General features: G+C 68.2%; 52 protein-coding genes and 1 riboswitch (1 of these 53 only partly in view). Of the genes, 34 read left to right on the forward strand and 18 right to left on the reverse strand.

From position 1 onward, the window contains the following. Positions 1 to 2508: DUF5801 repeats-in-toxin domain-containing protein (locus F464_RS31940; protein WP_018992541.1), on the forward strand; the 2508-nt coding region annotated here is incomplete at its 5' end. A gap of 62 nt (positions 2509 to 2570) precedes the next feature. On the opposite strand, the gene F464_RS0124715 is transcribed toward F464_RS31940, so the two are convergent. The 5 genes from F464_RS0124715 to argS form a co-directional block, all read right to left on the reverse strand. Further along, a complete protein-coding gene (locus F464_RS0124715) occupies positions 2571 to 7388 on the reverse strand; it encodes an NAD-glutamate dehydrogenase (protein ID WP_018992542.1) in 4818 nt (1605 codons plus the stop codon). 119 nt (positions 7389 to 7507) lie between these two features. After that, complete coding sequence (locus F464_RS0124720; RefSeq protein WP_018992543.1) at positions 7508 to 8320, reverse strand: SDR family oxidoreductase; 813 nt, start codon at positions 8318 to 8320, stop codon at positions 7508 to 7510. A 106-nt stretch (positions 8321 to 8426) separates the two neighbouring features. Then, entirely contained in the window at positions 8427 to 9068 is a 642-nt protein-coding gene (locus tag F464_RS0124725; RefSeq protein ID WP_018992544.1) for a thiol:disulfide interchange protein DsbA/DsbL, read from the reverse strand. Positions 9069 to 9201: 133 nt separating this feature from the next. Further along, positions 9202 to 9783 carry an SPOR domain-containing protein gene (locus F464_RS0124730; protein ID WP_026296298.1) on the reverse strand — a complete coding sequence of 194 codons (582 nt, stop codon included), beginning with the start codon at positions 9781 to 9783 and terminating at the stop codon, positions 9202 to 9204. 15 nt (positions 9784 to 9798) lie between these two features. Continuing rightward, positions 9799 to 11562: an arginine--tRNA ligase gene (gene argS, locus F464_RS0124735; protein ID WP_018992546.1), complete on the reverse strand. Its 1764-nt coding sequence runs from the start codon at positions 11560 to 11562 to the stop codon at positions 9799 to 9801. A 147-nt stretch (positions 11563 to 11709) separates the two neighbouring features. Between argS and ubiB the strand changes: the two genes are divergently transcribed. From ubiB to F464_RS0124795, 12 genes are all read left to right on the forward strand, one after another. Continuing rightward, positions 11710 to 13239, forward strand: coding sequence for a ubiquinone biosynthesis regulatory protein kinase UbiB (ubiB, locus tag F464_RS0124740; RefSeq protein ID WP_018992547.1), 1530 nt, complete (start codon positions 11710 to 11712; stop codon positions 13237 to 13239). Positions 13240 to 13381: 142 nt separating this feature from the next. After that, complete coding sequence (gene rocD / locus F464_RS31945; protein WP_018992548.1) at positions 13382 to 15538, forward strand: ornithine--oxo-acid transaminase; 2157 nt, start codon at positions 13382 to 13384, stop codon at positions 15536 to 15538. Positions 15539 to 15791: 253 nt separating this feature from the next. Further along, a complete protein-coding gene (locus F464_RS0124750) occupies positions 15792 to 17261 on the forward strand; it encodes a sodium:solute symporter family protein (RefSeq protein ID WP_018992549.1) in 1470 nt (489 codons plus the stop codon). A 195-nt stretch (positions 17262 to 17456) separates the two neighbouring features. Continuing rightward, a complete protein-coding gene (locus F464_RS0124755) occupies positions 17457 to 18071 on the forward strand; it encodes a twin-arginine translocation signal domain-containing protein (protein WP_018992550.1) in 615 nt (204 codons plus the stop codon). 37 nt (positions 18072 to 18108) lie between these two features. After that, positions 18109 to 19677, forward strand: a complete 1569-nt coding sequence (locus F464_RS0124760; protein ID WP_018992551.1) for a GMC family oxidoreductase — start codon at positions 18109 to 18111, stop codon at positions 19675 to 19677. Between the two features lie 19 nt (positions 19678 to 19696). After that, complete coding sequence (locus F464_RS0124765; protein ID WP_018992552.1) at positions 19697 to 20047, forward strand: ribbon-helix-helix domain-containing protein; 351 nt, start codon at positions 19697 to 19699, stop codon at positions 20045 to 20047. 57 nt (positions 20048 to 20104) lie between these two features. Further along, positions 20105 to 20500, forward strand: a complete 396-nt coding sequence (locus F464_RS0124770) for a VOC family protein (RefSeq protein ID WP_018992553.1) — start codon at positions 20105 to 20107, stop codon at positions 20498 to 20500. 461 nt (positions 20501 to 20961) lie between these two features. Further along, complete coding sequence (gene hcrC / locus F464_RS0124775) at positions 20962 to 21447, forward strand: 4-hydroxybenzoyl-CoA reductase subunit gamma (RefSeq protein ID WP_018992554.1); 486 nt, start codon at positions 20962 to 20964, stop codon at positions 21445 to 21447. After that, the gene (gene hcrA / locus F464_RS0124780; RefSeq protein WP_018992555.1) at positions 21444 to 23837 is read left to right on the forward strand and encodes a 4-hydroxybenzoyl-CoA reductase subunit alpha; all 2394 of its coding nucleotides are present in this window, start codon (positions 21444 to 21446) and stop codon (positions 23835 to 23837) included. Before hcrC ends, hcrA begins: the two co-directional genes overlap by 4 nt. Beyond that, entirely contained in the window at positions 23834 to 24826 is a 993-nt protein-coding gene (gene hcrB / locus F464_RS0124785; RefSeq protein WP_232429030.1) for a 4-hydroxybenzoyl-CoA reductase subunit beta, read from the forward strand. Before hcrA ends, hcrB begins: the two co-directional genes overlap by 4 nt. 1 nt (position 24827) lies before the next feature. Continuing rightward, complete coding sequence (locus F464_RS0124790) at positions 24828 to 25820, forward strand: XdhC family protein (protein ID WP_026296299.1); 993 nt, start codon at positions 24828 to 24830, stop codon at positions 25818 to 25820. Between the two features lie 169 nt (positions 25821 to 25989). Further along, positions 25990 to 26334, forward strand: a complete 345-nt coding sequence (locus F464_RS0124795; RefSeq protein WP_018992558.1) for a hypothetical protein — start codon at positions 25990 to 25992, stop codon at positions 26332 to 26334. A gap of 4 nt (positions 26335 to 26338) precedes the next feature. Here the strand turns inward: F464_RS0124795 and F464_RS0124800 are convergent, their stop codons facing one another. Beyond that, positions 26339 to 27442, reverse strand: coding sequence for a substrate-binding domain-containing protein (locus tag F464_RS0124800; protein ID WP_018992559.1), 1104 nt, complete (start codon positions 27440 to 27442; stop codon positions 26339 to 26341). Between the two features lie 291 nt (positions 27443 to 27733). On the opposite strand from F464_RS0124800, the gene F464_RS0124805 reads away from it, so the two are divergent. The 10 genes from F464_RS0124805 to F464_RS0124850 all read left to right on the forward strand — a co-directional run bounded on the left by F464_RS0124805 (position 27734) and on the right by F464_RS0124850 (position 35823). After that, positions 27734 to 28555: a substrate-binding domain-containing protein gene (locus F464_RS0124805; protein WP_018992560.1), complete on the forward strand. Its 822-nt coding sequence runs from the start codon at positions 27734 to 27736 to the stop codon at positions 28553 to 28555. A gap of 140 nt (positions 28556 to 28695) precedes the next feature. Then, positions 28696 to 29709 (forward strand): ubiquinone anaerobic biosynthesis protein UbiU, encoded by a 1014-nt coding sequence (gene ubiU, locus F464_RS0124810; protein WP_018992561.1) that lies wholly within the window; start codon positions 28696 to 28698, stop codon positions 29707 to 29709. Between the two features lie 8 nt (positions 29710 to 29717). Then, positions 29718 to 30614: a U32 family peptidase gene (locus F464_RS0124815; protein ID WP_018992562.1), complete on the forward strand. Its 897-nt coding sequence runs from the start codon at positions 29718 to 29720 to the stop codon at positions 30612 to 30614. Between the two features lie 25 nt (positions 30615 to 30639). Then, complete coding sequence (ubiT, locus tag F464_RS0124820) at positions 30640 to 31143, forward strand: ubiquinone anaerobic biosynthesis accessory factor UbiT (protein ID WP_018992563.1); 504 nt, start codon at positions 30640 to 30642, stop codon at positions 31141 to 31143. A gap of 126 nt (positions 31144 to 31269) precedes the next feature. After that, positions 31270 to 32349: a VanZ family protein gene (locus F464_RS0124825; protein WP_018992564.1), complete on the forward strand. Its 1080-nt coding sequence runs from the start codon at positions 31270 to 31272 to the stop codon at positions 32347 to 32349. Positions 32350 to 32422: 73 nt separating this feature from the next. Beyond that, positions 32423 to 32743 (forward strand): (2Fe-2S) ferredoxin domain-containing protein, encoded by a 321-nt coding sequence (locus F464_RS0124830; RefSeq protein ID WP_018992565.1) that lies wholly within the window; start codon positions 32423 to 32425, stop codon positions 32741 to 32743. Beyond that, positions 32740 to 33387: an alpha/beta hydrolase gene (locus tag F464_RS0124835; protein ID WP_018992566.1), complete on the forward strand. Its 648-nt coding sequence runs from the start codon at positions 32740 to 32742 to the stop codon at positions 33385 to 33387. The genes F464_RS0124830 and F464_RS0124835 overlap by 4 nt, the downstream gene beginning before the upstream one ends. Positions 33388 to 33415: 28 nt before the next feature. Then, positions 33416 to 34027, forward strand: a complete 612-nt coding sequence (locus tag F464_RS0124840; protein ID WP_018992567.1) for a glutathione S-transferase — start codon at positions 33416 to 33418, stop codon at positions 34025 to 34027. A gap of 13 nt (positions 34028 to 34040) precedes the next feature. Continuing rightward, positions 34041 to 35012 carry an ATP-binding cassette domain-containing protein gene (locus F464_RS0124845; protein WP_018992568.1) on the forward strand — a complete coding sequence of 324 codons (972 nt, stop codon included), beginning with the start codon at positions 34041 to 34043 and terminating at the stop codon, positions 35010 to 35012. A 13-nt stretch (positions 35013 to 35025) separates the two neighbouring features. Beyond that, positions 35026 to 35823, forward strand: a complete 798-nt coding sequence (locus tag F464_RS0124850; RefSeq protein WP_018992569.1) for an ABC transporter permease — start codon at positions 35026 to 35028, stop codon at positions 35821 to 35823. A gap of 13 nt (positions 35824 to 35836) precedes the next feature. Here the strand turns inward: F464_RS0124850 and F464_RS0124855 are convergent, their stop codons facing one another. Further along, positions 35837 to 36172 (reverse strand): DnaJ family domain-containing protein, encoded by a 336-nt coding sequence (locus F464_RS0124855; RefSeq protein WP_018992570.1) that lies wholly within the window; start codon positions 36170 to 36172, stop codon positions 35837 to 35839. Positions 36173 to 36388: 216 nt separating this feature from the next. On the opposite strand from F464_RS0124855, the gene acuR reads away from it, so the two are divergent. The 3 genes from acuR to F464_RS0124870 are packed head-to-tail and all read left to right on the forward strand — an operon-like array spanning position 36389 to position 38981. Beyond that, the gene (acuR, locus tag F464_RS0124860) at positions 36389 to 37024 is read left to right on the forward strand and encodes an acrylate utilization transcriptional regulator AcuR (RefSeq protein WP_018992571.1); all 636 of its coding nucleotides are present in this window, start codon (positions 36389 to 36391) and stop codon (positions 37022 to 37024) included. A gap of 57 nt (positions 37025 to 37081) precedes the next feature. Further along, entirely contained in the window at positions 37082 to 38065 is a 984-nt protein-coding gene (gene acuI / locus F464_RS0124865) for an acrylyl-CoA reductase (NADPH) (RefSeq protein WP_018992572.1), read from the forward strand. Positions 38066 to 38072: 7 nt separating this feature from the next. Further along, positions 38073 to 38981, forward strand: a complete 909-nt coding sequence (locus tag F464_RS0124870; protein ID WP_018992573.1) for an alpha/beta hydrolase family protein — start codon at positions 38073 to 38075, stop codon at positions 38979 to 38981. Between the two features lie 28 nt (positions 38982 to 39009). Here the strand turns inward: F464_RS0124870 and ccoG are convergent, their stop codons facing one another. Further along, positions 39010 to 40401 carry a cytochrome c oxidase accessory protein CcoG gene (gene ccoG, locus F464_RS0124875; RefSeq protein WP_018992574.1) on the reverse strand — a complete coding sequence of 464 codons (1392 nt, stop codon included), beginning with the start codon at positions 40399 to 40401 and terminating at the stop codon, positions 39010 to 39012. A 344-nt stretch (positions 40402 to 40745) separates the two neighbouring features. Here ccoG and F464_RS0124880 point away from each other — a divergent pair, with 344 nt between their 5' ends. Both F464_RS0124880 and F464_RS0124885 read left to right on the forward strand, forming a co-directional pair. Next, the gene (locus F464_RS0124880) at positions 40746 to 41351 is read left to right on the forward strand and encodes a cytochrome c oxidase subunit 3 family protein (protein ID WP_026296302.1); all 606 of its coding nucleotides are present in this window, start codon (positions 40746 to 40748) and stop codon (positions 41349 to 41351) included. Between the two features lie 3 nt (positions 41352 to 41354). Then, a complete protein-coding gene (locus tag F464_RS0124885; protein ID WP_018992576.1) occupies positions 41355 to 41663 on the forward strand; it encodes a hypothetical protein in 309 nt (102 codons plus the stop codon). On the opposite strand, the gene F464_RS0124890 is transcribed toward F464_RS0124885, so the two are convergent. Next, positions 41658 to 43070 (reverse strand): aminotransferase-like domain-containing protein, encoded by a 1413-nt coding sequence (locus F464_RS0124890; RefSeq protein WP_018992577.1) that lies wholly within the window; start codon positions 43068 to 43070, stop codon positions 41658 to 41660. The two genes, F464_RS0124885 and F464_RS0124890, sit on opposite strands and share 6 nt — an antisense overlap. A gap of 176 nt (positions 43071 to 43246) precedes the next feature. Here F464_RS0124890 and F464_RS0124895 point away from each other — a divergent pair, with 176 nt between their 5' ends. The 3 genes from F464_RS0124895 (at position 43247) to F464_RS0124905 (ending at position 45025) form a co-directional block, all read left to right on the forward strand. Further along, on the forward strand, positions 43247 to 43993 hold the full coding sequence (locus F464_RS0124895) for a TerC family protein (protein WP_018992578.1): 747 nt from the start codon (positions 43247 to 43249) through the stop codon (positions 43991 to 43993). Positions 43994 to 44015: 22 nt separating this feature from the next. Further along, positions 44016 to 44453 (forward strand): universal stress protein, encoded by a 438-nt coding sequence (locus tag F464_RS0124900; RefSeq protein ID WP_018992579.1) that lies wholly within the window; start codon positions 44016 to 44018, stop codon positions 44451 to 44453. A gap of 104 nt (positions 44454 to 44557) precedes the next feature. Beyond that, on the forward strand, positions 44558 to 45025 hold the full coding sequence (locus tag F464_RS0124905) for a ferritin-like domain-containing protein (protein ID WP_018992580.1): 468 nt from the start codon (positions 44558 to 44560) through the stop codon (positions 45023 to 45025). Here F464_RS0124905 and F464_RS0124910 read toward each other — a convergent pair. The 7 genes from F464_RS0124910 to F464_RS0124940 all read right to left on the reverse strand — a co-directional run bounded on the left by F464_RS0124910 (position 45022) and on the right by F464_RS0124940 (position 51614). Next, entirely contained in the window at positions 45022 to 45342 is a 321-nt protein-coding gene (locus F464_RS0124910; RefSeq protein WP_018992581.1) for a cytochrome C oxidase subunit IV family protein, read from the reverse strand. The genes F464_RS0124905 and F464_RS0124910 overlap by 4 nt on opposite strands. Before the next feature lie 9 nt (positions 45343 to 45351). Further along, entirely contained in the window at positions 45352 to 46050 is a 699-nt protein-coding gene (locus F464_RS0124915; protein ID WP_018992582.1) for a heme-copper oxidase subunit III family protein, read from the reverse strand. A gap of 19 nt (positions 46051 to 46069) precedes the next feature. Next, a complete protein-coding gene (locus F464_RS0124920; RefSeq protein WP_018992583.1) occupies positions 46070 to 46723 on the reverse strand; it encodes a cytochrome c oxidase subunit 3 in 654 nt (217 codons plus the stop codon). Beyond that, a complete protein-coding gene (gene ctaD / locus F464_RS0124925; protein WP_018992584.1) occupies positions 46720 to 48465 on the reverse strand; it encodes a cytochrome c oxidase subunit I in 1746 nt (581 codons plus the stop codon). Before ctaD ends, F464_RS0124920 begins: the two co-directional genes overlap by 4 nt. A 10-nt stretch (positions 48466 to 48475) precedes the next feature. Next, positions 48476 to 49264, reverse strand: coding sequence for a cytochrome c oxidase subunit II (locus F464_RS0124930; RefSeq protein ID WP_018992585.1), 789 nt, complete (start codon positions 49262 to 49264; stop codon positions 48476 to 48478). 46 nt (positions 49265 to 49310) lie between these two features. Continuing rightward, complete coding sequence (locus F464_RS0124935) at positions 49311 to 49829, reverse strand: hypothetical protein (RefSeq protein WP_018992586.1); 519 nt, start codon at positions 49827 to 49829, stop codon at positions 49311 to 49313. Positions 49830 to 49946: 117 nt separating this feature from the next. Further along, the gene (locus F464_RS0124940) at positions 49947 to 51614 is read right to left on the reverse strand and encodes a nitroreductase family protein (RefSeq protein WP_018992587.1); all 1668 of its coding nucleotides are present in this window, start codon (positions 51612 to 51614) and stop codon (positions 49947 to 49949) included. Positions 51615 to 51669: 55 nt separating this feature from the next. Between F464_RS0124940 and F464_RS0124945 the strand changes: the two genes are divergently transcribed. The 3 genes from F464_RS0124945 to F464_RS29520 all read left to right on the forward strand — a co-directional run bounded on the left by F464_RS0124945 (position 51670) and on the right by F464_RS29520 (position 55656). Next, the gene (locus tag F464_RS0124945; protein ID WP_018992588.1) at positions 51670 to 52170 is read left to right on the forward strand and encodes a DM13 domain-containing protein; all 501 of its coding nucleotides are present in this window, start codon (positions 51670 to 51672) and stop codon (positions 52168 to 52170) included. 153 nt (positions 52171 to 52323) lie between these two features. After that, the gene (locus tag F464_RS0124950) at positions 52324 to 53100 is read left to right on the forward strand and encodes a ferredoxin--NADP reductase (RefSeq protein ID WP_018992589.1); all 777 of its coding nucleotides are present in this window, start codon (positions 52324 to 52326) and stop codon (positions 53098 to 53100) included. A 372-nt stretch (positions 53101 to 53472) separates the two neighbouring features. Next, positions 53473 to 53559, forward strand: a riboswitch (cyclic di-GMP riboswitch). 114 nt (positions 53560 to 53673) lie between these two features. Beyond that, on the forward strand, positions 53674 to 55656 hold the full coding sequence (locus F464_RS29520) for a M12 family metallo-peptidase (RefSeq protein ID WP_018992590.1): 1983 nt from the start codon (positions 53674 to 53676) through the stop codon (positions 55654 to 55656). A gap of 108 nt (positions 55657 to 55764) precedes the next feature. Here F464_RS29520 and F464_RS29525 read toward each other — a convergent pair whose 3' ends face one another. Next, positions 55765 to 56625: a DsbA family protein gene (locus F464_RS29525; RefSeq protein ID WP_157354155.1), complete on the reverse strand. Its 861-nt coding sequence runs from the start codon at positions 56623 to 56625 to the stop codon at positions 55765 to 55767. Between the two features lie 122 nt (positions 56626 to 56747). Next, positions 56748 to 57423: the 3' portion of a hypothetical protein gene (locus F464_RS0124965; protein ID WP_157354157.1), read on the reverse strand. The gene runs 791 nt beyond the window's last position; 676 of the gene's 1467 nt are visible here — the last part of the coding sequence; its start codon lies off the right edge, out of view; its stop codon occupies positions 56748 to 56750.

The raw sequence follows: 57423 nt of genomic DNA on the forward strand, positions 1-57423 counted from the left end.
GTCCTCGGCCGCTACGACAGCGACGGCAATGGTTCCCTCGACGCCACCGCATTCACCGTCACGATCAGCGACACCGGCGTACTCAGCGTCACCCAGAACGTCGCCCTGCACCATCCCGACGACACCAACCCCGATGACCCGGTCACCCTCGCCGGCAAGCTCTCGCTCTCCGTCACCACCACCGACGGCGACGGCGATCAGGCCTCCGACACCCTCGCCATCGGCAACCTCGTTACCTTCGAGGACGACGGACCGACCGCCGCGATCGCCGTCAAGAGCACCGCCAGCCTCGTCGTCGACGAAACCGCCGGGGTGAACACCCCCGATACCGCGGCCCCCGCCGGCACCCTTGGCCAGGCCACCATCACGGCCGGCAACCTCTTCACCAACACGTCCACCTTCGGCTCTGATGGGGCGGCCACCTCCGGCGCCACCACCTACTCGCTGGTGTTCAATCCGGCCAACACCGCCACCGGCCTCACCGACACGCTGTCCGGCCAGGCCATCGTCCTCGTCGATAACGGAGGCGTGATCGAAGGTCGCACCACCGGCGGCGCGCTCGTCTTCACCGTCAGCGTCAATGCTTCCGGCGATGTCACTCTTACCCAGTATCGCGCGGTCGTCCATAACGATCCGAACGATGCCGACGAGAGCGGCATTTCCGCGGCCTTCCTCACCGGCAGCAGCCTCGCCGTGCAGGTGACCGTCACCGATGGTGACGGCGACCACAGCTCCGCCAGCGCCTCGCTCAACGGCGTCATCGCCTTCGAGGACGACGGACCGAAAGCCTTCATTCCCGAAGCCACAGCCATCATGAACGAGGGTGGATCGAGTTTCACCGGAGCGCTCGATCTCGATACGAACATCACCAACAACTACGGCACCGATGGCGGCTCGATCCGTTTCGCCCCGAGCCTCGCAGGCGCCACCACGCTGACGTCGGGCGGGCTGCCGATCACCTATCAGATCTCGGGTGACGGGCTCACGCTGACTGCCTCGACTGACGCCGGTACCGTATTCACCGTCACACTCAACCCGGCAACGGGCGAGTACCAGGTTTCCATGGTCGGTCCGGTCGATGGCGGCGCGAGCACTATTGACTTCAACGGTGGCGGCTACAACTTCGTCGGCGGCAACGGAAACTGGGCTGGCTTCCTCAGCCCTGGAGACAACGATAGCTCCGACTTGCTGATCACCCCGATGATCAAGAGCGCCGGCGGCGAGTACGTCAGCGGCGGCACCGTGAACACCAACGCGAATGAAGGAGGGGTTGGCAGCGGGAATAGTGTCGGTGCGGGCGAGGCGATCCGGATCGATTTCGTGACCGATCTCAGCGGTGCGCCCAAGAACGGTCAGTCCTATGTTACGGGCGATTCGACGCACTCCTTCGACAGTCATTACACAACAAACGGCGCGTCGGCGCTCTTCACCGCGATCACGGGCGGCACCGCGAAGTCCGACGTCCTTATTCGCGCATTCGACGATGACGACTCCGGCAACAAGAACATCGTCGGCAACGGGACGCAAGACTCGATCACCGCGGTGGCGATCAAGTTCGGCGGCGTGACGAAGATCGTCTCCGTTCAAACTGCCGGCACCAATCCGTACGCCGTTACGGTCGGGGGCATAACATTCACCGTCCTCTTCACCGACAACCTCGCTACTGCTGCCCTCGATTATGACGTCAAGGTTTCAGGCGTCGTGTCGAACACGCAGATCGCGGTATACACCGCCGATGGCTTTGACAGCGTCGAGTACCAGTATGCCGGCGGGCAGGACTTCAAGATCGGTGACTTCGGCGCGAGCGATCTCACGCAAGGCGACCCGGTGAACCTCGACTTCCCGCTCCAGGTTATTGACGGTGACGGTGACAGCGTGAGCGCATCGTTGTCGCTGACACTTCTCCCCGACGATCTGACGACACAGGACTTTTCTGCCGCAGGCTCCGGTGTAACGGCAACCGCAACTACCGACTCTCCGCACATCATCGGCTCCGGGTTCGCCGACACCCTGAACGGCAACGGCGGGGACAACGTGCTGTACGGTGGCGCCGGCAACGATACCCTCGACGGCAAGGCAGGCAACGACACCTTGAATGGCGGCGCAGGTAACGACACGCTGATCGGCGGTTCGGGCAGCGACACGATGTGGGGCGGCCTCGGAGCCGACACCTTCAAGTGGGCGCTGACGGACGCGAGCAGTTCTTCAGTCCCGACCGACACGATCAAGGACTTCAACACCGAGGCCTTTGCGAGCGGTGGCGACCGCCTCGATCTGAAGGACCTGCTCGAGGGCTCGTCCGCGCCTACCGATCCGCTGAGCGACTACCTGCACTTCAGCTACAACGCCGGCACGAACTCGACGACGATCGAGGTGCACTCGGGCGGCACGGGAGCGCCGGTCGATCAGCTCATCGTGATCGAAAACGTCGATCTGGTCACAGGCTTCGCGAACGACGCGGCGATCATCACCGACCTCATGACCAAGGGCAAGCTCATCACCGACTGATGCCCTGACGGTTCGCCCGGCGGCTCACGGCCGCCGGGCTTTTTTTCGTCCGTGCGCTGCGCTCACGCCATCCCGCGCAGCTCCCGCAGCAGCACCGACAGCATCGGCATCTCGATCGCCTGCGCCGTCTTCACGTCGGCGAGCAGGTGGCGGTAGCGGTCGATCTGCGGCATGCGGCGCGCTTCCCACGCGGCGATGAGGTCGTCGGGCTGGCCGAGGTCGGGCGAGGTTTTGAGGATGTCCGCCGCCAGACTGCGAGCGAGGTTCGACAGGTCGACGCGCAGCGCACCGCGCGCGAGGTTCTGCCAGCGTGTGTCGGCGGGCAGCGCGGCGATCTGGGCGCCGAGCCAGTACAGGTCGAGGTGTCCGCCGAGGGTGAAGTACACGGCGGCCACCGTTCCCTCGGGCCGGCCGGTGTCGGCGACGATCTCGACGAGATCGAGCGCCGAATACAGCTCGTCGAGCAGGGCGATGCGCAGCGCGAGATCCCCGGGCACGCCGCGCTCGACGTAGCGCGCGGTCACGGCGTCGAGCTGTGCGCGGTAGTCGTCCGACACCAGGCGGTACAGGTGCTCGGTCAAGGCTTCGACGCCGGGCGTGAAGCGCGCGAGCGTGGCCTGCAGGTCGGCGAGCCATTCGCGGTGACGCAGGAACCATGTCGTGCCGCGCTGCACGAGGCGGCCGCAGTCGATGATCATCGCGGTCTGCACCGCGTCTTCAACGCGGTTGTCGAGTTCCTCGATCGCGTGCCAGATCGGCACCAGACCGAAGATTTCGCGCGTAGCCATGTAGGCGCGCACGATCTCCGCCGGCGTCGCACCGACTTCGCCCTGCAGCCGCCCGACGAAGGTGGGGCCGACGCGGTTGATCATGCTGTTGATGACGTGCGTCGAGATGATCTCGCGGCGCAGCGGATGCTTCGCGATGTGCGCGGCGAAGCGTTCGCGCAGCGGCGCCGGGAAGTAGCGCGACAGTGCGCTGCCGAGGTAGGGGTCTTCGGGCACGTCGGACGCGAGCACCTCGTCGTAGAGCTCGATCTTGCTGTAAGCGAGCAGCACCGCCAGCTCCGGCGCGACGAGGCCGGTGCGCGCGGCGGCGCGTTCGGCGATCTCGTCGTCGAGCGGCAGGAACTCGAGCTTGCGGTTGAGCCGCCCGGCGAAGCTCAGGCGGCGGATGAACTCGGCCTGCTCGTCGAGCAGCGCGACGCCGCGCGCGCGCGTCACCGACAGCACCTGCGTCTGCGCGTAGTTGTCGCGCAGCACGAGCGCGGCGACCTCGTCGGTCATCTCGACGAGCAGGGCGTCGCGCTGCTTGCCGGTGAGCTCGCCTTCGGCAATCACGCTGTTGAGCAGGATCTTGATGTTCACCTCGTGGTCGGAGCAATCCACGCCGCCCGAGTTGTCGATCGCGTCGGTGTACAGCTTGCCGCCCTTCAGCGCGTACTCGATGCGCCCGAGCTGCGTCATGCCGAGGTTGCCGCCTTCACCGATCACGCGGCAGCGCAGCTCGGCGCCGTTCACGCGTACCGCATCGTTGGCGCGGTCGCCGACCGAGGCATCGGTCTCGCTCGTCGCCTTCACGTAGGTGCCGATGCCGCCGTTGTAGAGCAGATCGACCGGCGCGCACAGGATCGCGTGAATCAGTTCGGACGGCGGCAGCGACTCGGCCTCGATGCCGAGCACCGCCTGCATCTGCGGCGACAGCGGAATCGACTTGGCGCTGCGCGGCCACACCCCGCCACCCGCAGAAATCTTCGTGCGGTCGTAATCGTTCCAGGAGGAGCGCGGCAGCGCGAAGAGCCGCTCACGCTCGTCGAAGGACGATTCCGGATCGGGATCCGGGTCGATGAAGATGTGGCGATGGTCGAAGGCCGCGATGAGGCGGGTCTTGCGCGAGCGCAGCATGCCGTTGCCGAACACGTCGCCCGACATGTCGCCGATACCGACTGCCGTGAAGGGCTGCTCCTGCGCGTCGATGCCGAGTTCGCGGAAGTGGCGCTTCACCGATTCCCACGCGCCGCGCGCGGTGATCGCCATCTTCTTGTGGTCGTAGCCGGCCGAGCCGCCGGACGCGAAGGCGTCGCCCAGCCAGAAGCCGTATTCGGCCGCGACGCCGTTCGCGTAATCGGAGAAGCTCGCGGTGCCCTTGTCCGCGGCTACAACCAGGTAGGGGTCGTCGCCGTCGTGGCGCACCACGTCGGGCGGTGGCATGACGCGGCCCTGCACGAGGTTGTCGGTGAGATCGAGCAGGCCGTGCAGGTACAGGCGGTAGCACGCGATGCCTTCGGCGAGCACGGCTTCGCGGTCGCCCGCGGGAGGCGGATTCCTGACGACGAAGCCGCCCTTGGAGCCGACCGGCACGATCACCGCGTTCTTGACGATCTGCGCCTTCACCAGGCCCAGCACCTCGGTGCGGTAGTCCTCCATGCGGTCCGACCAGCGCAGGCCGCCGCGCGCGACCTTGCCGCCGCGCAGGTGCACGCCCTCGAAACGCGGCGCGTAGACGAAGATCTCGAACATCGGCAGCGGCTGCGGCAGGTTCGGGATGCGCTTCGGATCGAGCTTGAAGGACAGGTAGGGCTTGAAGCCGCCGTCGGCGTCGCGCTGGTAGTAGTTCGTGCGCAGCGTCGCCCTCACCATCGCGAGGAACTGGCGCAGGATGCGGTCCTCGTCGAGGTTCGCGACGTCGTTGAGGGCGTCATCGATGCCGGCAAGCACCGTCGCCTCGTGTCGCACGCGCTCGGCTGCGCGTGCGGGGTCGAGGCGCAGCGAGAAGAGCTCGACGAGCTGGCGCGCGAGCTGCGGATGGGCCGCGAGCGTCTGCTGCATGTAGGTCTGACTGAAGGTGAAGGCCGCCTGCTTCATGTGTTTCGCGTAGGCGCGCAGCACCGTGATCTCGCGCCAGGTCAGGCCGGCGAGGAGCGTCAGGCGGTTGAAGTCGTCGCTCTCGATCTCGCCGCGCCACGCGCGCAGGAACGCGTCGTGGAAGAGCGGGCGCAGGGTGTCGATGTCGAGTTCCTCGGCCCCCACGTAGGCCAGCCCGAAGTCGTGGACCCACACGCAGCGGCCGTCCTGGCGCGCGATCTCGGACGGGTGCTCGTCAATCACCTTGACGCCCATGCGTTCGAGCATCGGCAGGCTCTGCGACAGCGGCACCGGCGCGCCGACGCGGTAGATCTTGAAGTTGAGCCGCCCCGCGGGCGCCTCGAGCGGGATGTAGAGGCTCATCGCCAGCCCCTCGCCGGCGATCGACTCCATCTGCTCGATGTCGAACACCGCCACGCGCGGCGAGTATTCCTCGCGATAGCCGGCAGGGAAGGCGCTGCCGTAGCGGCGCAGCAGGATCATTCCGCGCTCCTCGCCGCAATGCTCGAGCAGCACGCGCTGCAGCTCGTCCTCCCAGCGCCGTGTCGCCCGAACGATGCGCTGCTCCAGCTCATGCACCTCGAAGGGCGGGATAGACGAGCCGCGCGTGCGCACGATGATCAGCACGCGCGCGAGCGCCGACTCGAAGAACTGCACGTCGAAGTCCGAGCTCGCGCCGTTGAAGGCTTCCATCAGCACGGCCTGCATGCGCAGGCGCTGATCGGTGTTGTAGTGCTCGCGCGGCACGTAGATCAGGCAGGAGACGAAGCGCGCGAACGGGTCGCAGCGCACGAAGAGCCGCGTGCGCTGGCGCTCGCCCAGGTGCAGGATGCCGATCGCCTGGTGGTAGAGCTCCTCGGCCTCGATCTGGAAGAGTTCGTCGCGCGGATAGCGTTCGAGGATGGTCAGCAACGCCTTGGCCGCATGGCTCCTGGGCATCAGGCCGGCGCGCGCGATCACCGCATCGACCTTGCGGCGCAGGAAGGGGATCAGCTTGGGACTGGCGCTGTAGGCGGTGGAGGCGAGCAGACCGATCACGCGGTGCTCGCCGCACACATGTCCGTTCGCGTCGAAGCGCTTGATGCTGAAGCGGTCGATGTAGCCGACGCGATGCACGGTCGAGCGCGTGTTCGACTTGGTGACGGTGAGCAGGATCGGCAGGTTGGGCAATGTGGATTTCAGCTCGGCCGGCAAGGCACCGAACGAGCGCGACTGCTTGTCGCCGTCTTTCTCGCGCAGCAGTCCGAGCCCCGAGCCCGCGACGATGGACAGTTCCGGCGTGCCGCCGTCGGCCGCGGCCAGCTCGTAGTCGCGGCAGCCCAGCAGCACGAGGTTGTCATCCATCAGCCACCTGAGGAAGGCGACGCTCTCGTCGATTTCCTCCGCCGCGACGGGCGGCGGATTGTGCTCGATCTCGCTCATGACGTCGGCGACGCGCTGCTGCATCGCCGGCCAGTCGGCAACCGCCACACGCACGTCGGCGAGCACACGCTCCAGCCCCGCACGCAGCGCATCGAGGTCGGCCGCATCGGTGCGCCGGTCCACTTCGACGTGGATGACTGATTCGTAGCCGCCCGCCCCTGCCTCGTCGGCAACGCGCTGGTAGATGCCCTCGGCGTCGCGCACGACGCGCATCACCGGGTGGATGATCAGGTGCAGCGTGAGCCCCTGACGATTGACCTCCATCGCGATCGAGTCGACGAGGAAGGGCATGTCGTCATTGACGATCTCGATCACGGTATGGGTCGATTCCCAGCCGTGCTCCTCGAGCTTCGGGTTATACACCCGCAGGCGCGTCCCGCCGCGGTGCTTGCGCGCGAAGTGCCAGTGGCTGAGCACCGCGCCGTACAGGTCGTCGACGGTGTAGTCGGCGATATCCTCGGGCGCGACCTGACCGAACCAGCGCCGGGCGAAGGCACCTACGGACGCTGCCTGATCGGCGGGCAGCTTGAGTTCGATCTGCTCCAGGATCGCTTCGAAACTTGCGGCACCGCTTTCTATGTGGCGTGTCTGCATCGCTGTCTCCCGCGTGACGGGGGCTGCGCCGCGACAAGCCGACCAGTCAGGCAACCGCCCACCTTATCGGATCAACCATACCCGCATCGCGTGCCACGGGGAAGGGGCAGGCAGCGACGCTACAGCGGCAGCCCTCGCGGCTTGCGTCCGGCGCGGGCGAACAGGGCGTCGAACACCGGATTCGGCAGCGCCCGCAGCACGCGCGCGACGACACCCATCTGCCAGGGCACGACGGCGTAGCCGCGGCCCGCTTCGATGACCTTCGCCATACGCCGTGCGGCCTCGTCGGCTTGCAGCATGAAGGGCATCGGATACGTGTTCACGGCCGTCATCGGCGTCGCGATGTAACCGGGCGCGAGCGTGACGACGCGCACGCCGCTGCCGCGCAGTTCGACGCGCAGGCTCTCGAGGTAGGCGATCGCGGCGGCCTTGGATGCGCTGTACGCGCCCGCTCCGGGCAGGCCGCGGATACCGGCGACCGAGGCGATGCCGACGAGCCGCCCGGAGCCGCGCCGGCGCATCGCTTCGACGAAGGGCTGGAAGCTCGCGACCATACCGTTCACATTGGTGCGCATGACGCGCTCGAAGGCCGGCAGGTCTTCGGAGCATTCGGTGAGTGTGCCGACCGACACGCCCGCATTCGCGATGACGATGTCGGGCACGCCGAAACGCGCCAGGTAGGCTTCGGCCGCCCGCGCGAGGGCGTCCGCGTCGCCAACGTCGGCCGGCAAGGGGAGATGTTCGCCCGGCAGCTCGGCCGCGAACGCCGCCAGTGCCTCGCCGCGTCGCGCGACCAGTCCGATGTTGGCGCCGCGACCGGCGTAATGGCGCGCGAAGGCCTGGCCGAGGCCGCTCGAGGCGCCGGTCAGGAAAACACGAAGTCCGGCCGGAGCCGGACTTGCATGGGAAGCAGGGCGGGGATCGTGCTTCACGAAAACAGGAATCGCAGGAATGGCGCGCTAAAGTGTCGGGGTGGGAGCTTAAGCGAAAACCGCCCGTCGAACCTGTGGGAGCGGCGGCGCCCCGCTGCGCGGCCGATCAGCTCTTGCCCTTCTCCGAGCGCGCGCGCGCGACCAGTTCGTTGACGGTCTTGAGCATGCCCTCGTGGCTGCCGGCGGTCGAGGCCGAGACGATGAAGCGGCCATCGACGGCCATCATCGGCACGCCGCTGACGCGATAGGCCGCAGCGATCTGGTTCGAGCGCTGCACGCGCGACTGCACACCGAAGGACTTCCACGTGTCGCTGAAGCGCTTGGAGTCGGTGACGCTGCCGGCCCATTCGAGCAGCACGTCTTCCTTCTGCAGCTGGCGCCTCTGCTCGTGGATCGCGGCGAACACGGCCGGGCCCAGCTTCGCCGACTCACCCATCGCTTCGAGCGTGTAATAGATGCGCGCGAGGTTGGTCCACTCGGGACGGTTGAAGGTGATGGGCACCTTCACGAAATTCACGTCGGCCGGCAGCGTCTTCGTCCAGTTGTTGAGCAGCGGCTCGAAGTCGTTGCAGTGCGGGCAACCGTAGGAGAAGAACTCGATCACCTCGATCTTGCCGGCAACCTCGGTCGGCACCTTGGTGGCCAGGGTCTGGAAAGGCTGGCCGGCCTTCTGGGCCTGTACTGCGCCACCCAGGACGGAAAGTGCGGTCAGGGCGGACAGTTGCTTGAGTGCGGCACGACGATTCATTCAATACTCCCGAGTTGATGACAGGGCTTCAGACGGCACACCCTGCGAGTTGTTCCCGAAATCTTTGCAGCATATCGACCCGGCACCGTTCGGGCTGAGCCTGGCGACCCCCTGGCAATGCCCGTCGACAGGCTCAGGGATTGCCCTTCACCACCGTGCCGGTGAAGCCGGCCTCGGACAGGCGCGCGCGTACCGGATTCATGTCTTCCGGCTTCGCGAAGGGGCCGATGCGCACGCGGTGCATCGTGCGGCCGTCGGGCAGCTGCGCGCGCTGCGCGCTCGCCTCGATGCCGCTCAGCGCGAGCTTGGCCTTCAGGTTGTCGGCCTCGGCCGGGTTTTCGAACGCACCGATCTGCAGGTAGAGCTTCTCGGGCGCGGCCGACGCCGCGGCGGCGGGTGCGGCGGGCTTGCTCTCGGTCGGCGCGCCCTCGCCCTGCGGCAGGATCTTGTAGAACTCGAAATCCGGCTTCACCACCGGACGGTCGCCCGGCTTGCCCGGCAGCGAGGCCGGCGGCTGATCGGCCACCGGCGGCCGTGCCACGGCGGGGGCCGGCGCGGCGGGCGTCTGGAAGGGCGAATTGCGGGTGAAATACCAGGCGGCGCCGGCGGCGAACAATGCACCGAGCACCAGTCCGATGAAGATGCCGACGATCACACCGCCGCGGCTCTTCGACGGCCGGCTGGCTTTCCTGCTGGGCTTGCGGTCACGACTCACTAAACTCTCCGGCGATTACATCGACTGCGGCGCCGACACGCCCAGCAGCGCGAGGCCGTTGGCGAGCACCTGGCGCACGGCGGCGGCGAGCGCCAGGCGCGCGAGCTTCAATGCCTCGTCGTCGACCAGCATGCGCTCGGCGTTGTACCAGCTGTGGAACTCGCCGGCGAGATCCTTGAGGTAGAAGGCGATCTGGTGCGGCGCGTAGTCGGCCGCGGCGCTCTGGATCAGCTCGGCGAAGGCACCCAGGCGCGCGCACAGCGCCAGTTCGCGCTCGTTCTCGAGGCGCGCGAGATCGGCCGCGGCCAGCTCGCCGGCTTCGCCGCCCCACTGCTGCAGCACCGAGCACACGCGCGCGTGGGCGTACTGCACGTAATAGACCGGATTCTCGTTGCTCTGGCTCTTGGCGAGGTCGAGGTCGAAGTCGAGGTGCTGGTCGCTTTTCCTCAGCACATAGAAGAAGCGGCACGCATCGTTGCCGACTTCGCGGCGCAGCTCGCGCAGCGTCACGAACTCGCCCGAACGCGTCGACATCGCGGCCTTCTGACCGTTGCGGTACAGCACCGCGAACTGCACCAGCGACACTTCGAGCTTCTCCGGCGGCAGGCCGAGCGCGGCGATCGCACCCTTCACGCGCGGGATGTAGCCGTGGTGGTCGGCGCCCCAGATGTCGATGACGCGATCGAAGCCGCGCTCGTACTTGTTCAGGTGGTAGGCGATGTCGGACGCGAAGTATGTATACAGGCCGTTGTCGCGCTGCACGACGCGGTCCTTCTCGTCGCCGAAGGCGGTCGAGCGGAACCACTTGGCGCCGTCCTGCACGTAGATGTGGCCGCGCTTTTCCAGGTCGGTCACGACGCGCTCGACCAGGCCGGTGTCGAACAGGCTCTTCTCCGAGAACCACTTGTCGAAATGCACGCCGAACTCGTGCAGGTCGTCGCGGCCGTCGCCGAGCTGCTCGTTGAGCGCGAAGCCATGCACGAAGGGGTAGTCTTCGCCGAGCAGGCTCTTGGCGTTGGCGATCAGCACGTCGAGGTGCTCCTCGCGCTGGTTCTTCGCCTCGTCGTCCTTGCGCTCGGCCGCGGGCAGGCCCGGCGCGCCGTCGAGGATCTGCGCGACGGTGACCTTGGCGAAACGATCCTGGTGGCCCTCGCGCATTTCGCGCGCCATCTCGATGACGTAGTCGCCCTGGTAGGCGTTGGGCGGGAAGTCGATCTCGATGCCGTGGAAGGCGAGGTAGCGCAGCCAGGTGGACAGCGCGAGGATGTCCATCTGCCGGCCGGCGTCGTTGATGTAGTACTCGCGCGTGACGTCGTAGCCGGCGAAGTCGAGCACCGCGGAGAGCGACGCCCCGTAGGCCGCACCGCGGCCGTGCCCGACGTGCAGCGGGCCGGTCGGGTTGGCCGAGACGAACTCGACCTGCACCTTGGTGCCGCTCCGCGCGCCGCGGCCGAATTCCTCGCCGCGTGCGAGCACCTCGGCGACGACCGAGGTCTTCGCACCGGAATTCAGCGTGAAGTTGATGAAGCCGGCGCCGGCCACCTCGGTCTTCGCAACCAGCGGCGATGCCGGCAGCTCGGCCAGCAGCATGTTCGCCAGATCGCGCGGGCTGCGGCGCAGCGGCTTGGCGAGCTGCAGCGCGAGGTTGGTGGCGAAGTCGCCGTGACCGGCCTGCTTGGGGCGTTCCAGCTGGATCGGGGTTTCGGTCAGATCGGGGGCGACGCTCTTCAGCGCGGCACGCAGCAGGTCGGCAAGTTGGACTTTCGGATCGGCGCTCATGGCACTCGGAGTTGCGTAAAAGGGCTGAATTATAGCGGATAGCCGGGGTCCGGCCCGTACGCGTCGCTCATGTCATGCCGAAGACCGGCTTTCGCGGCGCGGCCTTTCGGGCTAAAGTCCGCCCTTTCCCCCGCCCGGCAATCCAAAGTGCGTCTCTTCCGCCTCGCCAAGATCATCACCGTCGGCCTGCGCTTCGGCCTCGACCAGATGGTGCTCGAAGCCGACTCGAGCGGGCGCCTGGGCAAGCTGTGGCACGTGGTGTTTTTCTGGCGCCACCCCAAGGCGCCGCGCGGCGAGCGCCTGCGGCGGGCGCTGGAATCGCTGGGCCCGATCTTCGTCAAGTTCGGCCAGATGCTGTCGACGCGCCGCGACCTGCTGCCGCCCGACCTCGCCGACGAACTCGCGCTGCTGCAGGACCGCGTCCCGCCCTTCCCGAGCGAGCAGGCGCTGAAGGTGCTGGAGGACCTCTACGGCAAGCCGGTCGACGAGGTCTTCGTAGACTTCGAACGCACGCCGGTCGCCTCGGCATCGGTCGCGCAGGTGCATTTCGCGCGCCTGCCCGACGGCACCGAGGTCGCGGTGAAGATCCTGCGCCCGGGCATCGAGCCGGTGATCGTGCACGACCTCGCGCTGCTCGACACCGCGGCGGCGCTGCTCGAGAAGCTATGGCCCGAGGCGCGGCGCCTGAAACCGCGCGAAGTGGTCGCCGAGTTCAGCAAGTACCTGCACGACGAGCTCGACCTGATGCGCGAGGCGTCGAACTGCTCGCAGCTGCGGCGCAACTTCACCAGCTCCAAACTGCTGCAGGTGCCCGAGGTGTATTGGGACTGGTGCGGCAAGTCGGTGATGGTGATGGAGCGCATGCGCGGCGTGCCGATCTCGCAGCTCGACGCGCTGCGCGCGCAGGGCACGGACCTGAGGGCGCTGTCGCGCGCAGGCGTGGAGATCTTCTTCACGCAGGTGTTCCGCGACGGCTTCTTTCATGCCGACATGCACCCCGGCAACATCTTCGTGCATGCCGACGGACGCTACATCGCGCTCGACTTCGGCATCGTCGGCACGCTCACCGAGGTCGACAAGAGCTACCTCGCGCAGAACTTCCTCGGCTTCTTCAAGCGCGACTACAACCGCGTCGCGCGCGCCCACATCGAGGCCGGCTGGGTGCCGGCGCACACCCGCGTGGACGAGTTCGAGAGCGCGATCCGTGCGGTGTGCGAGCCGATCTTCGACCGCCCGCTGAAGGACATCTCCTTCGGCAAGACGCTGCTGCGCCTCTTCCAGACCGCGCGCCGCTTCGAGATGGAAGTGCAGCCGCAGCTCGTGCTGCTGCAGAAGACGCTGCTCAACATCGAGGGACTCGGCCGCCAGCTCGACCCCGAGCTCGACCTGTGGAAGACCGCCAAGCCCTTCCTCGAGCGCTGGATGGACGAGCAGATGGGCTGGCGCGGCCTGCTGCGCAACCTCAAGGACGAGGCGCCGTCCTGGGCCGGCACGCTGCCGCAGATCCCCCGCCTCGTGCATCGCGTGCTCGACTCGACGGCCCACCGCCACGAAGTGCAGAGCGGCGAGCTGGAGCGCCTCGCCCGTGCGCAGCGCACGCAGGGGCGCGTGCTGTGGCTCATCGGTGCGCTGCTCGCGACGCTGGTCGGGCTGGAGCTGTACCGCATCTTCGGCTGATCGGACTGCGCGGCAGACGCGCAATACGTCACGCGCCGGATCGCGCGCGCCGGCAGCGCCTGAACGAATCCCTGCCTCCTGCGTCGAACGCATAAGCGCATCGACTATTCGCCCGCACCCGCCGCGGGCAGGGAGGATGGCCATGACTCACTCCGCGCCGCTTCACGTCCCGCCGCATGCCGAGCTGCGCGCCGTCGTGCAGGTCATCGGTGTCGCCTCCGCGCTGGGGGCGCCCGGCCACGGGCCGGCGGCCGGCCCGGCCGCCCTCCAGCACCACGGCCTGCTGCAGCGGCTCAAGGGAACCGGCATTGCCGCGAGCTGGCAGGAAACCCTCATCCCGCTCACGGAGCCTCCTCCCGGCGCGCAGATGCGCGAACGCCTGGATGCGGTCGGCGGACTCGCGCAGCGCGTCGCGGACCACCTCACCGCCCTCGCGCCCGGCGTATTCCCGCTCGTGATCGGCGGCGACCACGCCGTGGGCATCGGCACCTGGCGCGGCATCGCCACCCGCCTGGCGCCGCGCGGCGCACTGGGCCTGATCTGGATCGACGCGCACCTCGACAGCCACACCGAGCGCAGCACGCACTCGGGCAACATCCACGGCATGCCGCTCGCGGCCCTGCTGGGTGAAGGCGACGCGGCGCTGACGGGCGTCAGCGGGCCGAAGCTCGCCCCGGCCAACGTCGTGATCATCGGCGCGCGCGCGTGGGAGCACGAGGAACATGAACGCCTGACGCGGCTCGGCGTGCAGGTCTTCGACATGGCGGAAGTGCGCGAGCGCGGCATGGCCGCCGTGTTCTGCGACGCGCTGAGCGTCGTGCGCGAGCGCACGGCGGGCTTCGGTGTCAGCATTGATCTCGACGCGCTCGACGCCGCCGCCTTCCCCGCCGTGACCTGCCCGGAAACGGAGGGCATCGCGCCCGACGAGCTGTGCGCGGCGCTGCTCGCGCTGCGTGGCTGCGGCGATTTCGTCGCGATGGAGATCGTCGAGTACCTGCCCGAGCGCGACCCCGGCGGAATGTGCGCGGACTGGGTCGCGAACCTCGCCGGCGCGGCGCTGGGCCCCTCGACCTATCTGCTGCGTGCGAAGGAGCGCGAGTTCGGCGCGCACAACTATGCGCCGCTGCCGGTCGTGTTCCACCACGGCAAGGGCATCTGGCTGTGGGACGTCGAGGGGCGGCGCTACCTCGACATGATGAGCGCCTACTCGGCGGTGAGCTTCGGCCACGCCAACCCGCGCCTGCTGCGCGCGCTCAACGACCAGGCGCAGCGCCTCGCGCTGACTTCGCGCGCGTACTCCAACGACCGCCTGCCGCTGCTGATGGAGCGCCTGTGCGGCCTGCTCGGCTACGAGCGCGTGCTACCGGTGAATACCGGCCTGGAGGCGGTCGAGACGGCGCTCAAAACCGCGCGCAAGTGGGGCTACAAGGTCAAGGGCATCGCCGCCGACAAGGCGGAGATCATCGCCTGCGAAGGCAACTTCCACGGCCGCTCGATCACCATCGTCGGCATGTCGTCGGAAGAACAGTATCGCGACGGCTTCGGCCCCTTCCCCGCCGGCTTCAGACGCATACCCTACGGCGACGCGGACGCGCTCGAAGCGGCGATCACGCCCGACACCGCCGCCTTCCTCGTCGAACCGGTGCAGGGCGAAGGCGGCATCATCGTGCCGCCGACCGGCTACCTCGCGCGCTGCGCCGAGATCTGCCGGCGCCACAACGTGCTGCTGATCGCCGACGAAGTCCAGACCGGCCTCGGCCGCACCGGGCGTCTGCTCGGCTGCGACCACGAGGGCGTGCATCCGGACGGGCTGATCCTCGGCAAGGCGTTGGGCGGCGGCCTGCTGCCGGTGTCGGCCTTCCTCGCCGACGCCACGGTGATGGACGTGCTCCATCCGGGCGACCACGGCTCGACCTTCGGCGGCAACCCGCTGGGCGCGGCCGTCGCGCTGGAAGTGCTCGCGATCCTCGAAGAGACGCGCCCCTGGGAACATGCCGCGCGCCTTGGCGAACGCCTCATGGCCCGCTTCCGCGACGCGCGCCTGCCGTGCATTCGCGAGGTGCGCGGGCGCGGCCTGCTGGTCGGCCTCGAACTCGATCCGGCGCGGCTGCGCGCCCCCGTCGCGGCAGAGCTGCTGCTCGCGCGCGGCATCGCCACCAAGGATACGCACAACACCGTGATTCGCTTCGCGCCGCCGCTGGTGATTACCGAGGCCGAACTCGACGCGGCCGCGGAGCTCGTCATCGATACGCTCGCCGCCGCCGGCGCGCATCGCGGACAGGAACCGCTGCAGCCCTGAAGCGTACCAAGCCGGCAGTCAGATACAACCGTTCGCCCGGAGCATGTCAAAGGGCTCGGCCCGAACGGTGCTTGGTTGCCGGCGGGATAAGCGGTCTGCGGCGCTGCGGCCGGCCCGACCGCCGCACCAGAAAGGTGCATAAAGGCCGCGCCGCGCAAGGGATTCAAGCCTCCCGCACGGCTGGATTCGTTGCTAAACTTTGCGCCCGCCGTTTTTGTTCCATCTCCACCTGTCACCGCGCAAAGGTCCAAGCATGCTGGTCGGCTTCGTCATCGCTTATCTCCTGGTCTCGATCGGCGTCGGCCTGTATGCCGCCACCAAGGTCAAGAACACATCGGACTACGTCGCGGCCGGCCGCCACCTGCCGCTGTATATCGTCACCGCGACGGTGTTCGCGACCTGGTTCGGCGCCGAGACCGTGCTCGGCATCTCGGCCACCTTCCTCGACGAAGGCCTGCGCGGCCTGTGGTCCGACCCCTTCGGCGCCTCGCTGTGCCTGATCCTCGTCGGCCTGTTCTTCGCCCGGCCGTTGTACCGCCTGAACCTGCTGACCTTGGGTGACTACTACCGCATGCGCTACGGCCGCACGGTCGAGGTGCTGTGCTCGAGCGCGATCGTGCTGTCCTACCTCGGCTGGGTCGCGGCCCAGATCACGGCACTGGGCCTGGTGTTCAACATCCTGTCCGCCGGCTCGATCTCGAACGAACAGGGGATGCTGATCGGAGCGAGCATCGTGCTCGTGTATACGCTGTTCGGCGGCATGTGGTCAGTGGCGCTCACCGACTTCATGCAGATGACGATCATCATCATCGGCCTCTTCTACATCGCCTGGCTGGTCGGGGACATGGCGGGCGGCGTGGGCACAGTCGTCGCCCATGCGAACGAGGCGGGCAAGCTCAACTTCCTGCCTGAATTCGATGCGAAGGACATGATCGCCTTCGTCGCCGGGATCCTGACCATGGGCTTCGGCTCGATCCCGCAGCAGGACGTGTTCCAGCGCGTGAACTCGGCGCGCAACGAGCGGACCGCCGTGACCGGCACGCTGCTCGGCGGTTCGGGCTACTTCCTGTTCGCCTTCGTGCCGCTCTTCATCGCCTACTCGGCGACGCTGATCGATCCCGCGCTGGTTGCGCAATACCAGGAAAGCGACAGCCAGCAGGTTCTGCCGCAGCTGATCCTGCAGCGCACGCCGATCTTCGCGCAGGTGATGTTCTTCGGCGCGCTGCTGTCGGCGATCATGAGTACCGCCTCGGGCACGCTGCTTGCGCCTTCCGTGACCTTCTCCGAGAACATCCTGCGCGGCACCTTCCCGAAGATGAGCGACCACAAATTCCTGTGGCTCACCCGCTCCATCGTCGTCGTGTTCGCGCTGCTGATCACGTGGTACGCGACGCACACCGACGAAAGCATCCACGGCATGGTCGAGAACGCCTACAAGGTGACCCTCGCAACCGCCTTCGTGCCGCTCGCCTTCGGCCTGTACTGGAAGCGCGCAACGACACAAGGCGCGCTGGCGTCGATCTTCGTCGGCCTCGTGAGCTGGGTGCTGCTCGAGATCGTCGCCCCGGAAGCCGGCGTGCCGCCGCACTTCGCCGGCATGCTGGCGGGCATCGCCGCGATGCTCGCCGGCTCGCTGCTGCCGCAGACCCTCGTCAAGCCGACCCACGGCCACGTCGCCGAGCACCTGCACACCGCGCACTCGACCACGCACGCAGGACGCTGACGCGCTTCGGCACTGCAAAACGGTTCGCACCTCGCGCCGCCAATGCCTATGCTTCGTGCAGGGGCATTCGCGCGCGGCAGCATCGCGGCAACACCTCCGGCGTAGGTACCGGCGTATTACCCGTACGCCGGAGCGCGATGGAATACTGCTTCGCAGTCAGGGCACCCAGACCCCGATGCAACGAGGAGACGAACCATGCAAGCAATCCGGATCGCCACGGCGAGCCGCGGTGCAGCGTCGGCCGCGACCAACGGGCATCAAGTGCCGCTGACGCGGCGCGAGTTCCTTAAAGGCACGGGCATCCTGCTCGGCACCTTGGTGATCGGCACCCCGATCGCCGCGCTGGCGCCCTCGCGGGCCTGGGCGCTCGAGCTCAAGGCGCTCGACACGGCCACCGGCGACGCCCTGCTCAAGTTCGGCCGCGTGCTCTATCCGCACCCGAACCTCCCCGACGCCGTATACGCCCTGCTCGTCAAGGACCTCGACGCGATGGCCGCAGCCGACCCGAAGCTGGCCGGGCAACTGCGCGACGGCGTCGCAGGCCTCGACCGCGCGACCGGTGGCGCGTTCGCCAAGGCCAAGCCCGCCGCACAACTGGCCGCCGTGAAGGCGATCGAAGGCAAACCCTTCTTCGCGACGGTGCGCGGCAAGTGCGTGACCGCCCTGTACGACAACGAGATGACGTGGACGGCCTTCGGCTACCCCGGCGAGTCCTTCAGCAAGGGGGGCTACATCCGGCGCGGCTTCCAGGATCTGAAGTGGCTGCCCGACCCGCCCGAGGGCGCGAGCCCGCCGCCCTTCCTGGGCTGATCGACACCTCGCAAATCACGGCATCCGGAGGCAGGACATGGCGAAGATCGCATTCGACGACGACTCCGCGGTCGTCATCATCGGTTCAGGCGCGGGCGGCGGCACATTGGCGAACGAGTTGTGCCAGAAAGGCATCAAGGTGGTCGTGCTCGAGGCGGGCGCGACGCAGTCCGTCGCGAGTTTCATCAACGACGAGTGGAAGTCCTTCTCGCAGCTCGCGTGGCTCGACGCGCGCACGACCTCGGGCAACTGGCGCATCGCGAAGGACTTTCCGGGTCTGCCGGCGTGGATCTGCAAGACCGTCGGCGGCACGACGACGCACTGGGCGGGCGCATCGCTGCGCCTCCAGGAACACGAGTTCAAGGTCCGCACGCATTACGGCGCGATCAAGGGTGCAAACCTGATGGACTGGCCGCTGACACTGAAGGACATGGAGCCCTGGTACGACAAGGCCGAGGACAAGATGGGCGTGACCCGCACCCACGGCATTCCGGGCCTGCCGGGCAACAACAACTTCAAGGTGATGCACGCCGGGGCGACGAAGCTCGGCTACAAGGAGGTGCACACCGGACGCATGGCGATCAACAGCAAGCCGCGCGACGGCCGCGGCAGCTGCCAGCAGATCGGTTTCTGCTTCCAGGGCTGCAAGAGCGGCGCGAAGTGGTCCACGCTGTACACCGAGCTGCCCAAGGCCGAGGCGACCGGCAACCTCGATCTTCGCCCCGAGTCCCACGTCACCCGCATCGAGCACAATGCGGCCGGCAAGGTCAGCGGCGTCGTGTATGTCGACAAGGCCGGTCAGGAGCAGCGGCAGAAGGCGCGCATCGTGTGCGTCGCCGGCAACTCGATCGAGACGCCGCGCCTGCTGCTGATGTCGGCGAGCGACAAGTTCCGCGACGGCCTCGCGAACTCCTCGGACCAGGTCGGACGCAACTACATGCGCCACATGACGGGCTCGGTGTACGCAGCCTTCAAGGAGCCGGTGCATATGTTCCGCGGCACGACGATGGCCGGCATCGTGGGCGACGAGGCGCGCAACAACCCGAAGCGCGGCTTCGTCGGCGGCTACGAGATGGAGACGCTGTCGCTGGGCGTGCCCTTCATGGCGGCCTTCCTCAACCCCGGCGGCTGGGGCGAGGAGTTCGCGTGGTGGATGGAACACTACAGCCAGCTCGCCGGCATGTGGCTGGTCGGCGAGGACATGCCGCGCGAGAGCAATCGCGTCACGCTGAACGCGAAGGTCAAGGACAAGTACGGCAATCCGGTGCCCAATGTGCACTTCGACGATCACGCCAACGACATCGCGATGCGCAGCCACGCCTACACGCAGGGCGAGCGCATCTACAAGGCCGCCGGCGCGATCCGCACCTTCCGCACGCCGCCCTACCCCTCGACGCACAACCTCGGCACCTGCCGCATGGGGACCTCGGCGGCCGACAGCGTGTGCAACGCGTACGGGCAGACGCACGACATCCCCAACCTGTTCATCTCCGACGGCAGCCAGTTCACCACCGGCGGCGCGGAGAATCCGACGCTGACGATCGTCGCCCTCGCGATCCGCCAGGCCGATCACATCGCCACCCTGATGAACCAGCGGGCGCTCTGAGCCCACGGGGGAACGAAACATGTGCGAATACTTCGTCAAGGCCGACCCGATCCAGTACGAGCAGCGCACCCGCACGATCCGCATCCACGGCGTGCTCACCAGCATCCGGCTGGAGAACATGGTGTGGGACATCCTCGCCGAGATGGCCGAGGAAGAGCGCTGCACCACCAATCATCTCGTCGTGACCTTCCACGACGAGATCCTCGCGCACCGGGGGGAGGTGCCGAACTTCGCCTCCTTTCTGCGCGTGACCTGCATGCGCTATCTGCGGCGCAGGCTCATCGCGGCGGAGCGCGCACTCCCAAACGCACCGTCGCCGGCGCTCCCGGCGGCAGCTCCGAAGATCGTCGCGATGGCGGCCAGGACCTAAGTCCGAGCGCGCCCGCGACACCATCGACTGAACAATCCCCCAACTAACGGAGCGTCCATGGCCAAGATCATCCACAGCATGATCCGCGTGCTCGACCTCGACAAATCGATGCGCTTCTATGAAGACGTGCTCGACCTGCGCGAAGCGCATCGCCTCGACTTTCCCGAGTTCACGCTCGTCTACCTGCGCAACGCGGAGAACGACTACGAACTCGAACTGACGCTCAACAAGGGCCGCGAAGAGGCCTACACGCACGGCACCGGCTACGGCCACATCGCCGTCGTCGAACCGGACGTCACCGCGCGCCACGCCGAACTCACGGCCAAGGGCTACGAGCCGGCGCCGGTGAAGGAATTCAAGCGCGGCGACGAACTGCTCGCACGCTTCTTCTTCATCCAGGACCCGGACGGCTACAAGATCGAGGTGCTCGAGCGCCACGGCCACTACCGGTGACAACGCAGCGCCGCTGAACCCGCCACCACAATCCCTTGCCCGACCCGTGCCGGACGCCCCCCGCCGGCGCGGAGGGTTTTCTGCGTCCGTCATTCCACGCCGATCGAAGTCACGCCCCTCCCCGCCCTTGCGACGATCTGCCGGGCAATGGTTCAGGGCGCCCCACGTCGCCCTGAACCCGAATGGCAGTGCCTTGTCGGGTCGATAGTTCGATATGCGGTGACGAATGGCAGTCGGGCTGCAAGATCCTGGCCGCCGCGTTGCCCGGAGCGAGGCCGACGGAGCGCTCCCCTCGCAGCGAAACCCCGTATTTTCAATAGCATGCCAGCGCAGAAGAGCATGCCCGGTATGCATTCACCTTCATATTTTCCTTTGCGCCGGACGGTGCTAGCATCGCTCCATCAAATTGTTTGATGTCACACAATCAATCCGCCAGACCTTCCCGCGGAACAGGAGGCGACATGAAGGAACTGCTGACACTGACGGTGAATGGCCGGCTGCGCGAGGACGCGGTCGCCGGGAACGCGCTGCTGATCGACTACCTGCGCGACACGCTGGGCCTGACGGGTACCAAACAGGGCTGCGACGGCGGCGAGTGCGGTGCGTGCACGGTGCTGGTGGACGGCGAGCCGCGGCTCGCGTGCAGCACGCTCGCGCACGGCGTCGCCGGGCGGCACATCGAGACGATAGAAGGCCTGAGCACCGCCGGCAACCTGTCGCGCCTGCAGCGCGCCTTCCACGAACATCTGGGCGCCCAGTGCGGCTTCTGCACGCCGGGCATGATCATGGCCGCCGACGCGCTGCTGCGGCGCAATCCGCAGCCCTCGCGCGACGAGATCCGCGCGGCGCTCGCCGGCAATCTGTGCCGCTGCACCGGCTACGTGAAGATCCTCGATTCCGTCGAGGCCGCGGCGCGCTGCGGGGACGTCGCGGGGGTGGCGGCATGAACGCGCCCGAACGCACCTTGCCGCGCCCCCTCACGCACGTTGGGCAGGCGGGCGACGCGCCCGGCGGGGTCGGCGCCCGCATGCCGCTGATCGACGGCGTCGACAAGGTCACCGGCAATGCCCGCTACACCGCCGACCTGCCCGCGCAGGGCGCTCTCGTCGGCCGCCTCCTGCGCAGCCCCTGGGCGCATGCCGAGATCGTCTCGGTCGATATCGCCGACGCGCTCGGGCTGCCGGGCGTGCGTGCGGTGATCACGGGTGAGGAATGCGACACCCCTTACGGCGTGATCCCCATCGCGCAGAACGAATTCCCCCTCGCGCGCGGCCGCATCCGTTACATCGGCGAACCGCTCGCAGCCGTCGCGGCGGTCGACGAGGCGACGGCCGACGCGGCAATCGCGCTGATCCGCTTCGAGGTGCGCGAGCTGCCCGCGTACTTCGAGGCCGCGGACGCGCGCAAGCCCGACGCGGTACTGCTGCACGACAACAAGAAGGGCAACATCGAGCGCGAGGTGCATAACGAGTTCGGCGACACCGCCGCGGGCTTCGCCGCGGCCGACCTGATCCGCGAGGACGTCTTCGAGTGCGCCGAGGTCCATCACGCGATGATGGAGCCCAACGCCGCGCTCGCCGCGTGGGACGCAGAGCGCGGCCACCTGACCTTGTGGTCGGTCACGCAGGTGCCCTACTACGTCCATGAATCGCTCTCCCGCTGCATGAACCTCGACGCGGCCTACATCCGCGTGATCAAACCCTTCGTCGGCGGCGGCTTCGGCCACCGCGTCGAGACGCTGAACTTCGAGATCATCTGTGCGCTGCTCGCCCGCGCCGCGCGCGGCACCGTGCGCCTGCTGCAGAGCCGCGAGGAGGCCTTCCTGACCCACCGCGGCCGGCCCCAGACCCACATCCGCATGAAGCTCGGCCTCACCCGTGAAGGCCGCATGACCGCCTGCGAAGCCGAGGTCGTGCAGCGCGGCGGCGCCTACGGCGGCTACGGCCTCGTCACGATCCTGTATTCAGGCGCGCTGCTCAACGGCCTGTACGACCTGCCCGCGGTGAAATACAACGGCTACCGCGTGTATACGAACACCCCGCCCTGCGGCGCGATGCGCGGCCACGGCACCGTCAACGTGCGCTTCGCGTTCGAATCCTTGCTCGACTCGATGGCCGCCGAGCTGGGTCTCGACGCCTTCGCGGTGCGCCGGCGCAACCTGCTCGCCGCACCGGCCGAGACGATCAACGGGCTGAAGGTGATGAGCTACGGCCTGCCCGAATGCCTCGACTGGGTGGAAGAAGCGTCGGGCTGGCGCGAGCGCGCCGCGCGGCTGTGCGACGACGGCCCGATCCGCCGCGGCATCGGCATCGCCTGCTCGCACTTCGTCAGCGGCTCGGCCAAGCCGGTGCATTTCACCGGCCAGCCGCACGCGACGATCGCGCTGCGCGTGGACTTCGACGCCGCGATCACGATCCTGACCGGCGCCTCCGACATCGGCCAGGGCTCGTCGACGATCATCAGCCAGGTCGTCGCCGAAGTGCTGGGCGTCGCCCAGCGCCGCCTGCGCCTCATCGCCACCGACTCCGCGCTCACGCCCAAGGACAACGGCTCGTATTCCTCGCGCGTGACCTTCATGGTCGGCAACGCCGCGGCCGACGCCGCGCACAATCTCAAGCGCGTGCTCGTCGCCGCGGCGGCGAAGCGGCTCGGCGTGAGCGAGGGGGAAGTCGACTGGCTCGGCGAAGCGGCCGCGGTCGTCGGCGATCCCGCGCACCAGATCGGCTTCCACGAGATCGTCGAGGAAGCGCTGGTCGACACCGGCATGCTCACCGTCAAGGGCACCTTCACCTGCCCGATCGAGTTCCAGGGCGGCAAGCAGCGCGGCGGCGCGGTCGGCTCGACGATGGGTTTCTCCTACGCCGCACAGGCGGTGCAGGTCGCGGTCGATACCGAGCTCGGCACCGTCACCGTCGAGAAGGTCTGGGCCGCCATCGACTGCGGTTTCGCGATCAACCCGATGTCGGTCGAAGGCCAGGTGCAGGGCGCCGTGTGGATGGGCATGGGCCAGGCGCTGTCCGAGGAGACGGTGTACGAGAACGGCCGCCACAAGGCGGTCAGCCTGCTCGACTACCGCGTGCCGACGATGGCCGAATCGCCCGAGATCGACGTGCATATCGTCGAGAGCATGGACCCCAACGGCCCCTTCGGCGCCAAGGAAGCGAGCGAAGGCCCGCTCGCCGGCGTCATGCCCGCGATCGCCGCGGCGATCGAGGATGCGACCGGCCGCCGCATCCGCCAGCTCCCCTTCACCCCGGACCGCGTCTTCGACGCGCTCAACCGCAAACCCCGCCCCGGCGCCGTCGCGCCGGCGGCCACCCGGCGAGGAGAGGCATGATGGGCACCCTGTCCGAATTCCGTCTGATGCGTGCGGCGAGTGCCGCGGACGCGGTGCGCCTGCGCGCCGAATTCCCGGCCAGCCGCTTCATCGCCGGCGGCACCGACCTGCTGCCTAACATGCGCCGCGGGCTGGTCGGCGCCGAGGTCCTGATCGACCTCGGTGGCGTCGGCGAGATACGGGAGATGCGCCGCGACGGCGACACCCTGCGCATCGGCGCCGGCGTCACGCTCGCGACGCTCGCGGCCGACCCGCCCGTCGTCGCCCACCTGCCCGCGCTCGCCCAGGCCGCGCTGGCCGTCGCCGGCCCCACGCACCGCCGCGCCGCGACGCTGGGCGGCAACCTGTGCCTCGACACCCGCTGCCAGTACTACAACCAGAGCGAGGACTGGCGTCGCGGCAACGACTTCTGCATGAAGCGTTCCGGCGACGTCTGCCGCGTCGCGCCGAAATCGAGCCGCTGCTACGCGGCCTTCAGCGGCGACGTCGCACCGGCGCTGCTCGCGCTCGGCGCCGAAGTCGAGCTCCTCGGCCCGCAGGGACTGCGCCGCCTGCCGCTCGCGGACTTCTACGTCGATGACGGCATGAACTGGCTCGCGCTCGGCCCCGACGAGCTGCTCGTCGCGGTGACGGTGCCGCTCGTTTCGGGCCGTGCGAGTGCCTACGAAAAGATCCGCGTGCGCGGCGCGATCGACTTCCCGCTCGCGGGCGTCGCCGTGGCGCTGCGCCGCGACGGCGAGCTGATCGGCGAGCTGCGCGTCGCCTGCACCGGCGTATCCTCGCGCCCAGAGTTCATCGCCGGGCTGGACGAACTCGTCGGCAAGCCGCTCGACGACGCCGCACTGGCTACAATGGAGCGTCACCTCAAGCGCGGCATCCAGCCGATGGAGACGACGCTCGTGAGCGTCCCGTACCGTCGCCGCGCGACGCCGGCGCTGGCGAAGCGGCTCGTGCGCCGGCTGTGGGATGAAGCCCGACAAGGAGCCTGACATGGACAGTGTCAACCTCGAAGTGCTGCGCCAGGCCGTCGCGTGGAGCGAAGCCGGCGTCCCGGTCACGCTCGCGACCGTGGTGCGCACCTGGGGCTCGTCCCCGCGCCCCGAAGGCGCGCTGCTCGCGATCGCCGGCGACGGGCGGCTGGTCGGTTCCGTGTCCGGCGGCTGCATCGAGGACGACCTCCTCGACCGCCTGCGCACCGAACGCCCCGCGCGGCCCGAGCACGTCACCTACGGCATCACCGCCGACCAGACGCGCCGCTTCGGCCTGCCCTGCGGCGGCAAGCTGGAACTGGTGCTGGAGCCGGTCGCCGCCGGCAACCGCCTCGCCGACACGCTCGCCGCAATCGAACACGGCGAGATGGTCGCGCGCCGCCTCGACCTCACGAGCGGCGCCGTCGACCTCCTCGGCGACGTCCCCGACAGCGCCGTCGTGTTCGACGGCCGCACGCTGGTGTCCGCCTTCGGCCCGCGCTGGCGCATGCTGATCATCGGCGCCGGCCAGCTGTCGCGCTATCTCGCCGAATTCGCGCTGGCGCTCGACTACCAGGTCACGATCTGCGAGCCGCGCGAGGAATACCGCGAAAGCTGGGCCGTGCCCGGCGCGGCGATCACGACCGAGATGCCCGACGACGCGGTGACGGCGCTGCGCCCCGACCGCCGCACCGTGATCATCGGCGGCACCCACGACCCCAAGCTCGACGACCTCGCGCTGATCGACGCGCTCAAGACCAACGCCTTCTACGTCGGCGCGATCGGCTCGCGCGCCAACAGCGAACGGCGGCGCGAGCGGCTCAAGCTCTTCGACCTCACCGATGCCGACGTCGACCGCCTGCACGGGCCGGTCGGCCTGCCGCTGGGCAGCCGCACCCCGCCCGAGATCGCGCTGGCGATCCTCGCCGACATCACCGCTCGCCGCAACGGCGTCACGCTGGTCGCCACCGAATCACGCCAAGCTTCGGTCGGCGACGCCTGCCCGGCGCTCTGAGCGGGCCTTCGCGGAACCCGGACGCAGCCATGCGTTGCGGGTTCCGCCTTGCGCCCGTCGTGCGGAATTGCCCAAAAAGCGTAAATTTCATCCACCGGACGGTGACGTTTTCAGCGGATGAGATCAAAGTAGGCACTCGCCGGCGGCAATGCGACCGAGGGAGGGGCACATGGGCACGGAGATCGACGGGCGCAGCGCGGCGCCATCCTTCCCATACCTGCTTTACCGCTACCTGTGGCCCTTCCAGTACTTCCGCGACGTCACCCGCGGCGGCCGCATGGAGCGCCAGCAGAACTACCGCCACAACCGCGCGATGCGCCGCTACCTCCCCGGTTTCATCGCGAAATGGAGCTTCCTGACGGTCCTCGCGATGTCCTCCGGCGGCGCGCTGGAACGGTTCGGCCTCGCCGTGCCGGCGGCAGGCTGCTTCATCTTCGCCACCTGGACGCTTCTCGTCGCGCTCGTGCTCGCCGTCGACTGGCTGTGGCTCGAACGCTTCCCGGAGCTTTACTAGCCCCCTACTTGTACCAGGGCAGCGTGCGCCGCAGCGACACGATCTCGCCCGCACCGGCCGCGTCGTAGCCCGGCTGCGCCTCCGCCAGACGGCAGAAGGCGTCGCTGCGCAGGGCGTCGAGCACCGCGCGCATGCCCGGCCGCTCCAGCCCGTCCTTGAGACACACGAGAAAATACTGTTCGTGCGCCAGCGGCACGAAGTCGAGGCCGAAGCGCCGTGCCGCCGCACGCAGCCCGAAGCCGCAGTCGGCACTGCCAGCCGCCACATGCGCCGCGACCGACAGATGCGTGTGCTCTTCGGTCCCATACCCCGCGATCGCCGCCGGCGACATGCGCGCGCGCGCCAGCAGTTCGTCGAATACGAGGCGCGTGCCGGAGCCCTTCAGCCGGTTCACGAAAACGATGTCCGCCCGTGCGAGGTCCTCGAGCGCCGTCAGCCCGCGCGGGTTGCCGGACGCCACGATCAGGCCCTGCTCGCGCCGCGCGAAACGGATCAGCTTATGCACGCCCAGACGCAACTCACGCCCGATCGCGGCGTGGATCCCGGACCCGCGTCGGCACAGCCTTTCGTCGTCGAGCGGCAGATGGATGCCGGCGAGCACGCAACCGCCCGCGTTGAGCCGCTGCAGCGCCTGCGTACTGCCGACGTATTCCACGTCCAGCAGCACGCGCGCCTCGCGCAACATCGCGTCGCGCAGCCCGCCGAACAGCAGGTCGTGGCTCGCAGCGGTCGGCAGCACGTCGAGCCCCGGATCCACCGCCAGCAGCAGCTCCCGGTCCAGCAGGCCGGCGAGGGTTTCCGCCTGCGGCAGCAGGCGCGCCAGCGCGCGCTTCTCGGCCCACAACAGCCTTTCCCCGAACTCCGACAGCCGCGCCGCGCGCCCCTGCCCGCCGGCGATCAGCGCTTGGCCGAACGCCGCCTCGTGCCGCCGCAACTCGCCCCACAGATGGCGGTAGGACACTCCGAGCAACTCCGCCGCCTTCGCGATCGAGCCCTGCACGCGGATCGCGTCGAGCATCGCCGTCAGCGGATTGCCCAGCTGCAAGGGGCCGCCCGGCGGCGCATCCTCGCTGCCGGCGACGAAACGGTAATCGAGTGTCACGCCCATGCATCGAGCTTAACCGAATTTCGCCCCGCCCTTGCCTGCGGCCCCGCGCGCGCCCTTGCGCGCCGCCGCACCTGCACAAAAAGCAACACGGGTTTCTGCCGCGGCGCTCCGCGAGCGCAGCTTGATCCGACGCGACTCCCGCGTCATGGCGGCTGTCACGCCGCGGGGAGGCGCAACGCAACCTATGCAATCCCGTGCATAAGCCACTCTAGCCCGCCCGACACAGTCCGGGCGCCCCCCTGCGGGTTTTGATACAAACAAGCACCAACAACACCACCACGGAGACCCGTAATGGCCAGTCTGTTCCGCCCCCTGCTGCTCGCCTGCGCCTGCCTGCTGGGCATCGCCGGCGTGCACGCCGAAGACAGGTTCATCACCGTCGCGTCGACCACCTCCACCGAACAGTCGGGCCTCTTCGGCCACCTGCTGCCGCGTTTCGAGCAGCAGGCGGGCTTCAAGGTGCGCGTCGTCGCGCTCGGCACCGGCCAGGCGCTCGACACCGCGCGCCGCGGCGACGCCGACGTCGTGTTCGTGCACGATCGCGCCGCGGAGGAGAAATTCGTCAGCGACGGTTTCGGCGTCGAGCGCAAGGAAGTGATGTACAACGACTTCATCCTCGTCGGGCCGAAGGCCGACCCGGCCAAGGTCGCCGGCGGGCACGACATCGTCGAGGCGCTGAAGAAGGTCGAGGCCACAAAGGCGCCCTTCGTGTCGCGCGGCGACAAGAGCGGCACGCACGCGGCCGAACTGCGCCTGTGGAAGCTCACCGGCATCGACCTCGAACAGGCGAAGGGCCCGTGGTACCGCGACTCCGGCTCCGGCATGGGCCCCGCGCTCAACATGGCGGCCTCGCTCGGCGCCTACATCCTCGCCGATCGCGGCACCTGGCTGTCGTTCAAGAACCGCCAGGACCTCGTGATCGCCGTCGAGGGCGATAAGCGCCTGTTCAACCAGTACGGCGTGATCCTCGTGAATCCGGCCAGGCACCCGCACGTGAAGCGCGAAATGGGTCAGCAGTTCATCGACTGGATCGTCTCGCCGGCCGGACAGAAGGCCATCGCCGACTACAAGATCGACGGCGAACAACTCTTCTTCCCCAACGCAGCGAAGTGATCGCCAATACGCGGCGGGCACGCGCACCGGCCGTGCCCGCCGCGATTTGTGCCGCCGACCGGCACACCCCTTGATTCGCGTCAACGCGGGCCCGACGCTGCCGAACTATGGTTGCGGAGCTTTTTTCCCCAACCCCCGCCATGACCTCCAATACGAAAATCGAACTCGTCTGCCCGGCAGGTAGCCTGCCGGCGCTGAAGACGGCCATCGACCATGGAGCCGACTGCGTCTACCTCGGCTTCAAGGACGCGACCAACGCCCGCAACTTCACCGGCCTGAATTTCGACGCCAAGGCGATGACCGAAGGCGTGCGCTACGCCCACGACCGCAAGCGCAAGGTGCTGGTCGCTCTCAACACCTACCCGCAGGCCGGCAACTGGTCCGGCTGGACGGCGGCCGTGGACCGCGCCGCCGACCTCGGCATCGACGCGATCATCGTCGCCGACCCGGGCCTGATGGCCTACGCACAGAAGAAGCACCCGCAGCTGCGCCTGCACCTGTCCGTGCAAGGCTCGGCGACCACCTACGAGGCGATCAACTTCTACGCCGAGCGCTTCGGCATCCAGCGCGCCGTGCTGCCGCGCGTGCTGTCGCTGCCGCAGGTGCAGCACGTCATCGCCAACACCAAGGTCGAGATCGAGGTGTTCGGCTTCGGCGGCCTGTGCGTGATGGTCGAAGGCCGCTGCGCGCTGTCGGCCTACGCGACCGGCGAATCGCCCAACTGCAACGGAGCCTGTTCGCCCGGCAAGCACGTGCGCTGGGAACAGACGCCCCAGGGCATGGAAACGCGGCTGAACGGCATCCTCATCGACCGCTTCGACGACGGCGAGCGTGCCGGCTACCCGACGCTGTGCAAGGGCCGCTTCGACGTGAACGGCGAGACCTACTACGCGATCGAGGAACCGACCAGCCTCAACACGCTGGAATTGCTGCCCGATCTGGCCCGTGCCGGCGTGCGCGCGATCAAGATCGAAGGCCGCCAGCGCAGCCCCGCCTACGTCGCGCAGGTCACGCGCGTGTGGCGCGAGGCGATCGACCGCGTGATGCGCGACGCCGACAGCTTCGCCGTGCAGCCGGCGTGGATCGCCGAACTCGACAAGGTTTCCGAAGGCCGCAGCCATACGCTCGGCGCGTACTACCGGCCGTGGAAGTGAACACCACCATGAAAATCGCTCTGGGTCCCCTGCTCTACTACTGGTCGCGCCAGCAGACGCTGGAGTTCTACGCACAGGTCGCGGAAAGTCCCGCCGACATCGTCTATCTCGGCGAGACGGTGTGCTCGCGCCGCCACGAACTGCGCGCCGAAGACTGGCTCGACGTCGCCGCGATGCTCAAGGCTGCCGGCAAGGAAGCCGTGCTGTCCTCGCAGTCACTGATCGAGTCCGAATCCGACCTCAAGGCCCTGCGCCGCGTCATCGCGCAGGACGAATTCCGCGTCGAGGCCAACGACATGTCGGCGGTGAACCTGCTGACCAAGGCCGGCCGCCGCGACTGGATCGCCGGCCCGACGCTCAACATCTTCAACCCGCAGACGCTGTCGATGATGGCCGAAGCGGGCGCGACGCGCTGGATGGCGCCGCCCGAGATGTCCGGCGCCGTGCTGGCCGAACTCCTCGCCTCCGGCGCCCCCGCGATCGAGACCGAAGTGCTCGCCTGGGGGCGGCTACCGCTCGCCCATTCGGCGCGCTGCTTCACCGCCCGCCACTACAACCTGCAGAAGGACACCTGCGAGTTCAAATGCCTGGGCATGAAGGACGGCCTCGTGCTGCGCACCCGCGAAGGCGAGCCCTTCCTGACCCTCAACGGCGTGCAGACGCAGTCCGCGCGCGTGCACAACCTGCTCGGCGACCTGCCGACGCTGCGCGACACGGCCCAGGTGCTGCGCGTGAGCCCGCAGGGCGACGACACCGTGCGCGTGCTCGAACTCTTCCGCGACGCGATCACCGGCACGCTGTCGCCGCAGGACGCCTTCGCCCAGAGCAAGGCGCTGATGGTCGAGGCCCCGTGCAACGGCTTCTGGCACGGCCGCCCCGGCGTCGAACAGTACGTCTCCGCCTGAATCCGTTTTCCTGGAGTCACATCCGATGAGCAGCTTCCGCATCCCGGCCTTCACGCTCCCCGCGCCGCTCGCGCGCATCGCGGCTCACCTGCCGCAGCGCCCGCCGACCCTCGCGCTGACCACGGCGCTCAACCTCGCGCTCGGCCGCGTGCTGTCGCGCGAGGACCTCGAGCCGCTGAGCGGCCGCCACCTGCGCATGCGCGTGCGCGACGCCGGCCTGACACTCGACTTCACGCTCGGCCCGCGCGGCTTCGTGCCGCTGTCGAGCGGCGGCGAGCCCGACCTCACGCTGACCGCCAACGTGCGCGACTACATCGCGCTCGCGCTGCGCGAGGAAGATCCCGACACGCTGTTCTTCGGCCGCCGCCTGCTGATGGAAGGCGCGACCGACCTCGGCCTGCTGGTGAAGAACACGCTCGACGCCGTCGACTGGGACGCCCTGCACGCGGAATATGCACCCTCCAGCGTGCTGCGCCGCCTCAACCCGCTCACCCGCAGCCGTCCGCAGCAGTCGCTCGGGGCGCACTGAGCGGTCTGCGCACACAATCCTGTGGGAGCGGCTTCAGCCGCTCCCACAGGGCGGCTCCCCCACCGGGCTCATCCACCCGACATCCGCGCTAGAATCGGGGTTCCGAATCACGCCCCGACCCGCCCGATGCCTCTTGCGCGTGCCGTGTCATCCCTGCCGCGCCACCTCGCCTTCGCGTACGGACTGCTGATCGTCTACGCGTGCCTGCACCCGCTCACCGGCTGGCGGCCGACCGGGCTGCCGCTGCTCGACTTCCTCGCCGCGCCCTGGCCCAAGTACTACCGCAGTGCCGACATCGTCCTCAACGTGCTCGGCTTCCTGCCCTTCGGCTTCGTCCTCGCGCCCGCCCTGCCGCAGCGAATCGGGCGCGTCGCGGGCGTCGCGGGAGCCACGCTCATCGCGGCGCTCCTGTCCTTCTCGATGGAAGTGACGCAGAATTTCCTGCCGACGCGCGTCCCGTCGAACGTCGATCTCGCCTGCAACACCACGGGCGCCCTGCTCGGGGCGCTGGCCGGCGCACGCTGGGGCCACCCGCTGTTCGACCAGAGCGGCTGGCTGCACCGCTGGCGCTCGGCGCGCATCATCCCCGGACACATGGGCGACCTTGGGCTGATCCTGCTGGGCCTGTGGCTGCTCGCGCAGTTCACGCCCGACCGCGTACTGTTCGGCAGCGGCGACCTGCGCCAGCTGCTGGGCCTGCCGACGCCGCTGCACTTCGAGCCCGAACGCTACATCCTGCTCGAGACCGTGCAGGTCGCGATCACGATCGTCGGCGTGGGGCTGTTCGCACGCTGCATGATGCGCAGCGCCTCGCCATGGCCGGTCGCACTGCTCCTGCTGCTGGGCATGGGCGCGAAATCGGTCGCGACCGCATCCTTCTACATCCCCGGGGAGGCGCTGCTGTGGCTCACGCCGGGTACGCGCCAGGGGCTGCTGCTGGGCCTGCTCGTGCTCGCCGCGGCGCTGCTGCTGGCGAGCGTGTTGCAACACGCGCTCGCCGGCGTCGCGCTGCTCGCGGCCACCAGCCTCACCAACCTGCTGCCCGAGAACCCCTACTTTGAGGTCGGCCACCACATGCTCGGCCAGGGCAACTTCCTCAACTTCCACGGCCTCACCGAACTCAGCGCCAACCTGTGGCCCTTCCTCGCGCTCGCCTACCTGTCCGCGGTGGGCCTGTGGCGCGGGGAGCATCTCACGCGGCGCTGAGCGGCCCGACGGCTATAATCGCTCGCATTGCGGAGCGGCCCGGCGCCGGCGCCGCCACCTCCCGGAGTCCCCGATGAGTTATTTCAAGCACCACGTTTTCTTCTGCTGCAATCAGCGCGAACCCGGCAACACCTGCTGCAACGACCACAAGGCGACGGTCATGCAGACCTACGCCAAGGACCGCATCGCCGCGCTGGGGCTCAAGGGCCGCGGCAAGATCCGCATCAACAAGGCCGGCTGTCTCGACCGCTGCGACGAGGGGCCCGTGCTGGTCGTGTACCCGGACAACGTCTGGTACACCTACATCGACCAGGACGACATCGACGAGATCATCAATGAGCATCTCGTCCATGGCCGCGTCGTCGAACGCCTGCGCCTGCCGGATAACGCATGACCCGGCCGCAGCCTCCCGAGAGCGTCCTGCTGCGCGGACGCGACGGCGCGATCGAGGCGCTGATCGACACCCCCGAACGGGTGCGCGGCATCGCGCTGGTGTGCCACCCGCACCCGCTGTTCGGCGGCACCAACACCAACAAGATCGTGCATACGCTGGCGCGCACGCTGCGCGAGCTGGGCTACGCGGTCGTGCGCCCGAACTTCCGCGGCGTCGGCAAGAGCGAAGGCGAGCACGACCACGGCAGCGCCGAAACCGAGGACATGCTCTCGGTGATCGCGTGGATGCAGTCGCGCTGGGGCACCCTGCCGCTCGCGCTGGGCGGCTTCTCCTTCGGCGCCCACGTGCAGACGCGCGTCGCCGCGCGGCTCGCCGACGGCATGACGCCCGCGCACCGCATCGTGCTGGTCGGCACCGCGGCGGGCGACGTGAGCGGCGCACGCAGCTACACCACCGGCCCCGTACCGAAGGACACGCTGGTGATCCACGGCGAGGAAGACGACACCGTTCCCCTCGCGAACGTGCTCGACTGGGCGCGGCCGCAGAACCTGCCCGTGGTCGTCGTACCGGGCGCGGACCACTTCTTCCACGCCCGCCTCACCCTCATCCACGACATCATCCTGCGCAACTGGGCGCCGCTGTGAGCGGCGCGCCACTTCACCGGAGAACGCCATGAAGCTCTTCGCCTCGCTGACCAGCCCCTACGCACGCAAGATCCGCATCATCCTCGCGGAAAAGTCCCTGCCTTACGAGCTGATCGTCGATTCGCCGTGGGAGGCGAACACGCGCATCCCCGACGTGAATCCGCTGGGCAAGGTGCCCGCACTCGAGACCGACGACGGCGAGGTGTTCTTCGATTCGCCGGTGATCGCGGGCTATCTCGAGATCATCGCCGGCGCCCCGAAACTCCTGCCGGCCGACCCGCTCGAAGCGCTCCGCGTGCGCCAGATCGAGGCGCTCGCCGACGGCGTGACCGACGCCGCGGTGCTCGCGCTGCTCGAATCGCGCCGCCCCGAGGGCCTGCGCAGCGAACCCGAGATCGACCGCCAGATCGACAAGGTCGACCGCGCGCTCGACGCGCTCGAAACGCGCGCGAGCGGACGCGACTGGATGTACGGCAACGCGATAAGCCTGGGCGACATCGCCGTCGCCGTCGCGCTCGGCTACCTCGACCTGCGCTTCCCGCAGCATGAATGGCGCCGCGAGCACCCCTCGCTGGCCGCCCTTGCACGGCGCATGTTCGCGCGTCCGAGCTTCACCACGACGAAGCCGCCGGTCGGCTGATGCCGTGACGGGAGTGCCCGCTGCAATCCGTGACCTCGCCCTCGCCAGCCCGCTGGAGATCCGCGGGCTGCGCAAGCGCTACGGCGACAACGAGGTCGTCGCCGGCATCGACCTCCGCCTGCGCGCAGGCGAATGCTTCACGCTGCTGGGCCCCAACGGCGCAGGCAAGACCACGACGCTGCGCTGCGCGCTGGGCCTCACCCGCCCCTCGGGCGGCGAGATCTTACTCGCCGGCCTGCCGGTGCCCGAGCGTGCGCGCGAGGCGCGCATGCGGGTGGGCGTGGTGCCGCAGCAGGACAACCTGGACCCCGACTTCACCTGCGCCGAGAACCTCCTCGTGTATGGCCGCTACTTCGGCCTCGACGACGCGACGATCACGGCACGCATCCCCGAACTGCTGGCCTTCGCCGGTCTGGAAAGCAAGCGCGACGCGCGCATCCAGTCGCTGTCGGGCGGCATGAAGCGGCGCCTGACGCTCGCGCGCGCGCTCGTGAACCGCCCCGACCTGCTGATCCTCGACGAGCCGACGACCGGCCTCGATCCGCAGGCACGCCACCTGATCTGGGAGCGCCTCAAGCAGCTGACCCGCAACGGCACGACCGTGCTGCTGACGACGCACTTCATGGACGAGGCCGAGCGCCTCGCCGACCGGCTCGCGATCCTCGACGCCGGGCGCATGCTCACCGAGGGCAGCCCGCGCGAAGTGATCGCGGCGCAGATCGAGGCGCAGGTCGTCGAGGTGTATGGCGACTGGAACGGTGCCGCGCGCAACGGTACGAGCGGCGCACAGGCCTGGGCGGAGGCGCACGCGGGTGCGTTCGCGCGCCGCTACGAAGTGAGCGGCGAGACCGCCTTCTGCTACCTCGACGACGCGGCGCCGCTGATGGCCCACCTCGCGGAGCAGCAGGGGCTGCGCTACCTGCGCCGGCCGGCGAACCTCGAGGATGTGTTCCTCAAGCTCACCGGCCGCGACCTGCGCGACTGAAGAGACCGCTCCGATGGCGACCATCCCCCTCCGCTCGACCTTCCGCGCCCCGCGCCTGTCGCGCCGCTTCGTGCCGGTGTGGCAGCGCAACTTCCTCGTGTGGCGCAAGCTCGCGCTGCCCTCGGTGCTGGGCAACCTCGCCGACCCGATGATCTACCTCTTCGGCCTCGGCTTCGGCATCGGCATGCTGGTGCCCGAGATCGGCGGCGTGTCCTACATCAGCTTTCTCGCCGCCGGCATGGTGTGCTCGTCGACGATGAACAGCGCATCCTTCGAGGTGCTGTACTCGTCCTTCTCGCGGATGCACGTGCAGCGGACCTGGGACGCGATCATGAACGCACCGGTGGAGCTCGACGACATCGTGTTCGCGGAGCTGGTGTGGGCGGCGTCGAAGGCACTGCTGTCGGGCGTCGCGATCCTCGGCGTGATCGTCGTGTTCGGCCTCGTCGACAGCCGCTACGTGCTGTGGCTGCTGCCGCTGATCTTCCTGATCGGGCTGAGCTTCGGCGCGCTCGGTCTGGTGATGACCTCGGTCGCGCCGAGCTATGACTTTTTCATGTACTACTTCACCCTCTTCATCACGCCGATGACGCTGTTGTCCGGCGTGTTCTTCCCCGCCGAACAGCTACCGGCCGCGGTGCAGGCCGCCGCTTCGCTGCTGCCGCTCGCGCACGCGGTCGAACTCGCGCGCCCGCTGCTGCTGGGGAAACTGCCCGACGACATCCTGCTGCATCTGGCCGTGCTCGCAGCCTACGGCGTCGGTGGTTTCTGGGTCGCGCTGGGGCTGACGCGGCGGCGGCTGCTCGGCTGAGGACCGGGCTGCGTCAGCGGCGCAACAGCGTCCCGAGGGTCACCACGAGCATGCCGAGGCGGCGCCGGATGTGCGCCTTTTCGGCCTCGTCGCCCCCCTCGCCTTCCTCGCCTTCCCCGGCTTCGGCGAGCGCCTTGCGCAACGCCGCGATCTCCCGCCGCAGCAGCACCTCCTGCGGCACGAAGCCGGCGTTCTTCAGGATGCGGTTGACCATCCTCTGCTCGGGCGACTGGAAGGGCTCGTCGTCGAACACGAGCGGCCTGCCCGCCCCCGGCAGATGATCGAGCTCGCCGCGCCGGATCGCGTCGGCGATGCGCTGCTCGGCAAGGATGTCGAAGATCGATGCCATGTCGCTCGTATCGGTAGAGTCCCGTCTTCCGCAACCCGATTCTTCAATGATAGCGCCCGGCGGGGCCGGCGACCGAGCTGCAAGCGGACGAGTTGCCGATGGCGTCCCCGCGCGAACGCGCGATCGTCGGTGCGATCGGATAACTGAAAGGGACAACTGAAAACCACAACCGAAATGTCGGTTGAGATTTCTAGGCATGCGGTCTAATATTCGGACATGGATCCTGCCGCCTCCCTCCCCCGTCGCCCTCGCGGCCGCCCGACGCGCCACGGGCACAACTATGCGGACACACGCGAACTGCTGATCCGGCGCGGCACGGAACTGCTGACCGAGCGCGGCGTCAGCGCGACGGCGCTCGACGAGGTGCTGAAGTCGGTCGGCGTGCCGAAAGGGTCTTTCTATCACTACTTCCCGAGCAAGGACGCCTTCGTCCTCGCGACGCTGGATTCCTATGCCGCCTACCTGCTGCGCAAGCTCGACCGCCACCTCGGCGACACGAGCCTCGCTGCGCTTGCGCGCCTGCAGTCTTTCGTTGACGACGCCTGCCGGGGCGTGGAGCGCTTCGACTTCACGCGCGGCTGCCTCGTGGGCAATCTCGGTCAGGAAGTCAGCTGTCTGGACGCGGAGATCCGGCGGCGGCTGGAGGAAATTTTCCTGGCCTGGGAAGCGCGCGTCGCCGACTGCCTGCAGGACGCCGTCACCGCCGGCGAACTGCCCGCAGGCACCGATTGCGCGGGCCTGTCGCACGCATTCTGGATCGGCTGGGAAGGCGCGATCCTGCGCGCTCGGCTGATGCGTTCGACCGAGCCGATGCGCGCGTTCTTCCGTCTTTTCAGGGCCGCACTGCGGTGATTTTTTGCGTCTATTTGTAGTCGTTTAGTCTATTTATTCCGACAAGGAGCGAACACGATGTTCCAGGGCATTCTGATCACCAAGGACGATGCGGGGTACCGCGCCGGGCTGCAGGCCATCGACGAGGCCGTGCTGCCCGAGGGAGACGTGACGGTGCGTGTCGCATGGTCGACGCTGAACTACAAGGACGGGCTTGCGATCACCGGGCGCTCGCCGGTCGTGCGCCGCTTTCCGATGGTTCCCGGCATCGACTTCGCCGGCACGGTCGAGAGCAGTTCGCATCCCGCATGGAAGGCGGGCGACCAGGTCGTGCTCAACGGCTGGGGCGTCGGCGAAGTGCATTGCGGCGGCCTCGCCGAGGTGGCGCGCGTGAAGGGCGACTGGCTCGTGCGCCTGCCGGCGGCCTTCACGACCCGCCAGGCGATGGCGATCGGCACCGCCGGCTACACCGCGATGCTGTGCGTGCTCGCACTCGAAAAGCACGGCATCACGCCGGGCGACGGCGAGATCCTCGTGACCGGCGCGAATGGCGGCGTCGGCAGCGTCGCGATCGCGCTGCTCGCGCGCCTCGGCTACACCGTGGTCGCCTCGACCGGCCGCGTCGCCGAATCCGACTACCTGACCGGTCTCGGCGCCGCGAGCGTGATCGACCGCAAGGAACTGTCGGAACCCGGCAAGCCGCTCGGCAAGGAGCGCTGGGCGGGGGTCATCGACACCGTCGGCAGCCACACGCTCGCGAACGCCTGCGCGACCACGCGCTACCGCGGCGCGGTAGCGGCCTGCGGGCTCGCGGGTGGCATGGACTTCCCCGCGACCGTCGCGCCCTTCATCCTGCGTGGCGTCACGCTCTACGGCATCGACAGCGTGATGGCGCCGCAGGCGGTGCGCGTCGAGGCCTGGGAACGTCTCGCGCGCGACCTCGACGTCGCGAAGCTCGAAACGATCACGAGCGAGATCGCGCTCGCCGACGCACCAGCCGTCGCCGCCAAGCTGCTCGCCGGGCAGTTGCGCGGGCGCGTCGTGGTGAAGGTCGGCGGCTGATCCGGCCATGGACGCCGTCCTCCGGTCGCAGCAGCGCAGCGTCGAGTTCCCGGCCGCGGACGGCTATCCGCTGCGCGGCACCTACTGGCCCGGCCCGGACGCGCCGCGCGGGGCGCTCCTCATCAACGCTGCGACCGGGGTCGCCGCACGCTACTACACGCGCTTCGGCGACGCGATGGCCGAGCGCGGCTTTCGCGTGCTCGCCTATGATTACCGCGGCATCGGCGAATCCCGGCCCGCTCGGCTGCGCGGCTTTCGCGCGACCAAGCTCGACTGGGGCGCACTCGACTGCGAAGGGGCGCTGCGCCTGCTGCGCGCACGTGCCGACGGCCTCCCCCTCTACGCCGCGTGCCACAGCATCGGCGGCTTCGCGCTGGGCCTCGCGGAGAGCGCGGCCCACGTCGAGCGCGCGCTCTTCGTCGGCTGCCAGTACGCCTACTGGCGCGACTATGCGCCCCACGTGCGCCTGCCCTACCTGCTGCGCTGGCATGCCTTCATGCCGGCGGTCGCCGGGCTCCTGGGCTACTTCCCCGGCAAGCGCCTCGGCTGGCTCGAAGACCTGCCGAAGGGGGTCGCGCTCGAATGGGCCTTCCGCTTCCACCCGCGCTTTCACCGCTTCTACCGCCTGCTGCCGCATGCGAGCAAGGCGGTAGACGGTCACGCGCTCGAACGCCGCATGGCGGCCTTCCGCGGCGAGATCCTGTCGCTCGCCGACACGCACGACGAATACGCGACGCCCGCCGCGTGCCGGCGCCTGCTCGACCACTTCCCGCACGCGCAGCGCCGCTTCGTGCAGCTCGACCTGGAACGCGAAGGACTGCCGCCGATGGGGCACTTCGGGTTCTTCCATGCCCGCTACCGCGACAGCCTGTGGCAGCGGGCGGCCGATTGGCTGGAGACGGGTCGACAGCCGTGAACACACCCGCGCGTCCTCGGGCGCGCGCTCACGGCAGGATGAAGCGGCTCGGCTCCAGCACCTTGCGCGTCGCGTCGTGCGTCGCCGCGATGCGGAAGGTGATCGGCCGCACCCCCGACAGCGCCGTGTCGCCGGGCGCGGAGAGGGTCAGCGACACGGGTCGCACGCTGCCCGCCGCGACCGCGAAGACCCGTTCGCCGACGACCTCGATGCCCGGCACGCCGCTCGCCTCGACGATGAACTCGCGCGGCGCGTCGTCGAGGTTCTTCAGCTTCAGCGTGTAGGCGTTCTCGATCCGTCCGGCGGGCGTCTCGCGCAGCAAGGCGCCGCGGTCGCGCAGCACGTCGACCTGCAGCAGCGCGCGGTGGCCCAGCGACCACACCCCGAGCGCGACGACCGCCAGCAGCAGGCCGCCATACACGGCGAGGCGCGGCCGCCCGGCCGGCGCGGGCGGCACCTGAGCGGCAAGCTCACGCTCCGAGGCGAAGCGGATCAGGCCGGTGGGCGTACCGACGCGCGTCATCACCGTGTCGCACGCATCGATGCACAGGCCGCAGTTGATGCAGCCGAGCTGCAGGCCCTCGCGGATGTCGACGCCGGTGGGACAGACTTCGACGCAGATGCCGCAATCGATGCAGTCGCCGCCGCTGCGCCCGGCCTGGCCGCGCGCCTGTCGCGGCTCGCCGCGCCGCAGGTCGTAGCTGACGGTCGCGGTATTGCGGTCGAACATCACGCCCTGGAAGCGCGAGTACGGGCACATGTGCTGGCACACGGCCTCGCGCGCGAAGCCCGCCTGCACGTAGGCGAACAGGCCGTAGAAGATCAGCCAGAAGCTCTCCCACGGGCCGGTGCCGCCGACTGCGAGCGCCGGCAGCAGCTCGCGGATCGGCGTGAAGTAGCCGACGAAAGTGATCGCCGTCCACGCCGCGATCAGCAACCACAGGCCGTGCTTGACGCCCTTGAGCGTGAGCTTGCGCGCACTCATCGGGCTCTGGTCGAGCTTCAGGCGTTCGAGGTGGTCGCCCTCGACCTTCGCCTCGACCCACGCGAAGATCGTCGTATACACCGTCTGCGGACAGGCAAAGCCGCAGAAGAGGCGCCCGGCGAGCGCGGTGACGAGGAACAGCGCGGTCGCCGCGAGGATCAGGGCCAGCGCCAGCAGCAGCGCGTCCTGCGGCCACAGCACGAGGCCGAAGAGGTAGAGCTTCTCGTGCACGATGTCGAAGAGCACGGCCTGCCGCAGCGCGCCGTTACTCTCCCACGTCAGCCAGCCGCCACCGTAGAAGACGATCTGCGTGAGCCACACGATCTCCCAGCGCAGCGTGTTGAAGCGCCCCGCGACGGCCCGCGCGTGGATCTTGCCCTGCTTGCGGTACAGCTCCAGCTTCGCCTCGCGCACCTTGCTGACGGACTTGCCCATTCCTGCCTTCCTCCGGATGCGGACCGGGGGAGACAATTTCCCCGGTCGACGCCGGTGGCGAGTACATCATCGCGCGGCAGACAGGAACAGTTTCAGAAAAACACATTTCCGACAGGAACAGATCTTGAGTAGCTCCGTTCGCCCTGAGCTTGTCGCAGGGCGGAAGCTCCGCGAGGCTTCGACAGGCCTGTACTGAGCGAAGTCGAAGGGCTCAGCCCGAACGGCATCTGCTTGCCGGCTTGATGAACGCCTGAACTGTGCCGATCGGAAACCCGATAGGCTGTATCTGTGATCACCGGGCGGATCGGACGACAATGATCGAATCGAACAATGGGCGCATCGGCATGACGACAATCGCAATTCCCGCCCCCCCGCCGCGGCGAGAGGCCGCGCAGGCGGGGCGGGTTCCCGGCAACAGCGGCATCTGGGTCGGCATCACCTGCGAATTCGTCGAATTCGCCGTGCTCTTCATCGTCTATTTCGTCGCCCGCGCGCATTTCCCCGAAGCCTTCGAGCATGGTTCGGAGCGCCTGTCGCGGGTCTCGGGCACCATCATCACGCTGCTGATGGTGACGAGCAGCTTCTTCATCGCCGCGTCGGTCGTGACGATGCGCGCGGGCCAGCGCGGGCGCTCGCTGGGGTGGCTGGTCGCCGGGCTGGTCGTCGCGCTGGGCTATCCGCTCGCGAAGTTCCTCGAGATCCGCTGGAACCTCGCGCACGGCATCGACGGCGAAGCGGGCATCTTCTTCACCGTCTACTACTACCTGACGATCAACCACCTGGTGCACGCGACCTGGGGCATCCTCGGCATCCTGTGGGTGCTCGCGCGCCACGTCGCCGGCGCCTATTCGGCCGAGGAGCACAGCGGGCTGGAAGCGCTGGCGAGCTACTGGCACGCCACCGACATCATCTGGCTGGTCCTCTTCCCCTTCTTCTACGTGCTGGCCTGACCCATGCGCCCGACCGAACGGAAACCCGCCACCGCGCTCGCCGCGCTGACCGCCGCCTGGCTGATTCTCGTCGCGTTGACGCTGCTGAGCCTCGGCCTGGGAAAGTGGTTCCACGGCGCAGCGTGGCTGCCCGTGGTGGTTGCGGCCATCGTGTGGGCCAAGGGCATGCTGGTCGCGCAGCGCTTCATCGAGGCCGAGCTCGCCCACCCCTTCATCCGCCGCGTGCTGAAGGTCTTCGTCGCCTTCGCACCGCTCGCGCTGGTGCTGATCGCCTTCTTCGGGCGCGAATTCGCGCGCTGGGCAACGTTATAACTGACGCGCGAGGAGCTGACCGAGCGTCGCCATCGCCGCCTGCTGACGCTCCGAGTCGGGGTGGCCGAAGTTGAGCCTCAGCCAGTGGCCGAATTCGCGCTTCGCGGAAAAGATCGGCCCCGGCGCGATGCTGATGCCGTGCGCGAGCGCTTGCTGGTGCAGCAGCAGCGTATCCACCTGGCGCGGCAGTTCCAGCCACACGAAATAGCCGCCCTGCGGCCGCGCGAGCCGCACTCCGGGCGGGAAATGCCGCTCGATCGCGGCGATCAGCGCGACCTCCTGTTCCGCGAGCTTGCGCCGCAGCTGGCGCAGGTGGTTCTCGTAGCCGCCCTGTTTCAGGTAGTCCGCCAGCGCGATCTGCACCGGCACCGTCGTCGCGAGGCTGGTTGCGAGCTTCAGGCGCTGGATGCGGTCCGCGTAGCGCCCGGCCGCGACCCAGCCGACGCGGTAGCCGGGCGCGAGGCACTTCGAGAACGAGGAGACGTGCATCACGAGGCCGTCCGCATCCACCGCCTTGGTGCACAGCGGCGCCTGCCGGCCGAAGTACAGCTCGGCATAGACGTCGTCCTCGATCAACGGCACCTCGAAGCGGCGCAAGAGTTCGACCAGCGCCTTGCGGCGCTCGTCCGGCACGAGGCTGCCGGTCGGGTTGGCGAAGTTCAGCATGAACAGGCAGGCCTTCACCGGGTGGTGGCGCAGCGCGTCCTCCAGCGCCGGCAGGCTCACGCCTTCGCGCGGGTGGGTCGGGATCTCGATGACCTTGAGCCCCAGCCGCTCGCTCGCCTGCAGGCCGGCGTAGAAGGTCGGCGACTCGATCGCGATCAGGTCGCCGGGGCGCGTGACGGCCTGCAGGCACAGGTTGAGCGCCTCCATCGCGCCCGAAGTGATCACGATCTCCTGCGGCGACACGGGGGCGCCGTGCGCGAGGTAGCGCAGCGCGAGCTGCCGGCGCAGCTCCTCATTGCCCGGCGGCAGGTCGGTCACCGTCGCGAGCGGGTCGAGCCGGCGTGCCGCATTCGCGAGGAAGCGCCCTAGCTTGTCGAGCGGATACAGGTAGGGGCTGGGGAAGCTCGACCCCAGCGGGACGACCGCGGGGTCGCGCACGCTGTCGAGGATCTGGAAGATGAAGTCGCTCACCTCGAGCTGCGTCGAGCCGCCGACCGGGCGCGTCATGTCCGGCTCGGGCAGGTTGCGGCCGAGGCGGGCGCGCACGAAGTAGCCCGACTTCGGCCTTGCCTCGATCAGGCCGCGCCCTTCCAGCAGGTAGTAGGCCTGCGTGACGGTGATCGGGCTGACCTTGTGCGTATGGCAGGCCTGGCGTACCGACGGCAGCCGGTCGCCGGCGCGCAACACGCCGTCGGCGATGAGCTTTTCCGTCTGCTCGGCGAGATCCTGGTAGCGGCTCATGGGGCCATGTTAGCAGGGGCAACTCGCTGCGGCAGGCGCTGAAAGCGGGCCGCAAGGGCGCCGCCGTATCGTCCGCGTCGTCGGATCCCGGCTGCCGCCCCTGTCGCGCGATCGTTTTCTTGGCGACAATGACGGCCTTCGGCCCCACCATCCGTGCTTGAAAAGGAGAACGAGCAGTGCTCGAAACAATGATGACCGGCACCTTCTGGATCTCGGTGCTGCAGATCATCGCCATCGACATCCTGCTGGGCGGCGACAACGCGGTCGTGATCGCGCTCGCTTGTCGCAAGCTGCCCGAACACCAGCGCAACAAGGGCATCGCGTGGGGCGTCGTCGGCGCGATCGCGCTGCGCATCGTGCTGATCTTCTTCGCGCTGCAACTCCTCGCGCTGCCTTTCCTGAAGGTCGTCGGCGCGCTGCTGCTGCTGTGGATCGGCGTGAAGCTGATGCAGCCGGAAGACGAGGACGGCCACGGCAACGTCGAGGGATCGACGCATCTGCTCGGCGCGATCAAGACCATCGTCGTCGCCGACGCGGTGATGAGCCTCGACAACGTGATCGCGGTCGCCGGCGCGGCCAAGGGCGATCTCGCGCTGGTGGTCTTCGGTATCGTCGTCAGCATCCCGATCATCGTGTGGGGCAGCAAGTTCGTGCTGAAGCTCATGGACCGCTTCCCGGTCGTGATCACGCTGGGCGCCGCGTTGCTCGGCTGGATCGCCGGCGGCATGCTGGTCGGTGACGTGGTCGTGCAGCCCTACGTCGAGCACCTGCCGGGCTGGCTGCACTACCTGACCTCGGTCGCGGGCGCCCTGCTCGTCGTCGGCGTGGGCACGTGGCTCGCCCGACGCCAGGGCGGTGAAGAGACGCCGCTCGTCGAACTCGCGGTCGAAGAGACCGGCGACAGCGGCGCCCGCCGCCACTGACCGCGCTGACAAGGAGATCGTGATGCTCAAGGTGCTCGTCCCCCTCGACGGCTCGGAAAACGCCAACCGCGTGCTGGATCACGTCATGAAGCTGCGCGCGGTGAGCGGTGGGCTCGACATCCACCTGCTCAACGTACAGATTCCCGTCGACGGCCACGCCCGCAGCTTCGTCAGCCACGACGACCTCGAAACCTGGCACCGCGAGGAAGGCCTCGCCGCGCTGGCCACGGCGCGGGCGGCGCTCGACGCGGCCGGCGTGCCCTACACCCACCACATCGCGCTCGGCCATGTCGCCGACACCATCGTCCGCTACGCAACCGAGCACCGCTTCGACAAGATCGTCATGGGCACGCACGGCCGCGGCGCGCTGCTGCAAGCGCTGCTCGGCTCCGTCGCCCACGCGGTGCTGGAACGTTCGCCCGTCCCCGTGACCCTCGTGAAGCCCCAGCCGCCGGGCTGAGCCGCCTTTCCCCTCCCCGCCCTGCGGCCGCGGTCGCGGTGGTCTAGAGTGGGGTAGCGACGCCGAGCCGACAGCGCACGGCGCCGCGCACAGGAGAGCACATCATGGCGGAACTCGACAAGGAAGCGGTGGTTGCGGCACTGAACCGGATCCTCGAGGCGGAACTCGCCGGAGTCGTGCGCTACACGCATTACTCCTTTCTCGTCTTCGGCTTCGGGCGCATTCCCATCGTCTCGTGGCTGAACGCGCAGGCCGACGAATCGCTGCAGCACGCGCGCATGGCCGGCGAATGGATCACCACGCTGGGGGCGCACCCCTCGCTCGCGATCGGTCCGCTGCTCGACTCGCACCAGCACGACATCGGCGCGATGCTGCGCGAATCGCACGAATCCGAGCGCGGCGCGCTGAAGCTCTATCACGAGCTGCTCGCGCTGGTCGCGGACCGCTCGGTGGCGCTCGAGGAATATGCGCGCCAGATGGTCCAGACCGAGGAGCTGCACCTCGCGGAAGTCGACAAGATGCTGCGCAAGCCGGGGGACCTGTCTGCCTTCGCCCCGGCGCGGTCGAGCTAGAGCGCGCCGAAGAACGCGCTGCGCGTGACGAAGACGTAGTCGCCTTCGAGCACCATCAAGGCGACGAGCACCAGCACGCACAGCGGCGGCAGCAGGATCGCATAGACCAGCGCCCGCCGCTCCCAGCGCAGGTGCATGAAGACGGCGACGATCAGGCCGGCTTTCATCAGCATGAAAGTGACGATGAGGCCCCAGCGCAGCAGCCCCTGGGCGTGGAAGAAGTCGACGAGGTAGGACATCGTGCTGAGCATGAAGAGCAGGCCCCACACCTTCAGGTACAGGCCGATGGGGTGCTGCTGGCCGGATGCGTGGCTCATGGCGCCTCCTCACCAAAGGTAGAACAGCGCGAAGATGAACACCCACACGAGGTCGACGAAGTGCCAGTACAGGCCCGCGATCTCGACATTGCCGTACTTGCCGCCATCTTCGCCGCGCGCCTCGTAGCACCCCGCGAGCACGCGCGCGGCGATGCTCAGCAGGTAGATCACGCCGACGCTCACGTGCAGGCCGTGGAAACCGGTAATCATGAAGAAGCTCGCGCCGAACTGCGCCGCCCCCATCGGGTTGCCCCACGGCCGCACGCCCTCGGCGATGAGCTTGCTCCACTCGAAGGCCTGCATCGCGACGAAGCTCGCGCCGAGCAGCGCGGTCGCAGCGAGCAGCGCCGCGCAGCGCACGCGGTCGCGGCGATAGGCGCAGTTGACCGCCATCGCCATCGTGCCGCTGCTCGTGATCAGCACGAAGGTCATGATCGCGATCAGGATCAGCGGCAGGGTCTGGCCGCCTATCGTCAGCGCAAACACCTCCGACGCATTCGGCCACGGCTCGGTGGTGGCGATGCGCACCGTCATGTAGCCGGTGAGGAAGCTGCCGAAGACGAAGGTGTCCGAGATCAGGAAGATCCACATCATCGCCTTGCCCCACGGCACCGCGAAGGCCTGCCGGTCGCCGGACCAGTCGGCGACGAGGCCGCGCCAGCCGCCGGCGGGCGCCGAGTTCGGGACGGGTGCGGCAGTCGTAACCATCGCGCAAAACCTCCGTGAGTCAGTGGCTGTGCATGCCCACGGCGCTGCCGAGCGCCACGAGCGTGCCCGGCGAACTCGCGAGCAGTGCGAACAGCACCAGCCACACCGCGAAGAGGAAGTGCCAGTACGTCGCGCACAGCGCCACGCGACGCGCCGAGCGCTCGCCCGGCCCCTCCCGCGCGAGGCCGGCCGCAGCCCAGCCGAGCGCGACCAGGCCGCCCGCGAGGTGCAGGCCGTGCAGCCCAGTGAGCAGGTAGAAGAAGCTCGCCGCGGGGTGGCTCGCGACGAAGTGGCCGGCCGCGACGAACTGCGCCCACACCCAGCCCTGGCCAGCGAGGAAGCCCAGCGCGAGCGCCGCGGCGGCGGCCAGCGCGCCGCGCAGGCCGCGCTCTCGCCCGTGCCGCGCGGAGCCGCTCGCGAACTGCAGCGCGACGCTGCTCGCCGCGAGCAGCCCGGTGTTCAGCCACAGCGTCGCCGGCCAGGGCAGGGCCTGCCAGTCGGGCAAGCGCGCACGCACCAGCAGCGCGATCGCGAACAGCGCGAACAACATCGCGATCACGCCCAGCAGCACGCGCAGTCCCACGGCCGCGGCCGGCGCACGCGGCGCGGCGCGCCCGGGATCCGGCGGCTGCGGGAGCCAGGGCTTGACGGCGAGCGCGGCAAGCAAACTCATACTTGGCCCCCCCACACAGGTCCTTCGCCCCCCGCGCCGGCCTCTTGCGGCACGTTCTGCGGGATGAAGTCGCGCGCCGCGCCCGGCACGCTGTAGTCGTAGGCCCAGCGGTGCACCTCGGGCATGGTTGCGCCCCAGTTGCCGTGGCGCGGCGGGGTGTGCGGCGTCTGCCATTCGAGCGTCGTCGCGCCCCACGGGTTGGCGCCGGCGGGCCGGCCGTGTCGCACGCTCCACGCGAGGTTGAACAGGAACACCAACTGCGTGACACCAACCACGAGCGCCGCGACGGTGATGAAGGCGTTGAGATCCTGCGCCGAGGCCGGGATGAACTCGTAGCCCTCGTACGCGTAGTAGCGCCGCGGCATACCGAGGAATCCGAGGTAGTGCATGGGCATGTAGATCGCGTAGGTGCCGAGGAAGGTCACCCAGAAGTGGAGCTTGCCCAGTCGCTCGTCGAGCAGGCGCCCGGTGATCTTCGGGTACCAGTGGTAGAGGCCGCCGAAGATCGCGAGGATGGGCGACACGCCCATCACCATGTGGAAATGCGCGACGACGAAGTAGGTGTCGGACAGCGGAATATCGACGCTGACGTTGCCGAGGAAGAGCCCGGTGAGCCCGCCGATCACGAAGGTGCTGATGAAGCCGATCGCGAACAGCATCGGCACGCGCAGGTGGATGTCGCCGCGCCACAGCGTCAGCGTCCAGTTGTACACCTTGATCGCGGTCGGCACCGCGATGATCAGCGTTGTCGTCGCGAAGAAGTAGCCGAAGTACGGGTTCATACCCGAGACGTACATGTGGTGCGCCCACACGACGAAGGACAGCCCGCCGATCGCGACGATGGCCCACACCATCATGCGGTAGCCGAAGATGTTCTTGCGCGCATGGGTGCTTATGAGGTCCGAGATGATGCCGAAGGCGGGCAGCGCGACGATGTACACCTCGGGGTGACCGAAGAACCAGAACAGGTGCTGGAACAGCACCGGGCTGCCGCCGCCATGCGCGAGCGGCTGACCCATCGACACGATCGCCGGCATGAAGAAGCTGGTGCCGAGCAGCTTGTCGCACAGCATCATCACGCCGCTCACGAACAGCGCCGGAAACGCGAACAGCGCGAGGATGGACGCGACGAAGATGCCCCACACCGAGAGCGGCATGCGCAGCAGGGTCATGCCGCGCGTGCGCGCCTGCAGCACGGTGGTGACGTAGTTGAGGCCGCCCATCGTCGCCGCAACGATGAAGATCACCAGCGACACCAGCATCAGCACGATGCCCCACTCGGTGCCCGGCGTACCGGGCAGGATCGCCTGCGGCGGGTACAGCGTCCAGCCCGCGCCGGTCGGCCCGCCGGGCACGAAGAAGCTCGCGACCAGCACCAGCACCGCGAGCAGGTACATCCAGTACGACAGCATGTTGAGGAAGGGGAACACCATATCGCGCGCGCCGACCATCAGCGGGATCAGGTAGTTGCCGAAGCCGCCGAGGAATAGCGCGGTGAGCAGATACACGACCATGATCATCCCGTGCATCGTCACGTACTGGTAATACCTGCCCGGGTCGATGAAGTCGAATGCGCCGGGAAAGCCCAACTGCAAGCGCATCAGGTTCGACAGCACCAGCGCGACCAGGCCGATCGCGATCGCGGTGAGGCTGTACTGGATCGCGATCACCTTGTGATCCTGGCTCCACACGTACTTCGTCCAGAAACTGTGCGGCTCCGTGTGCAGATCACGATCGCTCATCGCGCCCTCCTCATCGCAGCGCGGCGAAGGTCGGCTGCGCCGCGAGCCAGGCGCGGAACGCCGCCTCGTCCTCGACGACGACATGGCCGCGCATGTTGTAGTGCGCCAGCCCGCACAGCTCGGCGCACAGGATCTCGAAGCGGCCGGCACGCGTCGGCGTGAGCCAGAAGCGCGACACCAGCCCCGGCACGAGGTCCATCTTCACGCGGAACTGCGGCACGTAGAAGTTGTGCAGCACGTCGTGCGAGCGCAGCAGCAGCGCGACGGGACGGCCGAGCGGCAGGTGCAGCTCGGGGCTCGCGACGAGCACGTCGTCGCGCCCGTGCGGGTCGTCGGGGTTCACGCCGAAGGGGTTGTCGGCGCTCACGTAGCGCACGTCGGTGCGTCCGAGGCGGCCGTCCGCGCCGGGAAAGCGGAAGCGCCACTGCCACTGCCGGCCCAGCACCTCGACCTGCGCCGCGTCGTCCGGGGCGGCGATCATCTGCGAATACACGTACAGGCCCGGCGCCAGCATCGCGACGATGCCTGCTGTCGTAAGCAGCGTGAGCCGGCCTTCCAGGCGCCGGTTCTCCGGTTCGAAGGCCGCGCGGTGGCCGGCGCGATGACGGAAACGCACGATCGCAAGCGCAATGAAGAGATTCACCGCGACGAACACCGCCCCCGTGATCACCAGCGTGATCAGGATGGTGTCGTCGACCAGGCCCCAGTTCGACGCGATCGGGGTGAACCACCACGGACTGGCGAAGTGGAATGCCACCGTCGCGACGACGATCACGACCAGCGCGATTGCCAGTGCCATGGCTGCCCTGCCCTCCCTCGCGTGACTCCCGGCTACCCGCCGATGCTCACGGGAACGCCGGGATCGTCGGCTCGGTACCCTCGATATCGACTTCCGGATGATGCTGCCGGATCAGATCCTCGAACTCCTCGACACGGTCCTTGGGCACGTCGACCATCATCAGCAGCATGCCCTGCTCAATGGCCTCCGCGAAGCGCTCGAGGCGGGAGTTCGGCACGCTCACGCCGACCATCGCCGACACCCACGCACCGAAGCCGGCGCCGCCCAGCGCACCGAACAGGATCGCGCCGCCGGCCGCCACCACGCCCGCCGGCGGGAAGACCAGCGCCACCAGCCCGGCGAGCGCGCCCACGCTGCCGCCGACCGCCAGCCCGCGCTCGATCGCCGGCACGAGGTCGGTCTTCTGCGCGACGCCAGCTTCGGGCAATGCCTCCAACGGCGTGTTGCGGCGGGCCAGCACATGGATGTGCTCGTAGGGAACGTGCGCAAGCAGCAGTTCATCGACGATCCGGCGCGCGGTATCGACGTCCGGAAGCAGGAAATACAACCGCTTCACGCCCAGCATGACGACCTCCTTGCCGGATCACTCACGGCAGCATGCGCGGCCTCCCCGCTCTTGCCTCGCTCTCGCACCGACCCCCACAAGACTGTGACCGCCGGGCGGTCGTCAAGTTTTCGGCGTCTATGCGCGCCGGGCGGCGCCATACGGCGGCAGCGAACTGAGGCGCGCATCCTCGACCGGCCCGCCGACGGTGAAGTGGTAGAGACTCTGCCATTCGCCACCGGCGAGGCCCAGCAATTCGTGCATCGTGTCGTCGAAGAAGCAGCCGATACCGGTACCGCGCAGCCCCGCCGCCTCGGCCTCCAGGTACAGCATGTGGCCGAGCAGGCCGCATTCGCGGAAGAGCTGCGCATAGCGCCACGGCTCGCGCGCGACGAGCCCCGTGTGCGCGAGCATGCCCAACGCGAAGCACGAATCGGCAGCGATCTCCTGATGACAGCTGACGAGCTGCGCCGTCGCACGCAGGTCGTAGGGAATCAGCAGGTAAAGCGGCAGCGGCGCGGGGCCCGTCTTGCGCCACAGCCAGTCCTCGCGCATCGCCCCGCGCAGTTCGGCGAGCGCCGCCGGATCGCGCACCAGCACGTAGAGCCCCGGTTCCAGCCCGTCGACGCGATGCACGAAGATCGCCGGATGCACTTGCGCCGGCCACGGCCAGCCCGACCACGGCGGCACGCCGGCGCGCGGCAGCAGCGCATCGAGCACGGCGAAGAAGGTTTCGGCTGCCATCGTCGTCACGCCGTCGAAAGCGACCGCACTGCGGCGCCGGCGCGCGAGCGTCGCGAACGGAGGATCGAGGGCCGCGGGCGCGGGCAGCGCTGGCGTCGGAAGCGAAAGTGCCGGTGCGGCGGAGGTGCGCGGCTTGCGCGCGGCGGCATCGACGACGGCGATGTCCGGCCAGTCGACATGCGCGGAACTCAGGCGGTTGGCGTGTCCGTGCCAGCCGGCCTGCCCTGCGAGGGCGAGCAGCGCATCGACGTCGATCCCGCCCTCCGTCGCACCGAGCTGCAGCAGCACCTCGGGCGCCTCGCGCTCGGCGCCGTCGAAGTCCGCCGCGCGATCCAGCCCCGCGAGGCGCGCGATGTCCTCGTCGCCGGCACGGTCGAGCACGCGCGCCGGCCAGCCGAGCGCCGCGGCGGCAAGCGTCACCGCGGCCACCGCATGGCCGCAGTCGTGCTGGCAATAGCGCCATGCGCGCATGCCGTACTTCCACGCCTCGCGCCAGTGGATCGAACTCAGCGCGACCAGCACCCCCTGCCCGCCGAAGGCCCTGGTCCAGTCCACCTCCCAGCCCGCCTCCCTGCCCGCATTTGCGTCGTCCGGCGGCGCTGCGCGCTGCTCCAGCACGTGGTCCCGGCTCAGATAGTGATGCACGCCGGCCGGGATGCCGGGCAGCGCCGGCGCGATCAGGTAGCCCTCGGTCGGATGCAGGTTGCCGCTCGACGGATTGCAGCGCAGCGCCCAGCGCGAGCCGCCGAACGACTTCCATGCCGACAGCGCGAGCGAAAGCTCGAACAGGATGCCCACGTGCTCGCGGTCGAAGGGCGCGGGCGGCGGCAGCTCGCCGCGGCGCAGGGCGGCGTAGCGCGTCGCGAGCCCATCCGCCGCGAGCGGCAGGATCGTGCGCACGGCCCCCTCCCAGCAGCGCCACGGATCCGGCTGGTTCGCCCAGTCGAGGCGCCCCGGCCCCGGCGCGTAGCGCTCCGGCCGATGCTTGCTATGCTCATGGTAGGCTTGCACGGCGGCGGCCTGCCCGCCCTCCCGTGACGCGGTTTCCGGTTCTTGCGCCATCCCGTCCCCCTCGCGACTCATCGCGCCACCGCCTCAGCACAGGAGCCCGATAGCGATGAAACGGTCCATCCTCGTCTTCGTCCTCGGTGGCCTGCTCGGCTCCGCCGCCGGCTTTGCGCTGGGCATCTTCGTCTACCCCTTCATCTTCCTCGCCGACATCACCGCGAACGAGCGCATCGACGACCCGTCGGCGCTGACCCTCGTCGCGCGCGGGACCTTCATCCACGCGAACCCCGCAGACCCGATCCACTACGGCCGCGGCGGCGTACGCGTGTATGACGGAGTCGTGCACCTGGAGCAAGACTTTCAGGTGGGCCCCGGCCCGAAATTCCACGTTTACCTCGTGCCGGACAAGCAGGTCACGCCCGATACCGACGTCGGCGGCAGCATGTTCATCGACCTCGGCCGGCTCAAGGCGTTCAAGGGCGGCCAGAACTATCCCGTCCCGGCCGGCGTGGATCTGGCTGCCTATGGCAGCGTCGTCATCTGGTGCGAGCAGTTCGGCGTGCTGATCTCGCCCGCACAGTTGGTCGCAGCGAAAGAGGGCGCAGGATGAGCCCGGCGACTTCCGCAACCGACCGCATTAACCTTTCTTAATCAGGGGCTTCTCGCCGCATTCATATAACTTTTTCGTAGCAGCTTATGGCCCCGCACGCTGCAGTGCAGCAGTACAATTCGCGCCTTGCAACGAAGAACCAAAACACCGGACATGGCCGCCTTCATCACCGAAAAGATCGTCAGCGTGCATCACTGGAACGACACGCTGTTCTCCTTCACCACGACGCGCGACCGCGCGCTGCGCTACGAGAACGGCCAGTTCGTGATGATCGGCCTGGAGGTCGAAGGCCGCCCGCTGATGCGCGCCTATTCGATCGCTAGTGCGAACTACGAGGAGAACCTCGAGTTCTTCAGCATCAAGGTGGCCGACGGCCCGCTCACCTCTCGCCTGCAGAAGGTGCAACCGGGCGACGACATCCTCATGTCGCGCAAGCCGACCGGCACGCTGGTGCTGCACGACCTGCTGCCCGGCAAACACCTGTACCTGTTCTCGACCGGCACGGGCCTCGCGCCCTTCATGAGCGTGATCCGCGACCTCGACGTGTATGAGCGCTTCGAAAAGATCATCCTGATCCACGGCGTGCGCCACGTCAGCGAAGTCGCCTACGAACACTACATCACGCACGAACTGCCGCAGCACGAATTCCTCGGCGAGGCGGTGCGCGAGAAGCTCATCTACTACCCGACCGTGACGCGCGAGCCCTTCCGCAACCAGGGCCGCTTCACCGACCTGATCGAAAGCGGCAAGCTGTTCGAGGATATCGGCCTGCCCCCGCTCGACCCCGCCGTCGACCGCGTGATGATCTGCGGCAGCGCGGCGATGCTCAAGAGCTCGCGCGAACTGCTCGACCGCCGCGGCTTCAAGATGTCCAAGCGCATCGGCGAGCCGGGCGACTACGTCATCGAGCACGCCTTCGTCGACAAGTAAGCGGCTCCCGCACCCCGACGAATTGCCGGCCCCAGGGCCGGCATTTTTCGTTTACGCCCGCCCCGATCCCCTGCGGCCGATCCGGCCACGGCCCGACCAGACGCGCCGGAAAAAGTAAGCAGATGTATCAACGCACTCCCAGACGCGGCCAAGTGTCGCCATACGGCGACACTTGGTGACTTTCCGATTGCCACCTGCATCGCATGATCACGTCGTAGAAGACCACCCTGCGGGCCTCCGGACAATGCCATTGCAATAGAATGGTTATTCTGTAAAAAACCTTTGCATATTAAGCACATCCCGTCGTCAAAGGCTAAAGTTCAGCCCTATTTTGCCGTAACTGCTCACATGGTCGGCGCACGTCCCCGACCGTACTGAAAAGGGCAAACCCGTCGAAAGACGGGGACGCAAAGTCACCGGTTTAAAAGGCTTAGGCCTCATGACAGCGGGACTGCCAGGTTACGAGAATCCGGATGGATCGAAAGGTCCCGCCATCTCACCTGTTCGCCGCGCCTTGGCGCGGGATCCGCAGTACTCCCTGTCGTTGTTGAAAGTTTTACGGGGAGTATTGCAATGAAATCGAACACCACCACCAACGCGCTGCGCCACCGTGCAACCCGCCTTGCGCGCCTGGCCGGAACCGGCCTCTTCACGGCGCTGCTCGCGTTTTCGTCCGCAACGACGGTTTCGGCCGCACCTGTACCGGCGGCTGACGGCAGCGAAGCCGCCCTCGGCACCACCCTGGCCTCCAAGGCGGCACGCGCGGAGCAGCTGACCCAGTCCCTCGCGGATCTGCACGCCCAGTACCGCGCCGCGCCCACCCACCAGCAGCCCGCACGGCTCGATGAGCTGGCCGCCGCGATTGCGGAACGCAAAGCCCTCCTCGCCGAACTCATCAAGAACGACCCCGCCTCCGCGCTGCGGCTCGCCCTTTCACCCAGCGTGCGCGCCGGCATGCCCGCTCAGGTACGCAACGCCCTCGAACAGCATGTGGACGTCGCCGGCGAACTCGAGGTGTTCTACGAAGAGTATCCGAACAAGAAGGCACGCCTGGTTCACTACCTGCGCACCCCTCAGGGCCAGCGCATTTCCCTGCACTTCAAGACCCAGCCTCCCAGCCTGCTCACCGGTACCCAGGTGCGCGCCAAGGGCGTCCAGCTGGACAGCTCGATGGCCCTCGAGTCGGGCGAAACCAGCCTGACCCTGGCCGCCAAGGGCGGCGCCACCGGCGGCAGCAACGGTGGAACGCCGGCCCCGGGCCCCAGCGCCACGGGCGAACACAGGACCCTGGTTGTGCTGGTCAATTTCCAGGACAACCCGATCCAGCCCTACACCCCGGATTTCGCGAAGTCCGTCCTGACCACGACCAACGACTATTTCCTCGAGAACTCGCACCAGCAGATGTGGCTGAACGCCGACGTCGCGGGCTGGTTCACGATCGCCAACAGCTCCAGCGTGTGCGATACCAATGCGATCGGCACCCAGGCCCAGGCGGCAGCGTCGGCAGCGGGATACAACCTGTCCGCTTACACCCATCTCGTCTATGCCTTCCCGCAGATCGCCTGCGGCTGGTGGGGACTGTCGTCCGTGGGTGGCAGTCCGTCGAACACGTGGATTACCGGCGAACTCAAGATCGGCGTGACGGCGCACGAACTCGGACATGCCATTGGCCTGTTCCACTCGCATTCGAATGACTGCGGCGCCGACACCCTCGGGGCGACCTGCACGACGTATGAGTACGGCGACCAGTTCGACATGATGGGCTCCTCGAGCACCGGCCACTACAATGCCTTCCAGAAGGAGCGCCTGGGCTGGCTGAATACGTCCTCCACCGCGCCGATCACTACCGTCACGAGCGACGGCGTCTTCACCCTCGAACCGTACGCCGCCAGCGGGACGGGCCCGAAAGCCCTGAAGATTCCGAAAGGCATCGACCCGCTCACCGGACAGCAAGCCTGGTACTACGTCGAATTTCGCCAGGCAGTGGGCTTCGACAGCGTGCTCGCGGGCAACACGAACGTGCTCAACGGCGTGCTGATCCATACCGCCACCAGCTTCAATGGCAACAGCGCGAACCTCCTCGACATGACGCCCAACAGCGGTACCTCGCTGTATCTGGACTGGAAGGATCCCGCGCTGGTGGTCGGCGGAACTTTCACGGATCCGGCTTCGGGCGTGAGCATCACGTCGGATGTGGTGTCCGCAACGCAGGCTGTGGTCACAGTGCGGTTCGGTTCAGGCGGCTCCACCTCCTCCGCGCTGCTGAGCGCGACCGGTTCGACCAGCCAGACCACCTACACCCGTGGCCAGACGGTCTATCTGACGGCGAACGTGAATGCCGGCGGCGTGCCGGTGGCCGGCGCCACGGTGTCCTTCACGGTGACCAAGGCCAACGGTTCGCAGGTCAAAGGCAGCGCGACGACCGGAAGCGACGGCAAGGCCCTGTACCAGTTCCAGCTCAAGAAGCCCGACCCCGTCGGCACCTATCAGACCGGAATGGTCGCGGCCTTCAACGGGCAGTCCGCAACCACCGCCGTCTCATTCAACGTGCAGTAAGCTTCGCGCGCCCGACCTCCCCGTGGGTCGCGCCAGGCAAAAACTCCCGCTGGTTCCGGCAACCAGCGGGAGTTTCCATTTAGCACTTCCCCGCCTGCGAGCGACGACCTACTGCTTGCTCTCCGTGAGCAGCTTGTCGAGCTCCTGCTTGAGCAGCGCGTAGGCTTGCGCCCCCCGCATGATGCGCACGTTCTTCATGTTGCCGTCGACGCTCATCCCCAACAGCAGGGTCGGTGTTCCGGTCACGCTCAACTTGCGGCCCTCGGCGATATCGCCGCGAATGCGTTCGACGTACTTGCCGCTCTCCAGGCATTGCTTGAACGATCCCGCATTCATGTCCAGGGCCGTGGCGTGGTCCACGAGCCGCTCGACTGCGAGCGCCTGCTGGTTGGCGAAGAGGCGGTCGTGCATTTCCCAGTACCGCCCCTGGTCCCCCGCGCAGTGCGCCGCCTCGGCGGCCTTCAGAGCCTGCGGGTGGATGGACTCAAGGGGGAAGTCACGAAATACGTAACGCACCTTGCCGGTGGCGATAAAGTCCTTGTCGATCTGCGGCAGCGAATTGTCGGCATGGCGCTTGCAGAACGGGCACTGGTAATCGGAAAACTCCATCACGGTGAGCTGCGCGTCCCGCACCCCCTTGAGCGGTGCGTCGCCGATCGCGACGACGGCATCGATGGATTGCACGAGCGGCGGCGGCGGTGGCGGCATGCGCGCCTGGAGCTGCTTTTTGATTTCGTCGAGATCCTTGCGCAGGGCGTCCTGGCTCTGCCTGACGGCATCCACGTCGCGGCGCAACTTTTCCATCTCGCCTGCCTTCTGCGCCACGGCTGGCGCAGACAAACCCGCAAGCGACAAACCCGTTATCGCCGCGCATAGCGTCATTCGATTCATGGCATCACTTCCGTGTGTGTGATCAAGCGGCTTGAATTGCCGGTATGTGCGAACCCCCTCGATCAGTTGCCCGATCAAGGGGGTCCGAACGCTTTTGCATTTATTCCAAGTCCCCCCCCACGGGGGGGCCCGCCGGGTCTCTTCCAGGCTTAAGGAAGAGACCCTTGGGCTACCCCCGAAAGGGCCGGTGCATGCAACTGTTACGGGAACGTCACGCTGATATTGACTTGCGCGCTGTCCTGCAGCGGCGGCGCGCCGTAATTCACGCCATCATCGTCGCTCGCAGCGCCGTCGAGAACGTTCGTATGCAAGCCGGTGGTAGTGATCCGGCCAACGAACGAGCACGTGTAGTTGCCACCCGCAGCGATGTTCTGCGGTACCGCACACGTCGTGCTTTGGACGTTGCCAGCCACCGCGGTGATGTCGCCGAACTTGTCGTCAATGAGCGAATTCAGCGTCAGCGTATCGACGGTGGAGTTGTTGCTCACCGAGACGCTGTACTGCACGTCCACTGCAACGGCCTGCGTTGCGGTCGCGGTCTTGGCGAGTGACGGCGGGGTCGACACGTCGATGTAGGTTACTACGGCGGGGTCGTCGTCACACAGGTTCGAATGACCGAAATCGTCGGTTCCGCAAGCAGTCACGGTGTCCGTGATCGTGTCACCCGTGTCGCCCGCTCCCACTGTCACCGTGAATTGACACGTATACGGGTTCAGCCCACCCGGATCGTTGCTCTCGGCCGGGATCGTCGCCAGCGTGCAAGTAGTGGCCGTGATGCCATTGTGGCCGGTCGTCGTGATGTCGCCGTACAGGTTATCCACCAGACTATCCAGGTCCACGTCCGACACTTGCGCATTGTTGGTCACCGCGACGCTG

Origin of the sequence: Aromatoleum toluclasticum ATCC 700605, from assembly GCF_000378245.1 — a bacterium.
GTDB lineage: Bacteria > Pseudomonadota > Gammaproteobacteria > Burkholderiales > Rhodocyclaceae > Aromatoleum > Aromatoleum toluclasticum.

Coding starts and splice junctions, on each gene's coding strand:
- F464_RS0124715 (WP_018992542.1), bottom strand. CDS start 7,388: ATGCAGACACGCCACATAGAAAGCGGTGCCGCAAGTTTCGAAGCGATC.
- F464_RS0124725 (WP_018992544.1), bottom strand. CDS start 9,068: ATGAATCGTCGTGCCGCACTCAAGCAACTGTCCGCCCTGACCGCACTT.
- argS (WP_018992546.1), bottom strand. CDS start 11,562: ATGAGCGCCGATCCGAAAGTCCAACTTGCCGACCTGCTGCGTGCCGCG.
- rocD (WP_018992548.1), top strand. CDS start 13,382: ATGACTCACTCCGCGCCGCTTCACGTCCCGCCGCATGCCGAGCTGCGC.
- F464_RS0124750 (WP_018992549.1), top strand. CDS start 15,792: ATGCTGGTCGGCTTCGTCATCGCTTATCTCCTGGTCTCGATCGGCGTC.
- F464_RS0124755 (WP_018992550.1), top strand. CDS start 17,457: ATGCAAGCAATCCGGATCGCCACGGCGAGCCGCGGTGCAGCGTCGGCC.
- F464_RS0124760 (WP_018992551.1), top strand. CDS start 18,109: ATGGCGAAGATCGCATTCGACGACGACTCCGCGGTCGTCATCATCGGT.
- F464_RS0124765 (WP_018992552.1), top strand. CDS start 19,697: ATGTGCGAATACTTCGTCAAGGCCGACCCGATCCAGTACGAGCAGCGC.
- F464_RS0124770 (WP_018992553.1), top strand. CDS start 20,105: ATGGCCAAGATCATCCACAGCATGATCCGCGTGCTCGACCTCGACAAA.
- hcrC (WP_018992554.1), top strand. CDS start 20,962: ATGAAGGAACTGCTGACACTGACGGTGAATGGCCGGCTGCGCGAGGAC.
- hcrA (WP_018992555.1), top strand. CDS start 21,444: ATGAACGCGCCCGAACGCACCTTGCCGCGCCCCCTCACGCACGTTGGG.
- hcrB (WP_232429030.1), top strand. CDS start 23,834: ATGATGGGCACCCTGTCCGAATTCCGTCTGATGCGTGCGGCGAGTGCC.
- F464_RS0124790 (WP_026296299.1), top strand. CDS start 24,828: ATGGACAGTGTCAACCTCGAAGTGCTGCGCCAGGCCGTCGCGTGGAGC.
- F464_RS0124795 (WP_018992558.1), top strand. CDS start 25,990: ATGGGCACGGAGATCGACGGGCGCAGCGCGGCGCCATCCTTCCCATAC.
- F464_RS0124800 (WP_018992559.1), bottom strand. CDS start 27,442: ATGGGCGTGACACTCGATTACCGTTTCGTCGCCGGCAGCGAGGATGCG.
- F464_RS0124805 (WP_018992560.1), top strand. CDS start 27,734: ATGGCCAGTCTGTTCCGCCCCCTGCTGCTCGCCTGCGCCTGCCTGCTG.
- ubiU (WP_018992561.1), top strand. CDS start 28,696: ATGACCTCCAATACGAAAATCGAACTCGTCTGCCCGGCAGGTAGCCTG.
- F464_RS0124815 (WP_018992562.1), top strand. CDS start 29,718: ATGAAAATCGCTCTGGGTCCCCTGCTCTACTACTGGTCGCGCCAGCAG.
- ubiT (WP_018992563.1), top strand. CDS start 30,640: ATGAGCAGCTTCCGCATCCCGGCCTTCACGCTCCCCGCGCCGCTCGCG.
- F464_RS0124825 (WP_018992564.1), top strand. CDS start 31,270: ATGCCTCTTGCGCGTGCCGTGTCATCCCTGCCGCGCCACCTCGCCTTC.
- F464_RS0124830 (WP_018992565.1), top strand. CDS start 32,423: ATGAGTTATTTCAAGCACCACGTTTTCTTCTGCTGCAATCAGCGCGAA.
- F464_RS0124835 (WP_018992566.1), top strand. CDS start 32,740: ATGACCCGGCCGCAGCCTCCCGAGAGCGTCCTGCTGCGCGGACGCGAC.
- F464_RS0124840 (WP_018992567.1), top strand. CDS start 33,416: ATGAAGCTCTTCGCCTCGCTGACCAGCCCCTACGCACGCAAGATCCGC.
- F464_RS0124850 (WP_018992569.1), top strand. CDS start 35,026: ATGGCGACCATCCCCCTCCGCTCGACCTTCCGCGCCCCGCGCCTGTCG.
- F464_RS0124855 (WP_018992570.1), bottom strand. CDS start 36,172: ATGGCATCGATCTTCGACATCCTTGCCGAGCAGCGCATCGCCGACGCG.
- acuR (WP_018992571.1), top strand. CDS start 36,389: ATGGATCCTGCCGCCTCCCTCCCCCGTCGCCCTCGCGGCCGCCCGACG.
- acuI (WP_018992572.1), top strand. CDS start 37,082: ATGTTCCAGGGCATTCTGATCACCAAGGACGATGCGGGGTACCGCGCC.
- F464_RS0124870 (WP_018992573.1), top strand. CDS start 38,073: ATGGACGCCGTCCTCCGGTCGCAGCAGCGCAGCGTCGAGTTCCCGGCC.
- ccoG (WP_018992574.1), bottom strand. CDS start 40,401: ATGGGCAAGTCCGTCAGCAAGGTGCGCGAGGCGAAGCTGGAGCTGTAC.
- F464_RS0124880 (WP_026296302.1), top strand. CDS start 40,746: ATGACGACAATCGCAATTCCCGCCCCCCCGCCGCGGCGAGAGGCCGCG.
- F464_RS0124885 (WP_018992576.1), top strand. CDS start 41,355: ATGCGCCCGACCGAACGGAAACCCGCCACCGCGCTCGCCGCGCTGACC.
- F464_RS0124890 (WP_018992577.1), bottom strand. CDS start 43,070: ATGAGCCGCTACCAGGATCTCGCCGAGCAGACGGAAAAGCTCATCGCC.
- F464_RS0124900 (WP_018992579.1), top strand. CDS start 44,016: ATGCTCAAGGTGCTCGTCCCCCTCGACGGCTCGGAAAACGCCAACCGC.
- F464_RS0124905 (WP_018992580.1), top strand. CDS start 44,558: ATGGCGGAACTCGACAAGGAAGCGGTGGTTGCGGCACTGAACCGGATC.
- F464_RS0124910 (WP_018992581.1), bottom strand. CDS start 45,342: ATGAGCCACGCATCCGGCCAGCAGCACCCCATCGGCCTGTACCTGAAG.
- F464_RS0124915 (WP_018992582.1), bottom strand. CDS start 46,050: ATGGTTACGACTGCCGCACCCGTCCCGAACTCGGCGCCCGCCGGCGGC.
- F464_RS0124920 (WP_018992583.1), bottom strand. CDS start 46,723: ATGAGTTTGCTTGCCGCGCTCGCCGTCAAGCCCTGGCTCCCGCAGCCG.
- ctaD (WP_018992584.1), bottom strand. CDS start 48,465: ATGAGCGATCGTGATCTGCACACGGAGCCGCACAGTTTCTGGACGAAG.
- F464_RS0124930 (WP_018992585.1), bottom strand. CDS start 49,264: ATGGCACTGGCAATCGCGCTGGTCGTGATCGTCGTCGCGACGGTGGCA.
- F464_RS0124935 (WP_018992586.1), bottom strand. CDS start 49,829: ATGCTGGGCGTGAAGCGGTTGTATTTCCTGCTTCCGGACGTCGATACC.
- F464_RS0124940 (WP_018992587.1), bottom strand. CDS start 51,614: ATGGCGCAAGAACCGGAAACCGCGTCACGGGAGGGCGGGCAGGCCGCC.
- F464_RS0124945 (WP_018992588.1), top strand. CDS start 51,670: ATGAAACGGTCCATCCTCGTCTTCGTCCTCGGTGGCCTGCTCGGCTCC.
- F464_RS0124950 (WP_018992589.1), top strand. CDS start 52,324: ATGGCCGCCTTCATCACCGAAAAGATCGTCAGCGTGCATCACTGGAAC.
- F464_RS29520 (WP_018992590.1), top strand. CDS start 53,674: ATGAAATCGAACACCACCACCAACGCGCTGCGCCACCGTGCAACCCGC.